Origin of the sequence: Mesorhizobium sp. C268A (assembly GCF_040324475.1) — a bacterium.
Classification (GTDB): Bacteria; Pseudomonadota; Alphaproteobacteria; order Rhizobiales; family Rhizobiaceae; genus Mesorhizobium.
The window spans coordinates 1,751,964-1,807,862 of sequence record NZ_JAMYVX010000001.1 but is presented as its reverse complement, the minus strand read 5'-3'; the positions used below and the strand labels follow the sequence as shown (position 1 = coordinate 1,807,862).

The 55,899-nt window shown below is 62.9% G+C and carries 53 protein-coding genes and 2 pseudogenes (2 of these 55 running past the window's edge); 34 read left to right on the top strand and 21 right to left on the bottom strand.

Translation table 11 applies throughout. The features are described 5' to 3' along the window. The 3 genes in view from NKL06_RS08930 to NKL06_RS08920 are tightly spaced (each overlapping or abutting the next) and all read left to right on the top strand, a layout consistent with a single transcriptional unit that may run on beyond the window. Positions 1–471 carry the 3' portion of a sugar phosphate isomerase/epimerase family protein gene (locus NKL06_RS08930; RefSeq protein ID WP_023692315.1) on the top strand. It extends 384 nt beyond the left edge of the window, so the window shows 471 of its 855 coding nt (coding positions 385–855); the start codon falls outside the window, past its left edge; its stop codon occupies positions 469–471. Further along, entirely contained in the window at positions 468–1,331 is an 864-nt protein-coding gene (locus NKL06_RS08925; protein ID WP_023692314.1) for a PfkB family carbohydrate kinase, read from the top strand. Before NKL06_RS08930 ends, NKL06_RS08925 begins: the two co-directional genes overlap by 4 nt. Further along, the gene (locus NKL06_RS08920) at positions 1,274–2,746 is read left to right on the top strand and encodes an NAD(P)/FAD-dependent oxidoreductase (RefSeq protein ID WP_245267106.1); all 1,473 of its coding nucleotides are present in this window, start codon (positions 1,274–1,276) and stop codon (positions 2,744–2,746) included. The genes NKL06_RS08925 and NKL06_RS08920 overlap by 58 nt, the downstream gene beginning before the upstream one ends. 186 nt (positions 2,747–2,932) lie before the next feature. Here NKL06_RS08920 and NKL06_RS08915 read toward each other — a convergent pair whose 3' ends face one another. After that, positions 2,933–4,027: a LacI family DNA-binding transcriptional regulator gene (locus tag NKL06_RS08915; RefSeq protein ID WP_023692312.1), complete on the bottom strand. Its 1,095-nt coding sequence runs from the start codon at positions 4,025–4,027 to the stop codon at positions 2,933–2,935. Between the two features lie 213 nt (positions 4,028–4,240). Between NKL06_RS08915 and NKL06_RS08910 the strand changes: the two genes are divergently transcribed. The 9 genes from NKL06_RS08910 to NKL06_RS08870 all read left to right on the top strand — a co-directional run bounded on the left by NKL06_RS08910 (position 4,241) and on the right by NKL06_RS08870 (position 12,050). Then, positions 4,241–5,083 (top strand): ABC transporter substrate-binding protein, encoded by an 843-nt coding sequence (locus NKL06_RS08910; protein WP_023692311.1) that lies wholly within the window; start codon positions 4,241–4,243, stop codon positions 5,081–5,083. Between the two features lie 94 nt (positions 5,084–5,177). After that, positions 5,178–6,719, top strand: coding sequence for an amino acid ABC transporter permease/ATP-binding protein (locus NKL06_RS08905; RefSeq protein ID WP_023667755.1), 1,542 nt, complete (start codon positions 5,178–5,180; stop codon positions 6,717–6,719). Positions 6,720–6,779: 60 nt separating this feature from the next. Then, on the top strand, positions 6,780–7,907 hold the full coding sequence (locus tag NKL06_RS08900; protein ID WP_023692310.1) for an NAD(P)/FAD-dependent oxidoreductase: 1,128 nt from the start codon (positions 6,780–6,782) through the stop codon (positions 7,905–7,907). Positions 7,908–8,099: 192 nt separating this feature from the next. Then, positions 8,100–8,315 (top strand): hypothetical protein, encoded by a 216-nt coding sequence (locus tag NKL06_RS08895; RefSeq protein WP_023692309.1) that lies wholly within the window; start codon positions 8,100–8,102, stop codon positions 8,313–8,315. 13 nt (positions 8,316–8,328) lie between these two features. Then, entirely contained in the window at positions 8,329–8,574 is a 246-nt protein-coding gene (locus NKL06_RS08890) for a hypothetical protein (RefSeq protein ID WP_023682770.1), read from the top strand. Between the two features lie 496 nt (positions 8,575–9,070). Further along, the gene (locus tag NKL06_RS08885; protein WP_023692307.1) at positions 9,071–9,214 is read left to right on the top strand and encodes a hypothetical protein; all 144 of its coding nucleotides are present in this window, start codon (positions 9,071–9,073) and stop codon (positions 9,212–9,214) included. Between the two features lie 10 nt (positions 9,215–9,224). Next, a complete protein-coding gene (locus tag NKL06_RS08880; protein WP_023692306.1) occupies positions 9,225–10,991 on the top strand; it encodes a thiamine pyrophosphate-dependent enzyme in 1,767 nt (588 codons plus the stop codon). Between the two features lie 23 nt (positions 10,992–11,014). Next, a complete protein-coding gene (locus NKL06_RS08875; RefSeq protein WP_023695159.1) occupies positions 11,015–11,179 on the top strand; it encodes a hypothetical protein in 165 nt (54 codons plus the stop codon). Positions 11,180–11,237: 58 nt separating this feature from the next. Next, on the top strand, positions 11,238–12,050 hold the full coding sequence (locus NKL06_RS08870; protein ID WP_280790897.1) for an SDR family oxidoreductase: 813 nt from the start codon (positions 11,238–11,240) through the stop codon (positions 12,048–12,050). 306 nt (positions 12,051–12,356) lie between these two features. Here NKL06_RS08870 and NKL06_RS08865 read toward each other — a convergent pair whose 3' ends face one another. After that, positions 12,357–12,869 carry an OmpA family protein gene (locus NKL06_RS08865; protein WP_023667764.1) on the bottom strand — a complete coding sequence of 171 codons (513 nt, stop codon included), beginning with the start codon at positions 12,867–12,869 and terminating at the stop codon, positions 12,357–12,359. Positions 12,870–12,879: 10 nt separating this feature from the next. Then, positions 12,880–13,539: a L,D-transpeptidase gene (locus NKL06_RS08860; protein ID WP_023682764.1), complete on the bottom strand. Its 660-nt coding sequence runs from the start codon at positions 13,537–13,539 to the stop codon at positions 12,880–12,882. Between the two features lie 1,009 nt (positions 13,540–14,548). Between NKL06_RS08860 and NKL06_RS08855 the strand changes: the two genes are divergently transcribed. Then, complete coding sequence (locus tag NKL06_RS08855) at positions 14,549–14,713, top strand: hypothetical protein (RefSeq protein WP_023667766.1); 165 nt, start codon at positions 14,549–14,551, stop codon at positions 14,711–14,713. 200 nt (positions 14,714–14,913) lie between these two features. Here the strand turns inward: NKL06_RS08855 and NKL06_RS08850 are convergent, their stop codons facing one another. Beyond that, on the bottom strand, positions 14,914–15,525 hold the full coding sequence (locus tag NKL06_RS08850; RefSeq protein ID WP_245276531.1) for an EF-hand domain-containing protein: 612 nt from the start codon (positions 15,523–15,525) through the stop codon (positions 14,914–14,916). A 404-nt stretch (positions 15,526–15,929) separates the two neighbouring features. Between NKL06_RS08850 and NKL06_RS08845 the strand changes: the two genes are divergently transcribed. After that, on the top strand, positions 15,930–16,397 hold the full coding sequence (locus NKL06_RS08845) for a hypothetical protein (protein WP_023667769.1): 468 nt from the start codon (positions 15,930–15,932) through the stop codon (positions 16,395–16,397). A 282-nt stretch (positions 16,398–16,679) separates the two neighbouring features. On the opposite strand, the gene NKL06_RS08840 is transcribed toward NKL06_RS08845, so the two are convergent. Continuing rightward, positions 16,680–16,937 carry a hypothetical protein gene (locus tag NKL06_RS08840; protein WP_245260390.1) on the bottom strand — a complete coding sequence of 86 codons (258 nt, stop codon included), beginning with the start codon at positions 16,935–16,937 and terminating at the stop codon, positions 16,680–16,682. 1,124 nt (positions 16,938–18,061) lie between these two features. Between NKL06_RS08840 and NKL06_RS08835 the strand changes: the two genes are divergently transcribed. Then, positions 18,062–18,286 (top strand): hypothetical protein, encoded by a 225-nt coding sequence (locus tag NKL06_RS08835; protein WP_155922421.1) that lies wholly within the window; start codon positions 18,062–18,064, stop codon positions 18,284–18,286. Positions 18,287–18,542: 256 nt separating this feature from the next. Here the strand turns inward: NKL06_RS08835 and NKL06_RS08830 are convergent, their stop codons facing one another. From NKL06_RS08830 to NKL06_RS08820, 3 genes are all read right to left on the bottom strand, one after another. Next, positions 18,543–19,091 (bottom strand): hypothetical protein, encoded by a 549-nt coding sequence (locus NKL06_RS08830; RefSeq protein ID WP_023667774.1) that lies wholly within the window; start codon positions 19,089–19,091, stop codon positions 18,543–18,545. A 10-nt stretch (positions 19,092–19,101) separates the two neighbouring features. Beyond that, entirely contained in the window at positions 19,102–20,277 is a 1,176-nt protein-coding gene (locus tag NKL06_RS08825) for a zinc-dependent alcohol dehydrogenase (protein WP_023667775.1), read from the bottom strand. Between the two features lie 527 nt (positions 20,278–20,804). Next, a complete protein-coding gene (locus NKL06_RS08820; protein WP_023667776.1) occupies positions 20,805–21,434 on the bottom strand; it encodes a TetR/AcrR family transcriptional regulator in 630 nt (209 codons plus the stop codon). Positions 21,435–21,563: 129 nt separating this feature from the next. Between NKL06_RS08820 and NKL06_RS08815 the strand changes: the two genes are divergently transcribed. Further along, positions 21,564–22,460 (top strand): NAD(P)/FAD-dependent oxidoreductase, encoded by an 897-nt coding sequence (locus NKL06_RS08815; RefSeq protein ID WP_023692303.1) that lies wholly within the window; start codon positions 21,564–21,566, stop codon positions 22,458–22,460. 330 nt (positions 22,461–22,790) lie between these two features. Here the strand turns inward: NKL06_RS08815 and NKL06_RS08810 are convergent, their stop codons facing one another. The 3 genes from NKL06_RS08810 to NKL06_RS08800 form a co-directional block, all read right to left on the bottom strand. After that, positions 22,791–23,504: an alpha/beta hydrolase gene (locus NKL06_RS08810; RefSeq protein WP_245267105.1), complete on the bottom strand. Its 714-nt coding sequence runs from the start codon at positions 23,502–23,504 to the stop codon at positions 22,791–22,793. Positions 23,505–23,614: 110 nt separating this feature from the next. After that, complete coding sequence (locus NKL06_RS08805) at positions 23,615–25,063, bottom strand: NAD-dependent succinate-semialdehyde dehydrogenase (RefSeq protein ID WP_245267116.1); 1,449 nt, start codon at positions 25,061–25,063, stop codon at positions 23,615–23,617. Between the two features lie 58 nt (positions 25,064–25,121). Beyond that, complete coding sequence (locus tag NKL06_RS08800; RefSeq protein WP_023692300.1) at positions 25,122–26,348, bottom strand: iron-containing alcohol dehydrogenase; 1,227 nt, start codon at positions 26,346–26,348, stop codon at positions 25,122–25,124. Positions 26,349–26,522: 174 nt separating this feature from the next. Here NKL06_RS08800 and NKL06_RS08795 point away from each other — a divergent pair, with 174 nt between their 5' ends. Both NKL06_RS08795 and NKL06_RS08790 read left to right on the top strand, forming a co-directional pair. Further along, positions 26,523–27,221: a GntR family transcriptional regulator gene (locus tag NKL06_RS08795; protein ID WP_023692299.1), complete on the top strand. Its 699-nt coding sequence runs from the start codon at positions 26,523–26,525 to the stop codon at positions 27,219–27,221. A 158-nt stretch (positions 27,222–27,379) separates the two neighbouring features. After that, positions 27,380–27,973, top strand: coding sequence for a DJ-1/PfpI family protein (locus tag NKL06_RS08790; protein ID WP_023682750.1), 594 nt, complete (start codon positions 27,380–27,382; stop codon positions 27,971–27,973). A gap of 270 nt (positions 27,974–28,243) precedes the next feature. Here the strand turns inward: NKL06_RS08790 and NKL06_RS08785 are convergent, their stop codons facing one another. From NKL06_RS08785 to NKL06_RS08770, 4 genes and pseudogenes are all read right to left on the bottom strand, one after another. Continuing rightward, a complete protein-coding gene (locus tag NKL06_RS08785) occupies positions 28,244–28,876 on the bottom strand; it encodes a class I SAM-dependent methyltransferase (RefSeq protein ID WP_023682749.1) in 633 nt (210 codons plus the stop codon). 137 nt (positions 28,877–29,013) lie between these two features. Beyond that, a pseudogene (locus NKL06_RS08780) lies at positions 29,014–29,612 on the bottom strand (NADPH-dependent F420 reductase). Positions 29,613–29,644: 32 nt separating this feature from the next. Further along, entirely contained in the window at positions 29,645–30,397 is a 753-nt protein-coding gene (locus tag NKL06_RS08775; RefSeq protein ID WP_023667786.1) for an SDR family NAD(P)-dependent oxidoreductase, read from the bottom strand. A gap of 50 nt (positions 30,398–30,447) precedes the next feature. Continuing rightward, the gene (locus tag NKL06_RS08770; protein WP_023699875.1) at positions 30,448–31,182 is read right to left on the bottom strand and encodes an SDR family NAD(P)-dependent oxidoreductase; all 735 of its coding nucleotides are present in this window, start codon (positions 31,180–31,182) and stop codon (positions 30,448–30,450) included. Positions 31,183–31,411: 229 nt separating this feature from the next. On the opposite strand from NKL06_RS08770, the gene NKL06_RS08765 reads away from it, so the two are divergent. Beyond that, positions 31,412–32,308 (top strand): LysR family transcriptional regulator, encoded by an 897-nt coding sequence (locus tag NKL06_RS08765; protein ID WP_023667788.1) that lies wholly within the window; start codon positions 31,412–31,414, stop codon positions 32,306–32,308. A gap of 131 nt (positions 32,309–32,439) precedes the next feature. On the opposite strand, the gene NKL06_RS08760 is transcribed toward NKL06_RS08765, so the two are convergent. Genes NKL06_RS08760 through NKL06_RS08740 form a run of 5 tightly spaced genes read right to left on the bottom strand, consistent with a single transcriptional unit; the run spans position 32,440 to position 39,084 of the window. Further along, positions 32,440–34,032: an indolepyruvate oxidoreductase subunit beta family protein gene (locus NKL06_RS08760; RefSeq protein WP_023692298.1), complete on the bottom strand. Its 1,593-nt coding sequence runs from the start codon at positions 34,030–34,032 to the stop codon at positions 32,440–32,442. Then, entirely contained in the window at positions 34,025–36,178 is a 2,154-nt protein-coding gene (locus NKL06_RS08755; protein WP_023692297.1) for a thiamine pyrophosphate-dependent enzyme, read from the bottom strand. The genes NKL06_RS08760 and NKL06_RS08755 overlap by 8 nt, the downstream gene beginning before the upstream one ends. Positions 36,179–36,222: 44 nt before the next feature. Next, positions 36,223–36,705, bottom strand: coding sequence for a MarR family winged helix-turn-helix transcriptional regulator (locus NKL06_RS08750; RefSeq protein WP_023667791.1), 483 nt, complete (start codon positions 36,703–36,705; stop codon positions 36,223–36,225). Next, positions 36,705–38,276: a phytoene desaturase family protein gene (locus NKL06_RS08745; protein WP_023692296.1), complete on the bottom strand. Its 1,572-nt coding sequence runs from the start codon at positions 38,274–38,276 to the stop codon at positions 36,705–36,707. Before NKL06_RS08745 ends, NKL06_RS08750 begins: the two co-directional genes overlap by 1 nt. 16 nt (positions 38,277–38,292) lie before the next feature. Next, on the bottom strand, positions 38,293–39,084 hold the full coding sequence (locus NKL06_RS08740; RefSeq protein WP_023692295.1) for a cyclase family protein: 792 nt from the start codon (positions 39,082–39,084) through the stop codon (positions 38,293–38,295). Between the two features lie 119 nt (positions 39,085–39,203). Here NKL06_RS08740 and NKL06_RS08735 point away from each other — a divergent pair, with 119 nt between their 5' ends. From NKL06_RS08735 to NKL06_RS08675, 13 genes and pseudogenes are all read left to right on the top strand, one after another. Next, a complete protein-coding gene (locus NKL06_RS08735; RefSeq protein WP_023692294.1) occupies positions 39,204–40,778 on the top strand; it encodes a phytoene desaturase family protein in 1,575 nt (524 codons plus the stop codon). A gap of 110 nt (positions 40,779–40,888) precedes the next feature. Then, complete coding sequence (locus NKL06_RS08730) at positions 40,889–42,415, top strand: ABC transporter substrate-binding protein (RefSeq protein ID WP_023667795.1); 1,527 nt, start codon at positions 40,889–40,891, stop codon at positions 42,413–42,415. Between the two features lie 187 nt (positions 42,416–42,602). Continuing rightward, positions 42,603–43,610 (top strand): ABC transporter permease, encoded by a 1,008-nt coding sequence (locus NKL06_RS08725; RefSeq protein ID WP_023692293.1) that lies wholly within the window; start codon positions 42,603–42,605, stop codon positions 43,608–43,610. Next, a pseudogene (locus tag NKL06_RS08720) lies at positions 43,603–44,449 on the top strand (ABC transporter permease). Before NKL06_RS08725 ends, NKL06_RS08720 begins: the two are co-directional and overlap by 8 nt. Beyond that, positions 44,446–45,324 (top strand): ABC transporter ATP-binding protein, encoded by an 879-nt coding sequence (locus NKL06_RS08715; RefSeq protein WP_023686914.1) that lies wholly within the window; start codon positions 44,446–44,448, stop codon positions 45,322–45,324. The pseudogene NKL06_RS08720 and the gene NKL06_RS08715 overlap by 4 nt, the downstream one beginning before the upstream one ends. Then, positions 45,317–46,147, top strand: coding sequence for an ATP-binding cassette domain-containing protein (locus NKL06_RS08710; protein WP_023692292.1), 831 nt, complete (start codon positions 45,317–45,319; stop codon positions 46,145–46,147). Before NKL06_RS08715 ends, NKL06_RS08710 begins: the two co-directional genes overlap by 8 nt. A gap of 77 nt (positions 46,148–46,224) precedes the next feature. Further along, positions 46,225–46,824, top strand: coding sequence for a VOC family protein (locus NKL06_RS08705; protein ID WP_023692291.1), 600 nt, complete (start codon positions 46,225–46,227; stop codon positions 46,822–46,824). Between the two features lie 142 nt (positions 46,825–46,966). Then, a complete protein-coding gene (locus NKL06_RS08700) occupies positions 46,967–49,261 on the top strand; it encodes a bifunctional salicylyl-CoA 5-hydroxylase/oxidoreductase (RefSeq protein ID WP_023692290.1) in 2,295 nt (764 codons plus the stop codon). Further along, on the top strand, positions 49,258–50,031 hold the full coding sequence (locus NKL06_RS08695) for an SDR family NAD(P)-dependent oxidoreductase (RefSeq protein ID WP_023692289.1): 774 nt from the start codon (positions 49,258–49,260) through the stop codon (positions 50,029–50,031). Before NKL06_RS08700 ends, NKL06_RS08695 begins: the two co-directional genes overlap by 4 nt. After that, the gene (locus tag NKL06_RS08690) at positions 50,025–50,495 is read left to right on the top strand and encodes a MarR family winged helix-turn-helix transcriptional regulator (RefSeq protein ID WP_023667803.1); all 471 of its coding nucleotides are present in this window, start codon (positions 50,025–50,027) and stop codon (positions 50,493–50,495) included. Before NKL06_RS08695 ends, NKL06_RS08690 begins: the two co-directional genes overlap by 7 nt. Next, on the top strand, positions 50,492–51,304 hold the full coding sequence (locus NKL06_RS08685; RefSeq protein ID WP_023692288.1) for an enoyl-CoA hydratase family protein: 813 nt from the start codon (positions 50,492–50,494) through the stop codon (positions 51,302–51,304). The genes NKL06_RS08690 and NKL06_RS08685 overlap by 4 nt, the downstream gene beginning before the upstream one ends. After that, positions 51,304–52,452, top strand: a complete 1,149-nt coding sequence (locus tag NKL06_RS08680; RefSeq protein WP_023692287.1) for an acyl-CoA dehydrogenase family protein — start codon at positions 51,304–51,306, stop codon at positions 52,450–52,452. Before NKL06_RS08685 ends, NKL06_RS08680 begins: the two co-directional genes overlap by 1 nt. A 57-nt stretch (positions 52,453–52,509) precedes the next feature. Next, positions 52,510–52,905 (top strand): RidA family protein, encoded by a 396-nt coding sequence (locus NKL06_RS08675; protein ID WP_023667806.1) that lies wholly within the window; start codon positions 52,510–52,512, stop codon positions 52,903–52,905. 23 nt (positions 52,906–52,928) lie between these two features. Here NKL06_RS08675 and NKL06_RS08670 read toward each other — a convergent pair whose 3' ends face one another. Beyond that, entirely contained in the window at positions 52,929–54,020 is a 1,092-nt protein-coding gene (locus NKL06_RS08670) for an LLM class flavin-dependent oxidoreductase (RefSeq protein ID WP_352581186.1), read from the bottom strand. Positions 54,021–54,140: 120 nt separating this feature from the next. Between NKL06_RS08670 and NKL06_RS08665 the strand changes: the two genes are divergently transcribed. After that, positions 54,141–54,902 carry an HpcH/HpaI aldolase family protein gene (locus tag NKL06_RS08665; protein ID WP_023692286.1) on the top strand — a complete coding sequence of 254 codons (762 nt, stop codon included), beginning with the start codon at positions 54,141–54,143 and terminating at the stop codon, positions 54,900–54,902. A 157-nt stretch (positions 54,903–55,059) separates the two neighbouring features. Continuing rightward, on the top strand, positions 55,060–55,899 hold the 5' portion of the coding sequence (locus tag NKL06_RS08660) for a pyridoxal phosphate-dependent aminotransferase (RefSeq protein WP_023692285.1). The gene runs 360 nt beyond the window's last position; 840 of the gene's 1,200 nt are visible here — the first part of the coding sequence; the start codon lies at positions 55,060–55,062; its stop codon lies beyond the right edge, outside the window.

Genomic DNA, 55,899 nt, shown 5'->3' with positions numbered 1-55,899 from the left:
GCATGGGACCGCGCGGTCGAAGCGGTCGGCGAGATCGCCCGGCGCGCAGCCGCAAACGGGGTGCGCTGCCTGCTCGAGCCGTTGCAGCGGTTCGAGAGCAACATCGTCAATGATGCGGCAAGCCTGCGCCAAATGCTGGATGAGGTGGGCGCCGGCAATATCGATATCGTGCTCGACACTGTCGCCATGGCCACGGCCGGCGACACCGTGGCCGGCTATATCGACCTGTTCGGCTCGCGGCTGGCGCATGTCCATCTGGTCGACGGCACGCCAGGTGGGCATCTGGTGTGGGGGGAGGGCACGCTGCCGCTTGGCCACTACGTCAGCGAGCTTGCGCGCCTGGGCTATGCCGGAAAGTTCACCTTCGAGCCGTTCGGCAACGGCTCCTACGCGCTCGATCCGGTAAAAGCCTGGACACGCTGCCTTGGCGCCATCGCGCCATACCTCAATTGCGCAACGGTGCCGGCATGAGGTCGAAGAAGCTTATCGCGGTCGGGGACAATTGCCTTGATGCCTATTTGACCAACAACTTGATGACGGTGGGCGGCAACGCCTTGAATGTCGCGGCGCAATGGCGGCGCAACGGCTGGTCCGCGCGCTATTTCGGCGCCGTCGGGAACGATCCCGAAGGCGACGTGGTGCTTGCTGAGCTGGCAGGTGCCGGCCTATCCCCCGACGACGTCGAACGGCGTCCCGGCGATACGGCCGTCACCTTGCTGCGCGATGAATCCGGCGACCGGAAGTTCCTGCACGAATCCTTCGGTGTGGGCGAAAACTTCATGCCGCTGCCCGCGCATTATGCGGTCATCGCCGCGGCCGACTGGGTGCATCTCGGCACCAACGCCAACAAGCACCTTGTCCAACGATTGGTGGCGGACCATGTGCCGTTCAGCATCGATCTATCGACCGCCCATATGGCGCTGCCGCTCGACGGTGTCCCGCTTTTGTTTGCGTCCGGACCGGACGATGTCGATGTTCCCATCGTGCCATCGCTGGGCGCGCTCAGGGCGGCCGGCGCAAGGCAGGTAGTTTTGACCTGTGGTCGACGCGGCTCCTACTTCGACGATGGCACGAATGTCGTGCATGCGCCGGCGACGCTTGTCGATGTCGTGGATACGTGTGGCGCCGGCGACAGTTTCATTGCCACTTTCCTCGCCGGCTTCCATTTCGGCGGCCTTGGCGCCTTGGAGGCATTGCACAGGGCGTCGATCGCGGCGGCGCAGACCTGCACCCATCTTGGCGGGTTTCCCCAGAGACCGCGTCCGATACCCGATTGGCTGCCAGCCAAATATGCCAGCTTCATTGTCGATGCGCAGGGAGCCCAAGCGTGAGTACACTTCGTTTGCGGCAGCCTGCGGTCGCGCTTGCATCTGACCGGTCGTTTTGGCTGCAGGACATTACCGCCGCCCCTGCGACCGAGCCATTGCGAGGCGACGAGCGCGCCGACGTGGTGATCGTCGGTGGCGGCTATACCGGTCTGTGGACCGCGCTGCGGATCCTTGAACTGGCGCCGCAAACGCGGGTGGTCATCCTTGAAGCCGATCTGTGCGGATCGGGGGCCTCGGGGCGCAACGGCGGTCAGGTCCATTCATGGTTCGCCGAAATCGACCAGATCAGTGCGGTCGTCGGTCTCGAGGAAGCGCGCCCGCTGTGCGCCGACACGGTGGCATCGATCGCGGAGCTGAAGGCGCTGCAGCAAAACGGCACCATAGACATGGACCTGAGGCTGGACGGATGGTTGTGGACCGCAAGCTCCATTGCGCAGGAAGGCGCCTGGGAGACCGCCGTGGCCTTGACGGCGGCTGTTGGAGAAAACCGTTTCAGCCCGCTGACGGCCGAGGACATTCAACGCCGCACCGGTTCATCGGCCTCCTATGTCGGCGTGGTCGAGACCACTGCCGGCACGGTCCATCCCGCCAAACTTGCCATCGGATTGCGCAAGTTGGCACTGGCACGCGGCGTCATCATCCATGAGCGCAGCCCGGTCCTCGCCATCGAACCCGGCATGACATGCACGGTGCGCACGGCGCATGGCGCGGTACGGGCTGACAAAATCGTGCTTGCCGCCAACGCCTGGCTTTCCGCGCTGCCGGAACTGCGGCGGCATCTTTATGTGGTCGGCAGCGACGTGATTGCCACTGCCGCCGTTCCCGAACTGCTCGACAGCATCGGCTGGCGCGACGGTGCCTCGATCTGCGATTCCCAGGCCCAGGTGCTCTACTACCAGCGCACCATCGGGGGCAGGGTGGTCTTCGGTCGTGGCAGCGGCAACGTCGCCTTCAGTGGAAATTTCGGCGCCAGCTTCAACCGCAGCCCGGAGCACGGCCGCGACAATATGCGAGAGCTGCATCGGGTCTACCCGTCGCTGCGCGGTGTGGCGATCGAATATGACTGGTCGGGGCCGATCGACTGCGTGCCTGAACACGTTCCTGTCTTCGACCACCTGCGCGATCATCCCAATATCTTCTACGGCATGGGATTCAACGGCACCGGCATCGCGCAGACGCCGATAGCCGGACGCATTCTGGCGAGCCTGGTGCTCGAGCGAAAGGATCGCTGGAGCGAAAGCGGTCTGGTCGGCATGGAGCGGCGCATGTCGCTGCCGCCCGAGCCTTTGCGTTATCTCGGCGCCAGACTTGTCCGCGCGGCGGTGGGCCGCAAGAACGAGGCCGAGATCCGCAACCGCAAGGCGGGCAGGATCACCAATCTTTTGGCGGCCCTGAAGCCAGGCAGGCGCAAGAATTAGCCGGGCATCTGGCTCATCGTCACGCTCTTCAAACCATGAGCCGGCACGTGCCGTCCCGATGACGGTGGACGTGGCATTGCGATCAGGGTGTTTGCTGGGCTTCATTGACCCGTATCAGTCTTAAAGCGGGGGTGCGTCGACCTTGGCTCCCTAGCGTATTCAATGTGGGCCGTATCGCCGCCACACCTATGCTTGGCGCACTTGGGGCTTTCCATTCAAGGGCGGGCCAACGGATCCGCGTGCAATGATGGCGGTCGGCAAAACGAGCCTTTCCGCCGGGCGGGAATCTCCCTTCAATCGCCGGATGAGCAATTCCGCGACGCTCTTGCCAAGCGCGTAGACGGGCTGGTCGATAACGGTGATGGGCGGCGTGGTGACGCTCGTCCAGTCCGCATCATGGAAAGTGATGAGCGAAATGTCGTCGGGAACCCGCAGGCCGCGCTCGCGGGTCACCTTGAAGATCTCCAGCGCAATGACGCTGTCGGAGGCGAGGATCGCCGTCGGCCGATCCGGCGCCGACAGCATCTCGCCGGCAACCCTGCGCGTTTCGGTGGGGCTTGTCGCGCCAAGGCGAACAAAGCGTTCTGGCCGATCAAGTCCGGCCTCTCGGCACACGGTGAGGAAACCGTCGATGCGCTCACGGACCGACGAGGTGTAGATCTGCCCGAGATCGCGGTACTCGTGCCCTTCGGCGTCGACCGCGGTCACATAGGCGATGTTGCGGTGGCCGGCATCGGCTAGAAAGCGGGTCGCCAGCATGGCGATGCCGCGATCGTCGGTCGTGACCGTATCGACATCCAGATCTGCCAGCGCCCTATCCAGCAGGGCAAGCGGTCGGCCCGAGCGGTGGATATCGCGCAGGTGCGCGATGTCGCGCGATTCCGACGGCGTGACGATCAGCCCGTCGACGCGCTTGCCGATGAGCAGTTTCACGGCCGCCTTTTCCGCCTCGATCTTCTCGCCGGAATTGGCCAGGATGACGTTGAACCCGGCTGCCTTTGCCGCGTCGCTGATGCCGCGTACCGCGAGGCTGAAGAACGGGTTCTCGATGTCGCCGACAACCACGCCGATGATGCCGGAGCGGCCGGTCGTCATGCTGCGGGCGAGCTCGTTCGCACGATAGTCCAAGGCCTTGGCCGCGGCCATGACTTCCGCGCGGATCATGTCGCTGACGACGCCGTATCCGCCGAGCACGCGCGCGGCTGTCGCTTTCGAAACGTTGGCCGCGCGGGCGACGTCGCTGACCGTTATCGACGGGGTCTTGGGGGCGGTCCTTTTCATCGGATGACGACTACAAGAGTTGTTGACGGGAGGTCAACGTGGCGATAACGATTAACAAAGAGACCGGTCTCACGCAATATGAGACCGGTCTCTTTAAAAGGAGTGGAGCCGAGAGGCGTGACGGACCGTGATTTCGGCAAGGGCATGTCGGCGCGCCAGATGGCGGCTCGACGGAAATACCAAGAAGAACAGACCTTCAGAGTGGAGAAAGACATGAGCAGGAAAGAAATTCTCAAGTCGTTGATGTGCCCGGTCAGAACCGGCGCAATGGCTCTTATGGCGATGTGCGTCGGCGCCGGGCTGGTTTCAGGAGCGGCCGCCGCGGATGACAATCCCTATGGCCTCATTGATGCGAAGGTCATCAGCGTCGGAACCATGGGCGATGCCAAACCCTACGCTTTCACCCAGGCCGATGGGTCGTTCACCGGCTTCGACATCGAATTGTTCCGCAACGTCGCGAGCCGCCTTGGCTTCAAGCCCGACCAGGTGATCTTCACCGGCCAGGAATTCTCGGCGCTGATGCCTTCGGTTGCAAACGAGCGTTTCGATGTCGCGGTCGCGGCAATCGGCACGACGGAAGCACGCAAGAAGACCGTCGACTTTTCCGACGGGTATATCGCAGGCTATCTGTCCGTGCTTACTGCCGACAAGGCGATCACGTCGGCGGACGGGCTCAAGGGCAAACGTCTCGGCGTCGTGCAAGGCACGCTCCAGGAAATCTACGCGGCGAAGAATTTTGTCGGAACCGATCTCGTCAAATTCCCCGACAACAACTCCGCCGTTTCGGCGCTTAACAACGGAACCGTGGATGCCCACTTCCTCGATTACGAGGCTGCCAAGGACTATGGCGTTCGCTATCCGAACCTGAAGATCGCGGTCAATATTCCTTCCTTTGACGCGCCGGCCGGCTTCGTCCTGCGCAAGGGCAACGACAAGCTCCGCAATGCGCTGAACACCGCCCTTCATGCGGCCATGCAGGACGGCACCTGGAAAACGCTTTATGAAAAGTGGTTCCCCGGCTCGCCGATGCCCGACCAGTATCTTCCCAAGAAGTAGACCGTACCCGGCCGCTGGCTCTCATGCCGGCGGCCGGATTACGCCGCCGTCCTTGATGCGGACGATGTGAATAGCGCAACCGAAAGGGGGGCGAATGAACTGGCTCGAAAACCTGCGGCGCAGTTTCCTCGACTGGCAGGCCATGGCGGACGTGCTGCCCAGCATGATCACCATCGGATTGAAGAACACGTTGATCCTCGCCGCCGCGTCGACGGTGCTGGGTGTCATCCTCGGCATGATCCTGGCGGTCATGGGCATCTCGCAATCGCGCTGGCTGCGCATTCCGGCGCGGGTCTACACGGATATATTCCGTGGGCTGCCGGCGATCGTCACCATCCTGCTGATAGGCCAGGGCTTTGCCCGCATCGGCCGTGAAATCTTCGGCCCTTCGCCCTTCCCGCTCGGCATTCTTGCGCTGAGCCTGATCGCCGGCGCCTATATCGGCGAAATCTTCCGCTCGGGCATCCAGAGCGTCGAGCGCGGGCAGATGGAGGCCTGCAGGGCGCTCAGCATGAGCTACGGCCAAGGCATGCGCCTGATCGTGATCCCGCAAGGCATCCGCCGCGTCTTGCCGGCCCTCGTCAACCAGTTCATCGGCAACGTCAAGGATTCAAGCCTTGTCTACTTCCTCGGTCTGCTCGCCTCGGAGCGCGAGATCTTCCGTGTCGGTCAGGACCAGGCAGTGGTCACCGGAAACCTCTCGCCATTGCTTCTGGCCGGCGTGTTCTATCTCGTCATCACCGTGCCGTTGACCCATGTGGTCAACTACATCGACAACTCGCTGCGGGTCGGAAAGCAAAAGGCCGGCCTCGTCATCAGCGGCCTGGCCGAAGTGAGCGAACTGGAGGGCGCCACCGGCAGTGCACCTTCGGAGGCCGGCTCTGATGCCCGCTCAGCGCTGCCCCGCTTCAAGGGCGGCAGTCTCGCCATCACCGATCTCGACATGGCCTATGGCGACCTCGATGTTCTCAAAGGCGTCAGCCTGGCAGTCAAGCCTGGCACGGTCACATGCGTGATTGGCCCATCAGGTTCGGGCAAGTCGACCCTGCTGCGCTGCCTCAACCGCCTGGTCGAGCCCAAGGGCGGTGAGGTGTTGCTCGATGGTGCGAGCATCCTGGCGATGAAGCCTGAAAAACTGCGCCGGCGTGTCGGCATGGTTTTCCAGCAGTTCAATCTGTTTCCCGACCACACCGCGCTCGAAAACGTCATGCTGTCGCTGACCAAGGTAAAGGGGCTCCCTGTACAGGAAGCTGAGCGCATCGCCGAGGCGCGCCTTGCCGACGTCGGGCTTGCGACCCGCAAACACCATCGTCCAGGGAGCCTTTCCGGTGGCCAGCAGCAGCGTGTGGCAATCGCTCGTGCATTGGCGATGGACCCGGAGGTCATCTTGTTCGATGAGGTAACGAGCGCACTCGATCCAGAACTGGTGAAGGGTGTGCTCAACCTCATGGCGGATCTCGGCCGGCGCGGCATGACAATGGTCGTGGTGACGCATGAAATGGGCTTCGCCCGCAAGGTCGCCGATCAGGTCGTCTTCATGGATGAAGGTCGCATCATCGAGGCCGGCACGCCTGCCGCGATTTTCGACACGCCGAAAAGCCCGCGTCTGAAGCACTTCCTTGCCGAAGTGCTTTGATCACGCATGAGCCCTTCAAGACGGCCGCCCAACCCAACCTCCACCAGTGAAAGATATCTCATGGCTACATCACATCAGGTTTCCAAGGTCGTTGTCGTCGGCGGCGGCATTTTTGGCGTCTCCTCGGCCGTTCATCTTGCAAGGCTCGGCATCGAGACCGTGCTGGTCAATGATGGACCGCTCGCCAAGGGAGCTTCCGGCCGCTCGCTCGCCTGGATCAATTCGGCGCGCAGGCGCTCGGCTGAATATCATCGCCTGCGCATGATCGGTATCGACCGCTACCGCAGTTTGTCGGCGCGATACCCGGATGCCGCCTGGCTGCGTTTCGACGGTGGCCTGACGTGGGATGCGGACGATGCCTCAAACGAGATCGCCGATGTGTTCGCCCAAGAAAAACGTATCGGCTATGATGCGCAGCATCTGTCCGCGGACGCCATAAGGTTGGTCGCGCCGGGTGTCTGCGCAAGCGCAGTCACGCCTCAAGGCGCGATCTTCAACCCGGGTGAGGGCTGGGTCGACCTGCCGTCGCTGATCGAAATATTGATCGCGGAATTCGTGGAGCGGGGCGGCCAGGTGGTCACCGAGGCCGGAAGCGCTGCCGTCACCGTCGCCAACGGCCGCGCCACCGGCGTCACCACCACCAGCGGGATCAGCTTCGCCGCCAACGCGGTGCTTCTGGCGACCGGTGCTGATGTGCCGCGAATGGTTGCCGTGGCCGGTCAGCGTATTGCCGATGGGACACCAATCGCGCTGCTGGTCAGGACCAAGCCAGTCGACTTGCCTCTACGCGCCGTGCTCAACACGCCGCGCGTCGCCATCCGGCCGACGCCTGATGGCGCCCTCGCGCTCGATTCTGCCTGGTCGGAAGAACAGGTGGTAGTCAATCCGGACGGGACTTATCGCGTAAAAGCATCGACCATCCAGGGGCTTCTCGACGAAGCGTCGAATGTTCTCGACGGTCATCCGAAATTGGAATTGGAGAGCTACGGTGTCGGGCCCAAGCCAATCCCCGGAGACGGCGAGCCGGTCTTCGGCCAGTTGCGGGAGATCGAGGGGTATTACGTCGCCTTCAGCCACAGCGGCGCAACACTTGGCTTGATTGCCGGCGAACTGCTTGCAACCGAGATCGCCACCGGAACAGAGCACCCACTCTTCGCAAGCTTTCGACCGTCTCGATTTTCACTTTAGCCCGCCAATTCGCCCGGAATGGGATGTAATGTGGCATGCCTGGAGTTTCGCTAGCCGAGACGGCGGCCGCCTGGCCGCTTACGCACACCGAACCTGACACAGCGAATATGTTCCGGAACATTTTCTCCACGTTGAAGTTGGACAGCGCCAGGGCCGTCTTTCGTCCAAGCTCAACCAGCGCTGAGAAATTCCATGACCAACCAACACCCCAAGACTAAACAGCCCACGGACAAGGATCTGCGAGACAACCCGGGAATCGGCACCTCGAAGGGCGCGGTCAAGGGCGGCGAAATGCTCGACGAGAACGATGCTCTCGATGGGGACAATACGTTCGAAGGCGATGTCGAGAACGACGTCACGCCTCAGGGCGGCATCAACCCTGACCAGACCGGACGCACGAACAAGTAGGAGGCACCTTGCCATGGCCGGCCGGAAGACCCACGAGCAGCAGCTGCGCATCATCGAAAAGCGCGAGAACACCAGCAATGCCGGCGACGATTTCAATGCCGAGGATGAGCTGAAGAGATCCAAGCAGGAGCGTGAGGCGCGGCAAGACGGCGCCAATCTACGCGACGAGGGCGTGGAATTGACCGACAAGGACGATCGCCAGATGATCCGCGGCGAAAACCAGGAGAGCGAGCACCACAAGCGCAGGCAGGACGACTAAGCCTGCCGTCTTTTTAAGGCTATCGAGGAGCCATGCCAGACTACCGGCACGCCAGGCACCGCATGGTCGAGGCGCACATCGCCCGCCGCGGTGTGCGCGACGAACGAGTCCTTTCGTCACTGAGGCGGAATCCCGCGCGGGAAATTCGTCGACGAGGGGTGGGAGGAGTTCGCCTATGGGGACGGTCCGGGCGGCGTTGCGCTCTGGCTATAGGGAGCTGCGAAGACGCGACCTGAACATCGGCCAGCTCTGCCGCGAGCGCTTTTGGCGATCAGGCAGCCTCGGCCACTACGTGCAATCCTCGGCCTCGCAACAGTTCGATGCCTTCGTCAGTTCGATCGCACCTCGCCTGTTCAGCCGCTGACTGCCGAACAGCGCCTCATCGGGTGGTACTGACACGTTTGCCTTCGGCACCTGAATAGGCGGCCTTGCCTTCGGGCACGGAACATCTCACCAACTTTCTGGTTAGGCAGGCCGGATGAAGGGAGCTTTGCGCATGGCCAATAATTTGGAAGACGGCAAGACCGCTCAAACTTCCGACGAGTTGCATGGCGGCAATCGCGGCGGCAACAAGGACCAGCGTAAGACTGACAAGACCGCGAACAAGAGCAGCCAGGCGGCGGGATCCGCATCGCGGTAAGGACTGAGACATGCCGACCACCGCGGACATCCTCATCGAGACGCTGATCGACTGGAACGTCGATATCATCTTTGGCCTGCCGGGCGACGGCATCAATGGCATCATGGAGGCGCTGCGCAGGCGGCAGGACCGCATCCGCTTCATTCAGGTGCGGCACGAGGAATCCGCGGCCTTCATGGCGTGCGCCTACTCAAAATGGACAGGCAAGCTCGGTGTCTGCCTCGCAACTTCCGGCCCTGGCGGCACACACCTCCTGACGGGCCTCTACGATGCCAAGCTCGACCAAGCGCCGGTGCTCGCCATTACCGGCATGCAGTTCCACGACCTCATCGAGACCTTCACCCAGCAGGATGTCGACTTGACGCGCGTCTTCAGCGATGTCGCCGTCTTCGACGCGCAGGTCTCCGACGCGGCGCATATGGAAAACCTGGCCGGTCTCGCCTGCAGGTCGGCGCTGGCACGTCGCGGCGTTGCGCATCTGTCGATCGCCAGCGATGTGCAGGAACACACGCTCGGCCAGGCCAAGCGCTCGAAGCGCAACAAACCGTCGCATACGCCGGATCGTTGGTTCGAAGGAAGCAGGCTTCCCGACGAAGAACAACTTGCGAAAGCCGCCGAGATCCTGAACGGGGCGACGAAGGTCGCGATCCTCGCCGGTCGGGGCGCGCTTGGTGCCAGGCACGAGTTGGAAGAGACGGCGGAGCTGCTTGGTGCCCCCGTCGCAAAGGCCTTGCTCGGTAAGGCTGCCTTGCCCGACGATCACCCGCTGACGACTGGCGGCATCGGAATTCTCGGCACGCTGCCGTCGCAGGAAATCATGGAGGAATGTGACGCGCTGCTCGTCGTCGGCTCGACCTTTCCCTACATCGAATACTACCCGAAGCCGGGACAGGCGCGCGGGGTGCAGATCGAGCGCGACCCGCAGCGCATCGGCCTGCGCTATCCCATTGAGGCCGGCCTTGCCGGCGATGCCGCCGTGACGCTGCGACTGCTGAACAAGCGCCTGAAGCGCAAGGATGATCGCAGCTTCCTCGAGAAGGCGCAGGCGGGCATGCGACGCTGGCGCGAGATGATGGCGCAGTCGGAGCAAAAGGCCGCCACTTCGCTCAAGCCCCAGGTGGTCACACGCGCATTTGGGAAACGATTGCCCGATGATGCGATCCTGGTTGCCGATTCCGGCCAGAACACCGAGATGGCGGCCCGCCATATCGAGCTGCGTGACGGGCAGGCCTTCGGCGTCTCGGGCGCGCTGGCCTCGATGGCATGCGGACTGCCCTATGCGATCGCCGCGGGCCTGGCCTTTCCCGGCCGGCCGGTCTTCGCGGTCGTCGGCGACGGCGGTCTCGCGATGCAACTCGGCGAGTTCTCGACGGCAGTTCGGTACCGGGTCCCACTCAAGGTGCTCGTGCTCAAGAACGGCATGCTCAATCAGATCGCCTGGGAGCAGATGATGTTCCTCGGCAACCCGCAATTCGCCTGCGAACTCCAGCCCATCGACTTCGCCATGGCCGCCGAAGCCATGGGCGGCATTGGTTACAGCGTCTCTCGCGCCGAGGAGGTGGAAGGTGTTCTCGACGCTGCCCTGGCTGCTGAGGGTCCGGTGGTCATCGAGGCCGTGGTCGACCCGTACGAACCGATGATGCCACCGAAGATGCCACCGGATTATGCGAAAAATTTCCGCAAGGCGCTACCGGACACTCCCGGACGCGCGGAAATCGAGGCGAATGTGGCGCAAGAGCCGCTGAGGTCGATGATTACCGCCGGCGAGAAAGACTGACGACACGCAAGAAGGAGCACGAGTTGAACAAGACCGACAGCGGCACCGCAAATCGCAGTTCGCCGGACCTCATGGGCGGCGACCAAGCGTGCAAGGCCGAGGAATGGGGCGGTGGCTCGAAAGCCGCCAAGGGACCGATCACGGAACCGGATCGACACAACCGCAACTCCAGCCAAAAAAGGAGCTGACATGCAGGATGCCCAGCAGAAATATCCTCGGCCGCCGCTTCCCGAACAGCAGCAGGACATGCCCGGCTACACCGACGAGATGGATCCACGGCCCGACCACGGAGAGGAGAGCTATCGCGGCAGCGGTAAGCTGATGGACCGCGTCGCGCTGATCACCGGCGCGGACTCGGGCATCGGCCGGGCGGTGGCTATCGCGTTTGCACGCGAAGGCGCCGACGTCATGATCTCCTATCTTGAAGAGGACGAAGATGCGCAGGAGACGGCGCGCTTGGTCGAGGAAGCGGGGCGCAAGGCGGTGCTCGCACGCGGCGACATCTCGGACGAAATCTTCGCGCGGTCGCTTGTGCAGCGAGCTATCGATGAATGCGGGCGCCTGGACATCCTCGTCAACAATGCAGCCCACCAGGCGTCGTTCGAGAAGCTGGAGGACATCAGCGCGGAGGAATGGGATCTCACCTTTCGCACCAATGTCTATGCGATGTTCTATCTGTCCCAGGAAGCAGTGAAGCACATGGAACCCGGCTCGACCATCATCAACACATCCTCAATCAACGCGACCAGTCCCTCGCCGGCACTGCTTGCCTACGCCACTACCAAAGGAGCGATCGCCAACTTCACCGCCGGACTTGCAGGACTGGTAGCTGAACGCGGCATTCGGGTAAACGCGGTCGCTCCCGGGCCGATTTGGACGCCGCTGATCCCGTCGACAATGCCCTCTGAGAAGGTCAAGGAGTTCGGGAAGAACACACCGCTCAAGCGTCCCGGGCAACCGGCAGAGCTTGCAGCGACCTATGTGCTGCTTGCCTCGGAAGGATCGAGCTACACCACCGGCGCACTCTACGAGGTCACCGGTGGACGGCCGATGCTTTGAGCGAGCGTACCTGCCAGCTCCACGGCGCCCACTCCCGGTAGCACACCGACATGTGGCGAGGCTCATGCGCGATCAGGATCGCGGACAACCGCCACGTCCGCAAACTGGTCGAGGCGGATGCCGAAGCCTCCCACCAGACCCTGAACCGGAGGTTGGTAGACGGGAAGCTGACTTCACTCCGGGTTCAACCGGAGCGTCAGCTTTCGGGGAGGGGCAAACGCTGGGTGAATGTCCCCGATAGGCGCATTGCAGCCATGCCGCCGTCGCGTTGTGAGACTGATTTGGCGACCAGCAAAACAGCAGCCTCTACGACTCGTCCCTCTCATCGCGCAAATTAGACACAACGCGGCGGTTCTGCGACCTGCAGGCGGAGTCGGGGCAGTCGCGGACCAGCCTGTCCTTGCCGTAGCCCTTGGCCCACATGCGGTTCCGGTCTATGCCGCCGGCGGCGAGGTAGTCCATCACCGCATCGGCGCGCTGCTGTGACAGCGCCGTTTCGCTTGCGCCGGGATCGTCGGCGAAACCCTGCAGCTTGAGCAGCCAGCGCGGATGCTTTGTCAACCAGGCGATCTGGGTGTCGAGGGTGGCCTTGGCGACAGAATCGAGCGCGGCCGAACCTTTCGTGAAGTAGGTGCGGCGGCCGACATTGAGGATAAAATCCTCCTCGCTGCCCGGCTGCACGTTCTGGAAGCCGGCAATCTCGGCGTTGGTGACGTCGGGCGTCGACGGGGCCAGCGTGTTGCTGGTCGAGCAGGATGTGGCCACAACCAGCAGGCCGGCGGCGAGCAGCCGGCGCGTGTTTTCAATCATGCGGTTCATGATGCGCCAATCATTCGACAGTGGTGGAAGCGGGCGCCTGGTCGGCGATGTGCGGCAGGACCTCCACCGCGGTGCCGATCGGGCACCGCTGGTAGAGGTCGATGATGTCTTCGGGGAACATGCGGATGCAGCCGCTGGAAGCGTCGGTGCCGATGCTCCATGGCTCCAGCGTGCCATGCAGGCGGTAGCCGATGTCGGCGCCGTCGCGGTACAGATAGAGCGCGCGCGGCCCGAGCGGATTGTTGGACGCGCCGCCTGCGATCATGGGCGGCAGGTCCGGTTTGCGCTCACGCATTTCGGGGGGCGGGACCCATTGCGGCCACAGCGCGCGGCGATCGATCGTCGCGCGGCCGTACCATTTGAAGCCTTCCTTGCCGACGCCGACGCCGTAGCGGATGGCAGTCTTGTTTTCCATGATGAGGTAGAGGAAGTGGTGGCGGGTATCGACCACGACGGTGCCGACCGGCTCGCTGCTGAAATACTTGACGATCTGGCGATGCCATCTCTTGTCGATCTTGGCGAAGTTGGTCTTGCGATAGACGAAATCGTTATCGCTGGCGGTACCGGCGAAAAAGGATTTTGCCCCCGCGGCTTGAACAATATTGCTGGTTCCACCGACCGCGACCAGCGCCAGACCGCCGAGCACGACACCCCTGCGTGATAAAACCATCGGCAATCCCCCATGCCTTAAGCCTGGCGAACCATAGTTGAGAATGATTCCGGCTCAAAGTGGAAAATGCTGCAGTGGGTGGGCCGCAAGCGGTCTGTCCGCTTGACGGCAAAATAGCGGCTGCCCGCCGGCTCACGCCGGCGGGCTTTTTTGTGCGGACGGGAACATCCTCGCTCCAAGGGTGTTTTGTCACACCCGGCTCGTTCTTCATCGGTCGTGCCGGTGACCAAGATGTCCCCTCATTCATCATGGTCGGCCCGCGCAGCCTTGACCGCACGCGCGGGCCATCCCATCACAAGGCCCGCTGGCTCACGCTGGCGGGTTTTTCCGCGTCCATGCGCCGACACTCATCTTCGCATGCCTGTCACAACGAGCCAGGCGGATTCCAGTATCCGCACGCGGCGAGGAGGACTTGCGACATGCCTCGCTGCGGGATTTTCGCGATGAGTCTACCTGGCTCCCGCTGAACGCCATGGCCTGACCACCGGGCGCGTTGGACGACCTTCAAGTCGAAAAAGCCCGCGGCAATCGCACCTTAGGCGAAGAGGCTTTGCTTTGTTGATGCAGTTGTCATCGCATCAATCGTGGGTAGCAACGCGGTTGTTGCGTGTTGTTGGAGAGATGGGGTTTCCCGAAAAGAATGAACATGCGCAGACAAAAGAAGCGAGCAGGATGGCCGTGAGTACATCTGCCAAATATCTATTACCTCATATGCGCTCGCTCCTCGGAAGGCGATCCCGCCACCCTCTCGACAGTGAAGATGGCGGAATCTCAACCGGCGACAAGGGACTTCGATCGACGGTCGGTTTCCAATTCGGCGTCCGGCTGCGTGTTCCGCCGTTCGGGCTTCTTCCAACCGCAATCAGACGCAAGTCCTATCCCATAAGACTGATGGCCAAATTCGGAACATCCGCTGAAGCATTGCGTTCGGCAGCGTGAAACCCCGGCCAAAGGATGACTAATCATGTCGAATTGCGAGACTGCAAAATCACATTCGTTAGGAAATCGCGTGGCTGATCTCACAGCCAAGATGCGTGAAGCGCAGATTGACGCGGGTGAAATGATGGCCTTCCACAAGGTTGCAACTATGTTGGAGGACAGCCAAGGACGTATCAATGGCGACGACTTGATCGCCGCATCCTTCGTTCTGCTGGAGGACCGGGCGCCCGAGTGACCCTGCGTTGGTCGGCTTCGATCGTTCCTTGATCAGCACTGCGCAGCCTTTTTTTGTCACGGCTGGCGTCTTGCGGGACTGCGGGAATAGCGCAAGGCTGGAGGGTGCTGTTAGGGCGGCTAACAGCCAAGAGACACCGCTTCGGGATCGGCCGCCACGCGCCCGCTTTGTCCGAGGGAGGGCATTCCCTTTGAAGACAGCTACGGCGTGTCCTCGCTATCAGTGCCATGCATGCTGGAGCCATGCATGAAGGACTGGATCTCGTCCGCATCGATCTTGCCATCACCATTCTCGTCAATGCTACTGAACATCCTGCCCACCGCGCGTTGAACCTCGTCCTCGGACACCGATCCGTCGCCATCGGTGTCCAACAGCCCGAACATCAGTCGCATGCCGGCACCGCGCATCATCTGATGATGCCAGCGTCCAGCCATTCTGTGTCCACGATCGCGGTCACCGTGGTTCTGCCAACGGTCGCCATCTTCATCGTGGCGGTCAGCATCCTCGTTGCGATCGCCTTGATAGCTGCGACTATCTTCCTCGCGGAAACCTTCTTCGGAACCGCGATCCTGCTGCATTCTCTCCCGGACTGCTTGCTCAACCATCTGGCGGATCATTTCGCGTGTTGGTGCATCCGCTTGTCCGGTCGCATCCGGCAACTGTCCGGCGGCCGGCGGTTCGGTCGCCGGAGCGGGTGCAGGTGTGGAGGGGGATGGTGTTCCGCTTGTCTGGGCGAGCGCGGGGGAGGTCAGGACTACGAAAACGGCGGCCGCGGCCGTCGTGCTGTGCGGAAATCTCATGGCATGCTCCATCAGTGCCTTCGCTTGGAAGGCCAAACTGGAGCTCGATCTGATTGTTCCCCGAACGGGATCAGGTCACGGCGAAGTTACAGGGGCATGCCCCCCGTCCGAGGTAGATCAGGGTCTTCGTCAGGGAATAATTTCGGCTCTTCTTCCCTAGGCACAAGAGGAAGCCGGCGCCCATTTTTGCGGGCAATGAACGTTGGACATTCGGCCTCGCCAATTTTCTGCCAGTCGATCATACCGACGCACCAACTCCCTCTGCGTCCTCTCCTTTCGTGGAACGGAAGCCGTTTCGACCGCACGGGTCAATCGCGAATCCCGCGTCCATATGCTGCGCGGCCATGATGCATATTTTTTATGTCACGGACCTCTGTCCGTCTGGACACGATGTTAGCCAGCGCTAAATCAGAGCAATGCGACGCCTCCTGCTGGGACTTACAGTTTTTCTCTTTTGGACCACGTTGCTTCAGGCCGAGGCGTGGCAGCCCTTCGGCGTCCGACAGCTTGGCTTTAGTTTCGATATTCCTCCGAATTTCGTCCTGACCCAGAATTCGGAGCAGGGCGCGGCTTTTCAGGGCCCAAGAGACGCGTTTCTGGTCGTTTGGGGCGCGCGACTGGGCAAAGCAAGTTTTCGCGCCGAGATCGAACATCGCATGATCGAGGACGAAAAGGCCGGTTGGCGACTGACCTATCGGCGCCTAGCCCCGAAATGGGCCAGCTACTCCGGGGTCAAGAATGGCGAGATTCGCTACGTCCGTGCAATTATGGTCTGCAACCAGCGTGCCGCGCTTTTCACAATGAATTATCGGAAATCCGAAAAGAAACCGTATGACCCTGTTGTTGTGCGCATGGTCCGGTCCCTGAGAGCGGAAGGATGTTAGCCAGCAAAGAGCGAGGTTGCCGTACTGTGCTTCCCTCGGCTAAGGGCCAGTGGTCAACCCGGCTCCCCAATAGCCTCGCCCAGTCACATGAAAGCAGGCACCGGCAGATATGCAGCCGAACGTTCTCACGCTGGCTCAGCCGCTCAAAGCCCATCACCGAAAAGCTGCTTAGTGCGGTCGCCAGCTAGAGCTACCACTGAGCCATTCCCGCTGCGGCTGGGTAGCGCCTCAGTTCCGTACGCGTTCATACCAAGAACGGGCGGGGCGAACGTCCTGATAGAGCTACGGCTGTAGAAGCGCGCCGCCAAACTGCGCCCACAAGCGCTCGCACTCTCTCGCCCTTAGGCTCGGGGTACCGGGCGCGCCATAGAAGACCATGGCGCCGCGAATGTCGTATCCAAGCACCGAGGCGTTGGCCACGAACTGGATGGCTCTTCCCAAGCTGGTGATGCCGATGTCGACCTCAGCTTTGTTGGTGAGGTCGACCACGCCTACTATTTCCGCATTGGCGCTCCTGCCCGCCAAAACGGCCGTCGACATCGCATCATGCACGGCAAGAAGCATTTCGGTGAGTTGCCCGGTGGAAGGGCTCTACAAACGCTTAAACGTCAGGTTTGTTCCCAACTGGCCCTGGCGGCTTTCCGACGACCAAGAATGCGACTGCGATTACGCGTATCAATAGAATCACTGCGAACAGGATTGCCATGATTTCCGCACTGTGTCGGATCACTCCGCGGCGAAGAAAACCCCGCAACATATCTCAGATAGCGGCGGGTGTTCGGCTGTAAGAACCAAACTGGGTCCCGCGGCCTCTCATGTGCGCGTAGGTGACATCGTCTGCTGGACCGAACGGTCAAGCCGAAGAGCCCAGTTCCTCTCGGCATCGAGCAGTTCATTCTGCTCAATCAAGCCATTCATAAACAGCCTGAGTATATGCGCAGCTATGCGCTCTCCGTTCTGCGAAGCAAGAGGTAGGGCGCGCTCTTTGCAGACTGTGTGACAAACCTGGGCGAGCATCTCAATCTCGCTTGGCCCCAAAAACCGACCCGGATACAACATACCGTTTTCCTGTTGGAGAGTTGGAATGGCTATCCATTACGCAGGGTCACCGGCAGCCACAATCAACTATGATAGTGAGATGTCGAGTCCCGGTGGAAAAAACAGTGAAGTCCCAAAAGTGGTCGCGCTTGTCTCCGATTGACAGATGCCTCGACGCTACACCGACCATCGCTACCGCACCCGCTTCATCGACGCGGCTTTGCAAAGGCCTATGACCAGTTCGCTACCAGCTGCCGGACCGCCCAGGCGAGCATGCCGCCGGCCCTCCCGAAGCGCGATGTGGATGAGGCAGCCTTTTCCGTATACATCCAGTTGTTACGTTGCGCATCTGCTTCGGTTCGAAAACTCGCCGCGAGCCTGGCGTGCTCGCGTGTCCGGGCCGAAACAGCCCACATGTTGATAACGACATCGATGAGGCTGCCGCCGACCTCGTTGGCATAGGATGCTTCCCGGCATGGGCATCGACCAATGCCCCGGGCCGACCAGCACGAACCTGCGGGGGCTTTCCCGGAACAAAGCGTCGACGATCCGGTTCGGCAGGAAGCGGCCAAAATTCATGCCATCGGAGATGCCGAGGCAGATGACAGATGAAAGGGAAGCTGAAGATGACGAAGTCTCGCGACCGCACCGTTCCCGGCGACGGCAAGATCGAAACCGGCCCGAACACATCTCCGCAACAGGATCCGGCAGAGGGGTCGCGCGAGACAATCGATCGCGAACTCGAGCGGACAGACGACGATAATAATTCCGACGAAGCGGAACGCTTGCGCCGAGACCTGCGGAAAGGGGTGGCGGAAGAGACCGAGCTTCCCGAACGCGGCTCGGCCTGAGGATCGCCGGAACCTTGCCAAGGCAAGAGACATGGAAGGCTCGACGCCGGTCGGATCGCTGCTCGCTTCGTGCCTTTAACGCACCGGCCACACAACCCATGCGCGGCGGTGACCCAGGAGACGGCGAGAACGGCCGCGCGACGGTCCACTCTGTTCCAGCAAACTCGGCTCGCCGAGAGCTACCACCTCTGGCGTTAGGGCCTGACGAGATGCCACCTGTCCAGGTCGCATGGCGCCAGGGGTTCGGCAATCTCTATCAGGCTGCGCCGGCCTCCTGGCTGCGCTGCGAGCGGGCACGGTCGCGGGCTGCGGCAGTGCCTCCGGGAAAGCCGCTTCGATCGCTGTAGTCGCGTGGCTTGGTCCCGCTCCGAGAGTGGCGCGCGGTCACGCTTTTCGCAGCGATGATGTCGAGCAATGTGATGCCGGCGACCATGGCAAGCGCAAGGCCTACATTATCGCGCTTTGGGTTGCCAGGCCGATACGCTGTCAGCAATGTCGCGATATCCAGGCCGTCGCCGGCCACCCGGCTCCACAGCCCAGCTTGCTTGTCCACTGAAAGCGAGAGTATGCCGCTGCTTATTTCCCGCGCCCCATAAGCGCGGATCAGATCTTCCTTGCCGCGCATGCCGAGCGCGCCGGCAATCCGCTCGGCGCCAACCAGCTCGGCGACGCCAAGCGCGATGCTGAACCAGCCGAGCTTGCGGGCAAGGCCATCGGATGCCCCGACCGCACTCTGCCCAGTCTTCAGCACTTTGGGATCGCCAGGCGATCGGGTGATGTTGGTAAGTTTGGCAATCACGTTCATGACGATTTCCCTACGGTTTCAATACAACCTTGATGCAGCTGTCCTGCTTGTCGCGAAACACCTTGTACATCTCGGGTCCCTGCTCGAGCCCCACGGTATGGGTGATGACGAAGGATGGGTCGATCTGGCCATCTTCGATGCGGCGCAACAGATCCTCGGTCCAACGGTTGACATGGGTCTGCCCCATTCGGAAGGTGAGCCCCTTGTTCATTGCCTGTCCCATCGGAATCTTGTCGACCAGCCCGCTGTAGACGCCGGGGATCGAGATCACGCCGGCCGGCCGGCAGACATAGATCATCTCACGCAGAACGTGCGGTCGATCATTTTCCATCAGCATCAACTGCTTTGCGCGATCGTAGACGGTATCGGGCTGGGCCAGCGAGACGTGGCTTTCCATGCCGACGCAATCGATGCACTTCTCCGGGCCCTTTCCGCCGGTGAGTTCCCGCAGTCGTTCGACGACACTTTCCTCGGCGAAATTGATGGCGATGGCGCCGCCGGCCGCGGCCATGGAAAGCCGTTCCGGCAGGCAATCGATCGCCACCACCTGTTTCGCGCCGAGCAGCAGGGCGCTGCGTATGGCCATCTGCCCGACTGGGCCGCAGCCCCACACCGCAACCGTATCGTTGGGCTCAATGTCGCACTGTGCCGCCGCCTGCCATCCGGTAGGAAAAATATCGCCGAGGAAGAGAACCTGCTCGTCGGTAAGGCTGTCAGGCACCTTTACGTGCGTGGCATCGGCGAACGGCACACGCATGTATTCCGCCTGTCCCCCGGGATAGCCGCCGGTCAAATGAGTGTAGCCGAACAGACCCGCGGTGGTGTGCCCGAACACCTTGTCACCGAGATTCTTCTTGCGGTTTGTGCGTTCGCAAACCGAAAAGTTCTGTCGCTTGCACTGGTCGCACTCACCGCAGATTATGGTGAACGGCACGACGATGCGGTCTCCCTCCTTCAGAGCGCCGTTGACGCCCTTGCCGACCTCGACGACCTCTCCCATCATCTCGTGGCCCATGATGTCGCCGGGCAGCATGGCTGGCACATAGTTGTGGTAGAGGTGAAGGTCGGAGCCGCATATCGCACAACTCGTCACCTTGATGATCGCGTCACGTTCATCCTCAATTCCCGGGTCCGAAACCTGATCGCAGCGTATGTCTTCCTTGCCGTGCCAGACCAACGCTCGCATAGCTTGCTCCTATTTTCGCAAGATCTGTGGGTAGGGACCTCGCGCCTGTCCTAAGCGGGCCGATGCCTGGTTGGATCGACTGTGCCGCTGCTTGTCGAACCACAGGGGCGGACCGATGTTCCGGGAGCTCGAGAGAATTTTTGGGCCATTCCAGACCTGCACCTTGGAAGGATCTGTCGCGGGCACCAGCGGCCTTCCCAGGCGCGTCGGGGCACGAACCGCTGGAGCCCGAGCCACGAATGGACGTACTCAAGTGTACCAAAGAAGGTTCCGTCCGCAGGTGTCCTTCGCGGCGGCTGATACCCCATCTGCTCGATTCTCGCGGGCCATAACCGGCATTCTCTTCCTCGCCCGCACAGGGTCGGCCGAAGCAGCGCTGTGACCGGAGCAGGTAGGAGATGCCGCTCACCGGCGGGCGCGCAGTCCGACCCCGACGCGATCGACATGAGGTGGATGGGCGCCATCGCGACGGCGGCTCTAGCGGAGTATTTCGCAGAAATACAATGATTAGCGGGCAGGGCAGAGTGCTAGCCGTGCGCAGCGATGAACATGGCGACGGCCGACCGGCAATAGGATTCGATTTCGTTGTCGTCCGCCGCTCTCGCCTGATCGAAGCGTGCGATAATCAAAAGATCGGATCCTTTGAAAAGCGCGGCAAACAAGCGGGCGGACCGGAGAGGATCGGGCACGTTCAGAACCGCCTTCGCGTGCAACTGACGCAACAGGACCTCGATTTGGGCGATGACATGGGCGGGGCCGGCTTCGAAATGGAGCTTGCTTAACGACCTTGGATTCGTCTGGTCGGCCATGACCATGGCTTCGACACTGCGGACGTCTGATCTCAACAGCGTGCGAAGCAGGGACGATCCCACCGCCATGAGCTGATCTTCGACCGAACCGCCGACGCCTTCAAGAAGGGCCTGTGGCGCAAACAACTGATGGCAGCCGGCCGCCATCGCCGCGCTGAACAGCGCCTCCTTGTTCTCGAAGTGCCGATAGATGCTGAGTTTGGATATCTTCGCCCGCTGGGCGACCTTGTCCAATGTGGTCGCTTGGAAACCCAATTCCACAAAGAGTTCGGACGCAGCGTCGAGTATCGTTTGGCCAAGCGCCTCGTTGGCGGGCCGGCCGCGCCGGCCCTGGCTATTTTCGGTCACGACAATTCCAGTCCTTGACAGTATCCTAATTCTTGGATTACGATACCATGTAGTTTCTGAAATGCGCAAGCCGATGGGTAGGTTTCAACCAGGTCCAACCAGCCCCTCATCCACAACACGGAGCCCATTATGGATGACGTCATCATCATCGGCGGCAGCTTTGCCGGTCTCGCCGGTGCCCTGCAACTCGGCCGTGCCCGCCGTAAGGTCACCGTTCTCGATACCGGCCTGCCGCGCAACCGCTTCGCCGGCCACTCGCATGGCCTGCTCGGCCACGATCACAAGCCACCGCTGGACATCCTGGCCGAGGCGCGGCGGCAGCTGGCGCGCTATCCCACGATCAAGCTGGTCAATGCCCGGGCCGACAGCCTGTCCGGCGCCATCGACGATTTCTCCGTCCTCACTGGCGATGGCGGAAGCCTCGGCGCGCGCCGCCTGATCCTGAGCTATGGCGTCGCCGACCAGATGCCTGATGTTCCGGGCTTTGCCGAAGGTTGGGGCACGTCCATCGTGCCCTGCCCCTATTGCGACGGCTTTGAAGTCGCCGGCCAGCATTGGGGCCTCGTCTGGTCCGGCCCACAGTCGATGAATCAGGTCAGGCTGTTCCACGATTGGACCGACAGGTTGACGGTCTTCGCTGATGGTCACGACATTCCGCCCGATACCAGGGCCGGTCTGGCGCGCCGCAACATACCTGTCGTCGACGGCCGGATCAGCGAGATCGCCCATCACGGGGGGCATAACGCCACCGTCAAGCTCGATACCGGCCCCAAGGTCGCGGTCGACATCCTGTTCGCGCATCCGCGCAACAAGCCGTCCGCAAGCCTGCATGAATCACTGGGCCTCGCCACGGTCGATACGCCCCTCGGCGTAATCCTCAAGGTCGACGAGCGCCGCGAAACCAGCATGCCCGGCATCTACGCCGCGGGCGACCTCGCCAACCCCCTCACGCCGCCATCGGTCACCCTGGCAATATCGCACGGCGCGATGGCGGGCATCTTCGCCCAGCAGTCGATGCTGGTGTGAGAGCGCAGATTCCCTTCTCCGGGTGCCGCGGCTATCATATTCTGAAGGTTGCGGGCCGGTGTTACGGAACGCCGGCTCCCGCTCCCTGAGGGGCGTCTTTGGCCGGTCAGCCTTGAGAACTCAACTGGGCTGCCTGCATGACGGCGATCGCCGACATCGGTTATCAAGCTCAATCACGCTGGAAAGCATGAACCACGTCGACGTCGACATCGCCGGCGGGCTTACGGTATGGCGACCGGTGGCGGAAGATTTGCCACCGCTGTCGGCACCTCGATGCTGCGACGCGACTTTGAAGAACGCTCGCGCCCAGCAGCGCTTCTGGCGGAAGTCTCAGGCGGCTACGACGCGGGCCAACAGTGACGCGGCCTCGGTGCCAGCCAAGCCAAGGTCGCGGACGCTGCTCATATGATTGGCCCCGCCAAGGGTCGTGCGCGAAACAGTCAGTCCCTGTGTGTCAAGGTGGTCCGTGAAGAGTGCGGCCTGGCTGTGGAACGGCGGCGTTTCATCGGCGCCGACCAAGATATCTACGTCCACGGATGGATCGAAACTGTGATTGATGGGCGAGAATCGGTGGGCCTCCTCGTCGGTGATCGCGATCTCGGCGGCAAGGAACGACATCTGCAATGGCTTCAGGTCGTAAAGGCCGCCAAGCAGCAGCGCAGCTTTGATGCCGGAAGGCCGCTCGTCACCGTCGAAAAGCATTGTTGCCAGATGCGCACCGGCGGAATGACCGCTAACGGTCAGCAGGCCGGGATTGCCGCCATGGTGTGCGACATTGTCAAATACCCATCGCTTGGCGCGGCGCACCTGGTCGACGATCCTGGCCATCCTGACGGTCGGCATCAGCGCGTAGTCGACAATGACCGCGATCGCACCTGCGTTCGTAACGGTCTCGGCGACGTAGGAATAGTCGCGCTTGGAGAACATGCGCCAATAGCCCCCGTGGATGAACATGTGCACCGGCAGGCGGTCCCGTTTGCCCTCGGGAAAGAACAGATCCATGGTTTCGGTGGCGTCAGCCCCGTAGGCGACATCGGCGACCATGGGAACGTTCGCCCTGGTCTCCTCGCTTCTGCGAACGATCTCGGCGACGATGTCATCGAACTCGACCACATGATCGCGAATGCGAAACGGATCTTTGGCGTGATGTCCGCTCACAGGGTCACGGCGATGTACTTGGCCTCCATGAACTCGGCAACGCCGTGCTTCTGACCGCCTTCGCGGCCTAGCCCGCTCTGCTTGACACCTCCGAAAGGCGCCGCTGGATCCGACATCAGGCCGCGGTTGAGCGCGATCATGCCGGACTCGATCTTCGATGCCACGCGCATCCCCCGGCCCAGGTCGCGCGTATAGATGTAGGCAGCGAGACCGTATTCGGTGTCATTGGCTTTGGAGATGACATCCGCCTCGCTTTCGAAGCGACTGATCGGCGCCACGGGACCGAAGATCTCCTCGTGAGCCATGGCAACGTCGGCCGGCACGTCCTTGAGCACCGTTGGCGGATAGAAAAAGCCTCTGCCTTCAGATACGCCGCCGCCACACAGGATTTTGGCGCCGCGGGCAACGGCGTCCTGCACAAGCCGGTCGATCTTGTGCACAGCCTTCCTGGTGATCATCGGCCCGCATTCTGTGTCTGAGTCTGTGCCCGGGCCCAGGTTGAGTGCAGCCATGCGTTTGCTCAAGCCTTCCGCGAAAGCATCATGGATGCCGGCCTGGACGTAAAGCCGGTTGGCGGCCGTGCAGGCTTCGCCGGCGTTGCGCATCTTGGCAACCATCGCACCGTCGAGGGCGGCTTCCAGGTCGGCGTCGTCGAAGACGATGAAGGGTGCGTTGCCGCCAAGCTCCATGGAACAGGAAATGACGTGCTTTGCGGCTTCGGCCAGCAGCACGCGCCCGACGCCGGTCGAGCCGGTGAAGGACAGCTTTCGCACGCGCGGATCGGCCAGCATGGCCGCCGTCACCGGTCCGGGGGTCGAGGTCGTCAGGACGTTGACGACGCCGGGCGGCACGCCGGCTTCCTCGTAGAGCGCCGCAAGCGCATAGGCCGTCAGCGGTGTCTCGCTGGCGGGCTTCAGGATCACCGTACAGCCGGCCGCCAGCGCCGGAGCGATTTTACGTGTCGCCATGGCGGCTGGGAAATTCCATGGCGTGATGAGCACGCAAATGCCGATGGGCTGGTAGTCGACAATGATCCGGTTCGCGCCCGAGGGTGCAAGGCCGAACTCGCCGCTGATGCGGACCGCCTCCTCGGCGTTCCAGCGGAAAAACTCAGCGGCGTAGGCGACTTCACCGCGCGCATCGCGCAGCGCCTTGCCGTTCTCCAGCGAGATCAGCGCGGCCAACGTCTCCGCCCGTTCGGTCATCAGTTCGAAGCAGCGCCGCAGGATTTCCGATCGCCTGCGTGGCGGGGTCTCGCGCCAGCCGGCCGCCGCCTTTGCGGCCGCGTCGACGGCCGAGGCGGCGTCTGCGAGCGTGGCGTCGGGAACCGCAGCGATCACGGCTTCGGTCGAGGGATCGACCACTTCGATCACGCGGCCCTCCGATGAGGGCCGCCAGCGTCCGCCAATGTAGAGACCGTGCGAGACCGTGGCGTAGTCGAACATATCTTGATCCTCGTCGGATATGCCTGCGGCAATGTTCATTGGATGAACTCCTGGTCGATCACATCATGGTGGCGGACATGTCGCCGTCATAGGCAGCCCTGACCAGCTGTCGCATCGCGGCGCGGTCGAACGGACGCGGATTGTTCTTGATCAACCGGTCGATGCCCAGCGCCTGCTCGGCCGTCCAGTCGATCTTGTCTTCGGGAAGACCCAGTTCGGCCAATGTCGGTGTGATGCCGATGGCGCCAAACAGCCGGCTCACCTCACGGATGGTGGCGTGCGCCAAGGCATCGGCGCCGCCGCCCTGAAGGGAAAAGCCAAGAGCAGTGCCGACTTCCGCAATCTCCGCGGCTGCTGCGGCCAGATTGTAGGTCATCACATAGGGCAGCATCGTGGCCACTCCCAGGCCATGCGGGGTGTGGGTAAGCGCGCCAACGGGATACTGCACCGCATGGGCGGCGGCCGTTCCCGCCGTACCGAAGGCGCAACCGGCGGCCAGCGCTCCCATCATGACGTCGGCGCGCGCATCCTCGTCCGATCCGTCGCGATATGCCTTTTCGAGACTGCGGCCGAGCAGCCTGATGGCCAGAAGCGCGAAATGGTCGGTCAGAGCGCTCTTGCCGATGAACACGTGCTGTTGCGGCAAATGAGGGTCGACGCCGCGTTTGGCCGCTGTATAGGCCTCGATTGCGTGCGTCAGCGCGTCGGCGCCGGCGATCGCCGTCAAGGACGGTGGACAGGTCACCGTCAGATCCGGATCGCAAAGCGCCACTGCCGCGATGAGATGCGGACTGGCGATACCCACTTTCAGCGTCCGATCCGGGTCGGAGATCACGGCGACGGGGGTCACCTCGGAGCCTGTTCCAGCCGTCGTCGGCACTGCGATTACCGGAAGGGTAGGGCCGGGTACCTTGAACTCGCCATAGTAGTCCTCGAGCTTGCCGCCATGGCTGAGCAGAAGTGCAGCGCATTTGGCCATGTCGAGGCAGCTGCCGCCCCCGATTCCGATCACCATGTCGGGCTTGAAACCCTTCGCCTCCGCAATGCAGGTGGCGACGCTGTCGCGCGGCACATCCGGCAGCGTTCGGTCGAAGACCAACGTCTCGATCGCCGCGTTGTGCAAGCCAACGAGAATCTCGGCGAACTGCGACGTCGCCGCGAAGCGCTCATCGGTACAGACGAACGCGCGGCGCCCATATTTGGCGGCGATGGCAGGCAGGACATGGCGCTGGCCTTTGCCGAACAGAATCTCGCTCGGCAGGCGCGCCGCTGCAAACAAGCTCATGCACAAGATCCTGCGAGGACGGGTTGGAAGCCGACAGGCTTGGCTTCGTGCCAGAGGCCGACCTCGGCGCTGCAGGTCATGATCATGCGATGCCCTCTAATAAAATCGTATAGGATATAGGATTGAGTTTCGCGGAGCATCGTGTTAGTGGGTGGTTCTGTCAAGAGGCAAACGATGCAGAACACGGACCTGACGGTTGACAATGAAGCCCGTGCCAGGGGTCGTATCCAGCGCGCCAACAGTCTGGCCGGCGACGTTTACGAAGCAATCTTCGCGCAGCTCATGTCCTTGAGGATTGCTCCGGGATCGCGCATCACCGTCGACAATCTCGTCAAGGAATTCAACGTCTCGCATACCCCCATTCGTGAAGCGCTTGGCAGGCTGGAGGGGGAAGGGCTGGTTCTGAAAACCCACCTGATCGGCTATCGCGCCGCCCCACAAATCACCCGCCGGCGCTTCGACGAGCTTTACGAGCTGCGTCTATTGCTTGAACCTGCCGCCGCGGCCAAAGCCACCGCAACAATGGACGGCGAGCGCCTTGCCGCGCTGCAGGAGGCGGCCGGCGTCATGGCCCGACGGGTGGGGAAAGACGAACGCCTGCGCTATTCGAACTTCGCCCGTCAGGATGCGATCTTCCACGACAAGATCGTCGAGTTCGCCCAAAACGAACTCATTCGCGAGACACTGAATCACCAGCATACCCACTTCCATATCTTCCGGCTGATGTATCACTCCAGGGTGACCGAAGAGGCGCTCGACGAGCACGAGGCTATTCTCGCTGCCTTTGCCGGGGGCGATCCGGACGCCGCCGAAAAAGCCATGCGTGCGCACATCGAAAATTCGCGGGACAGGCTCCTGCCTGCGTTCGAGTAGCCTGGCGATGTGCTTGTCCGAGGCACCCTCAAGCGCGGCGCGCCGCTGTTCGCCCAGCCTGCCGCCTACGAATTCTACTCCCCGTTCTGAGCCGATTTCGATACCGGGAAGGAGGCGCGCAGTGCACCTCGCCCCTGAAACAAACCGAGAGGAAAGACATGCCAGCCAAAAAAATCCTGATGCTGACCGGTGATTTCACCGAGGAGTATGAAATCTTCGTCTATCAGCAGGCGATGGAAGCGGTGGGACACACCGTTCATGTCGTGTGCCCCGACAAAAGCGCCGGAGACATGATCAAGACGTCGCTGCACGATTTCGAGGGCGATCAGACCTACACCGAAAAGCCCGGCCACAATGCGCTGATCAACAAGACCTTTGCCGACGCCGAGAAGCAGCTGAGCCAGTACGACGCTGTCTATTGCGCCGGCGGTCGTGGCCCCGAATACATCCGCACCGACAAGCGGATACAGGCAATGGTGCGCCATTTCCACGAGGCGAAAAAGCCGATCTTCACGATCTGCCATGGCGTCCAGATTCTGATCGCGGTCGACGGCGTCGTGCGCGGCAAGAAGGTGGCGGCGCTCGCCGCCTGCGAGCCGGAGGTGACGCTTGCCGGCGGCACCTATATCGATCTGTCTCCCACCGACGCCTATGTCGATGGGACCATGGTTTCAGCCAAAGGCTGGACCGCGCTTGCGGCGTTCATCCGTGAATGCCTGAAGGTGCTGGGAACGGAAATCCGCCATTCTTGAATCGTTTGTCCCGGCGCATCCCTGAGGGGATGCGCCGGCTCTCTCAACGGCGCGGGCACTCAGTCATGTCATCAGGTTCAGATCAGGAACCTGCGGCAGGTGTGCTCCAGAACCTTGTGCCATCATCACCTCGGACGCCTTCAAGCGCTGCCGCATCGCGTGCGTGCACCAGCGCGCCATCCTCGTTGACCTTTCCCAGCTTGACGGGTGCCAACCCGAGTTGATTGGCCCATTGGAGAGGTCGACATGAAAGTCGGCGCCCGGGAGCTGTCAGGGTTTCACGAACCGGAACGCGAAGCGATCGGTCTCGCCCTTGATCGCGGGATCGAACACCTTGGTCGAGTGCGGGTCATCCTTATTCACCAGCACGGTGCTTTCCGCGTCCAGTACGAAGCCGGCCGCCTCCACCTCCTCGCCGACGAATGCAGGGTCGATCCGATGCAGCGACCGGGTGTCGCTCGTGCCCGACCCAGCGGCGGCGGCGTGGTCGACGATGACGTAGGACCCACCGGGTTTCAGCCGCTTGTAGACAGCTCGATTGAAGTCGGCCGCCGTCGCACCCTTCTTCTGGACCAGGGCGGTGTGAAGATCGTGGTAAAACAGGTGCAGCCATAGGACATCCGCTGGCGGCGTGACCTCCGGCATCGCGACGAGATCCGCCGAGGCGGCTTCGACGTTCTCTCGGCCCGGCTCCTTCGCGAGCGTCCGCATGAGGCCGACCGGATCGTTCTTGAAGTGGGCGACTTCGGCCGGCACGAAGCTGTAGACCCGCCCCTCTGATCCGACGATGTCGGAGAAGAGGCGCGTCCAGTCTCCGTCGCCAGGGTAGACGTCGATCACGGTGGAGCCCGCCTCGATTCGTGCGAACCGGATTAACTCGGATACCTTGGATTGGTCGTACATCGAAATCTCCTTAGGAGTGGATATTCTTCTCGGTGCTCATAGTGATTTCTCCATTTTGCTCGGATCGGATCGCGCTTGATCCGATCCGAGTTCCGATCGAGTGCGTGGTTTCTTTGCCGGTGGGGACGTCGCGCTCGTCAGTCGAATTTGACCAAGTCCTTGAAGATCAGATGACCCCAGCTGTCTCCGCGCGCCTGGACCAGCAGGCCACCTTCCGACACCCCGCCAAGCTTGATCGGCGCGAAACCGAGATTTTCCGCAAGCTCCCCAGTCTGTGTTGCGGCAGCATCATCGTCGCTTGCCAAGAACACGACCCTCCGGCCACCATGTACGGCCGGATCCTGATCAAGCACCGGGGCGACCAGATGGTTGAAGCCCTTGACCAGTTTTGCGCCAGAGAAGGCCTGCGCGATGAACTTGGAAGAAGGTTGTCCTCCCAGTTCCTCAGGGGGCACGCCATAGGCATTGGTCACATCGATGATCGTCTTCCCCTGCCAGGTGGGGAGCGCCTTAGCAACATTCGGGTGCGCCTCGAAGCGGACAGCCAAAAAGATGATGTCCGCCTTGATGGCTTCCGCCAGTTTTTTGGGGATGATGGTGGGTCCGATCGCGGCCGCATCGGCGGCAAAGCTTTCCGGGTCGCGTGTGGTTGCAACGGAAACTTCGATGCCGTTTCGGGCAAACGCCTTGGCAGGGCCCGTCCGATATTGCCGAATCCTACGATTGCATAGTTCATAGTACTTCTCCGATCTGGTGCTAATGCCGGGGTCAGACTTGCGCCATGCCTCCGTCGACGGCGAGATCCACGCCGGTGACGAAAGAACTTTCATCGGAGGCGAGGAACGTTACGGCAGCCGCGATTTCCTCTGGTTTGCCCCTGCGACCCATTGGGATCTGTGACGCAAACTGGGCGGCCGCTTGCTCGGCTTGCTCAGGGGTAAGGCCAGTCGTTGTCTCCAAGGCCGGCGTCTCGATTGGTCCCGGACTCATTGCATTGACGCGGATTTTGCGGTCTTTGAATTCCAGTGTCCAAGCGCGCGCGAAGTTGCGTACAGCCGCCTTGCTCGCGGCGTAGGTACTAAACCCTGGAAGCCCCAACACGTTCGACACTGAAGAATTCAGGATGATCGAACCGCCGTCTTTGAACAGGGGAAGGGCCTTCTGCACCGTAAAGAACAGACCCTTCACGTTCACATCGAAGGTCTGATCAAAATGTGCCTCGGTAGCGACGGCGAGCGGTGCGATCGTCCCCGCGCCGGCGTTGGCGAAGAGAATGTCGATATGACCATGTTTCACCTTCACGACGGCATAGAGGCGATCCAGATCTTCCAGGAGCGACACGTCACCCACGACCGTCGTAACGTTTTTCATGATGAAGGCTGCGGCCTCCTTCAACTCCTTCTCTCTTCGCCCGGTAATCACGACGTGCGCTCCTTCTTCTACGAAGCGCTTGGCTGTGGCCAATCCGATCCCGCTGCTTCCGCCCGTGATGACTGCGATCTTGCCTTCGAGTTTTTTCATAATTCTTTGTCTTTCGTTGCGCACGGGCCAGGTACGGACCGCGCTGGGGGTCAGAGTTGAGCCAGGCCGCCGTCGACGGCGACCTCGCTGGCGGTCATGAAGCTGCTGTCCGGCGACGCGAGAAAGGCGGCCACGGCCCCGATCTCCGCCGGATCGGCCATGCGCTGGAGCGGGGTCATCGCGCCGTAGGCCTTCTGGCCTTCCTCGCCTAACGCCTCCTTCGCGAGTTCGGTCGCCGTCGCTCCGGGCGACAGCACGTTTACGCGGATGCCGGTGCCCTTCAGGTCTTCCGCCCAGGTCCGCGCCAGGTTGCGCACTGCCGCCTTGCTCGCGCTATAGGCAGTGAACCCCGGAGCGCCCGTGGTGCCGGCGCTCGACCCGGTCAGGATGATCGAACCGCCCTGGCTCATCAGCGGCAGCGCCTTCTGGACCGTGAAGATCGTACCCTTCACATTGGTGTCGAAGGTTTCGTCAATGTGCCTGGCGGTGATCTGGCCGAGCGGAAGCGGGCTTCCCGCCCCGGCATTGGCGAAGACGATGTCGAGGCTTCCGCGCTCGGCCTTCACCGCAGCGTAGAGTCGGTCGAGGTCGGCCTCATCCGAGACCGAGCCCATAACCGCGCGGGCATTAGGCCCAAGGTCAGCCACGGCGGCGTCGAGCGCTTCCTGCCGGCGGCCGAAGATGAAGACGAAGGCGCCCTCCTCGATAAAGCGCTTGGCTGCGGCGCGGCCGATGCCCGTAGCGCCGCCGGTTATCACAGCGGTCTTTCCATTCAGTCTGTTCATGTCATGCATCCTTCGTTTCGCCGTCTCGTGTCTTTGGCTGTACGGGAAAGTCCCGCGAGAGCCTCAAGATGGGTTCGCCGAAGTCGGGCGGTGAGTGCGCAATCGCGCACATCGCTGGTGCGAAAACGATCCAGTAGATGATTGAACGCCACGATGACCGCACGAACTTACGGCTGATCGTGTTAGTATGGGCTTTTGCAAGCCGCACTTCGCTGCGCAGGAATGCACCATGATCGACTGGGATGACGTTCGCTACTTTCTTGCTGCCGCGCGCGTAGGCTCGGTGCGTGCCGCCGCCGCACACCTCGGTGTGAACCACTCGACCGTGCTGCGACGCATCGCTCAGCTCGAGGAACGCCTCGGGGCGCAGATGTTCGAAAAGCTGCCTTCCGGCTACCGCCTGACGGCTGCGGGCGAAGAGGTCCTCGATCTCGCGACCCAGATGGAAGCGTCGTCGCACCAGCTGGAGACGCGAGTCTTCGGTCGTGACCAGAGCGCGCGCGGGCTTTTGCGGGTGACGCTTCCACCGTTCCTCGCCACACACCTGCTCATGCCGGATCTCGCCGACTTCGCGCGTTTGCATCGCGACATCGAGATGGAAATCTTGTCGTCCGGTGAGCTGGCAAATCTGACCAACCGAGAGGCCGACGTCGCGATCCGCATTGTCGCCGACCGCAAGACCCTGCCGCTCAATCTTCACGGCCTGAAGGGACCGGAGCTGTTCAGCGGCGTCTACATGTCTCGCGATCGATTAGCCGCGTGGCGTGCGGGCACGCCTGATCCCATCCGGTGGATAGGCATAGACAATCATGGAATTCCGGACTGGGCGCGCGAGGGAGAAGTTCACGTCACGGGAGTACCGTTCAGGACACCTGACGCCGAGACGCAGATCATCGCGGCGCACCAGGGGATTGGGATAACGAAACTGCCGTGCTTCGTCGGAGATGCCGACCCCCTGCTGGTGAGGGTGCCGGGGATCGACGTGCCCATGCATGGGACACTGTGGCTTCTCACGCAAGGCGAGACACGCAAGACGAAGCGGGTGCGGCTCTTCACGGAGTTCGTATCCCGCAGGCTCGCCGCGTACGCTCCGCTTCTCTCGGGGCTGTCCATATCGCGCGACTGACGCCCGGCAGGTCCGCCGGCAACGCTTCCCGCATCCGGGTGGAAGCCGAGCTGCGATCGCCTGAAGCGGCGTGTTCAATCCGCGAATCCAGTGGGAGTAGGAAACGGCGGCAGTAGCGTAGAGGTACCAGCCTAAGCTCGACCTCTTCCCACACCATGATCAGACAACGATGCCACCGTCTTCAGCGCGCCATCGAGCATGTCGCCTTTCTCGTCTTTCAGCGCAGCTTCGCGCAACCGTCTGATCCAGTCGGCAGCGTCATCGCGGCCCTTGACCAGATCGAGCGCCGACAGCACGCGATCGAATTTGGACTGGGCGCGGACGTGGGTGTCGCTGTAGCCCTTGATCAGCCGGCGGCAGTTCAGGATTTCGACGGCGAGCGCGTAATCCTGGGGCACATATCCAATTGCCAATGCATACCACCGCTCCAGATGCGCCGTCTCGACCTTGTGGCGCAACAGGCGCCGTCGCCAGCGGCGCAGGCCGCCGATGAACCAGAGGACCGCAAAGCCGGCAAAGCTGTCGGTGCGAATGCGCCGGCCATGGTTGATGCGACGATCAAGGAAAGCAGCGAGTTTCGGCCGGCTCTCAATGTAGTTGCCCAGCCCCGCCGGCAAGGTGCCGCAGAACTCCTCGATGCGCGGATGGAAATACTCGGTCACCTGCAGGATGGAGCCGTTCTTGACGCCGACCTCGCGGCGCACGCGCTGGGCGCGGGTCGAGCGAGTCTTGAGATCGGCGACGCGGATCATGTCGTCATAGCACAGGGCGTTGGCCAGATGCTTGGCGGCAGCGATGGACAATGCATGGGCATGGCCGGGATCATCAAGCGCAACGGCCTTGTCCAACCGGTCGAGATAGTCGCGGCCATAGGCGATGTCCTGGTAGTCGACGACCTTTCTCAGGCCCCGAAGCGCCATGTCGCGCACCGCCGCGGGCATCAGGTCGATGCGGGCGGCCAGCGCCTGCCAACCCTGCAGCAGGTTCTGCGGACCGCTCACGCGCCCTGCACCCGGAGCGGGGTCGACCGTGGCCGGTTCTGCCGGCTGTGGCGCGGGGGCCGTCGTACCGCGCGCGCGGTCGTAGGCGACGGCGAAGGCAGCGAGGCTGGCTTTCGCGCCTCGGCCGCCGGCGCCGATCGCTTGCTCATAGCTTTCACGCGTGAACGGCAATGCGTCGGAGCCGGCCAGCGCGCCAAGCAGACTGGCCGAGATCATTGAGCCATTGTCCGCGGCGATCTTTTCCATGTCGAAGGCGATGAAGCGTTTCGATGCAGCTTCCGCCGTCGCGCGTACCTTGGAAGACGAGGCCCGGCCGTCACCCGGCTCGATCTTTTCCGACACCGCGGCGATACGGTGCGAGGAGGTGATCAGCGTGGTGCGATCGGGCGTGACGAAGCCCCTGATGATGGCGCGGCCGGCTTCCATCAGCTCGGCGGCGATCAATATGTCGACATCGCCTTGCGAAGGCGAAAGGGCAAAGACCGGCAGCCGGCCGGTGTCGCGGGCCATCTCGACGTAATAGATCGTAGCGCCGGTGCGCTGGGCGACGCCGGCGACCGAGGTCGATTGCGCGACATAGGAATTGCGCTCGGCGACATCGGTGATCCAGTCGGCGAGCACGCCTCCGCCCTGGCCGCCGACCGCGAGCAAAGCGAGTTTGATCACCGGCTCGGTATCGGTGGCACCGGATTTCGGGCGCAAGGGCGAAGCCTGGTCAAGCATCGGCGAACGTCAACCTACGGCTCTCGCGGCGGCGCTGCATCAGGCCGATCACGGCGCGGCGAGCGCTTTCCAGGAAGCGGTCCCAGCGGCCCGGATTGTGCACGACATCGGCGCGGTAGAAGGATGGGCACAGCACGGCGGCGTCCGCCACCTCGCCGCAATTGCCGCAGCCGACGCAGCTCTGGTCGATCGATGCCACCGGATCGTCACGCAAGGGATCGTCGAGCGATTTCACCGACAGGGACGGGCAGCCGGACAGCCGCATGCAGGCGTGGTCGCCGGTGCAGATATCCTCATCGACGCCGAACTTCGGCTTGACGACGCGAGTCCCACCCTTGATCGCCTTGTCGACCAGCGGCTTTTCGCGGCGCTGGCGATTGAGCATGCATTCAGACGAGGCAACGATGACCTTGGGACCCTTTTCGTCCGTCGTCAGCGCCTCACGTAACGTGTCCTGCATCTTGGTGATGTCATAGGTGCGGTCGACATGGCGCAGCCATTTGACGCCCATGCCCTTCACCGCCTCGGTGATCGGATGCTTGGTCGACTTGGTCTTGTTGCCCGCACGCGACGACAGGATGTCCTGCCCACCGGTGGCGGCGGAGTAAAAATTGTCGACGATGACGATGACGCCGTCGTTCTTGTTGAAGACCGCGTTGCCGATCGAGGAGGTCAGGCCATTGTGCCAGAAGCCGCCATCGCCGACGAAAGAGATCGACCGCCGTTTGGCGTCGGGCGAATTGAACGCCGATGCCGATGCCGGCCCCAGCCCGTAGCCCATGGTGGTGGCGCCGAGCTCGAAAGGCGGCATGATCGAGAACAAATGGCAGCCGATGTCGGATGCGATGTGGTGGTTCCCGAGTTCCTGCTCGACCAGCTTTGTCGCGGCAAAAATCGGCCGCTCCGGGCAACCGATGCAGAAGCCTGGCGGACGTCCCGGCACGACGTTGATCAGGTCCGCGGCGTCAACGCCGTCGCCGACCTTGTTGGGCGCGCGCACCTCACCCGGCAAGAGATGCGGGGCCTCGGCGCGCAGGAAGGCGCCGATGCCGTCCAGCATGACCTGGCCGGTATATTCGCCGGCCATCGGCAGATACTCCTTGCCGACCAGCCTGGTGCCGCGCCCGGCCTTGTGCAGCATGGCGGCAAAGGCCTGCTCGATGTAGTTGGGCTGGCCCTCCTCGACCACGAGCACCGCCTGCTTGCCTTCGCAGAAGGTGAGGAACTCGTCATCGATCAGGGGATAGACGGCGTTGAGAACGTAGAGCGGCACATCCGTCTCGCCATAGGTGTCGGCAAGGCCGAGCCGCTGCAAGGCGCGGATGACCGAATTGTACATGCCGCCCTGCATGACGATGCCGACCGAGCCATGGTCCGAACCGAAGAATTCGTTGATCTTGTTCTTGGCGATGAACTCCACCGCCGCCGGCCAGCGCTTCTGCACCTTCTCCTTCTCGTGCAGGAAGGAGGCGGGCGGCAACACGATGCGGCCGGTGTCGCGGCGCGGCGCGTCGAGCGCATCGGCCACCGTCATCGGCGGGCGCTTGTTGTCCTTGGCGATGAAATGGCCATGCACATGGCAGCAGCGGATGCGCACCTGCAGCATCACCGGCGTGTTGGATGCCTCGGACAGCTCGAAACCATCCTCCACCGCCTTGACGATCGACGGCAAATTGGGGCGCGGGTCGAGTAGCCAGACCTGGCTCTTCATGGCGAAGGCATGGCTGCGCTCCTGCATGATCGAGGAGCCTTCGCCATAGTCTTCGCCGACGATGATCAGCGCGCCGCCGGTGACGCCGCCGGAGGCGAGGTTGGCCAGTGCGTCGGACGCGACATTGGTGCCGACGGTCGACTTGAAGGTCGCCGCACCGCGAATGGGGTAATGCACCGAGGCCGCCAGCATGGCGGTGGCGGTGGCTTCCGAGGCGCTCGCCTCGAAATGCACCCCGAGTTCGCCCAGAATCTCCTGTGCGTCGGCCAGCACGTCCATCAGATGGCTGATCGGCGCGCCCTGGTATCCGCCGACATAGCCGACGCCGCATTGCAGCAGCGCCTTGGTGATGGCGAGAATGCCTTCGCCCGCAAATTCCTCGCCGGCGCCGAGCCTGAGTTTTTCGACTTCCTTGGCAAAAGAGCGTTCGGCCATTTTTCCAACCTTCCGTTGCCGGCGGTGCGGCCGGCGCCTAACGTCTAGATGTCGTGCTTGCGAATGTTCTTCAGCATCTTCTGCAATGTGGCGATCAGCGCCGCGTATTCGGCGTCGTCGACATCGTCGAACATCGCCTCGAACGCGTCATGCATTGCCGGCCAGGCGCGCGCGAACTCGGCGCGGCCGTCATCGGTCAGGAAGACATGGCGGATGCGGCTGTCTGTGACGCCTTGCTCGCGCCGCACGAAGCCTTGCCCTTCCAGCGTGTCGAGCGTGCGGCTCAAGGTCGACTGCTCGATGACGGTGTAGACCGAGAGGTCGTTGACGGTGACACCGTCGGTGACCGACAGCACGGCGAGCGTGCGGACCTGCGGAATGGTCAGGCCCTGCTTGCGGAAATCGTCGCGCAAGGTGGCGTTGTAGCGCCCCATGATGCGGTTCATCAGATAGGGCGCGAATTGCTGCAGGCCGATCTGGCCAAGCGTCGAAATGCGCTGGCGTTTTTCTGCGACCTTCTGCTCCATCACAGCCTGCCCGCCAGAAGAAAGCCGGAGCCGCCGCCGAGCCCTGCACCCGGATGGGTGGAGGCGCCGATGTGATAGAGGTTTTTGATGCCGGTCTGATGGTTGCGGCTGGTCTTGAACGGCCGCCACAGGAACGACTGGTCGATGGTGGACGACCCGCCATACGGGTCGCCGCCGACCAGATTGATGTTCATCGCTTCGAGATCGGCCGGTGAATAGGCGCGGCGCGCAATCACGCTGCCCTTGAAGCCATCGATGTGGCTGGCGAGAATGGTTTCGACGCGGTCGGCGTAGGCTTCACGCAGCGCCTCGGTCCATTGTCCGTCAGCCGGTGCATGCAGCGTGCCTGCGGCGTCGCCCTTGATGTGCCTGGGCGCCTCGGGCAGTTGCAGCCACAGGATCGCCTTGCCCTCCGGGCAGCGCGACGGATCGAGCGCATGCGGCTGGCCGACGCAGATGGTCGGCACTTCGGGCAGCATGCCGCGCGCCGCCTCGTTGCAGGCTTTCGAGACGCCATCGAGCCCCGGCGTCAGGTGCAACAATGCCACCTGGTCCAGGCCAGCACCGCGCCATGCCGGCGGCTTGTTCAGCGCATAGTGAATCTGGAAATTGCCTTTGCCGTAGCGATATTTCTGTGTCGCCTCGACCTCGGCCTTGGGAGCCTCGCTGCCGAGCAACCGGTGGTAAAGCTGCGTCGGCGTGACCGAACAGATGACGCTCTTGTTTGCTGTAATCGTTTCGCCCGAGGCGAGCCGTACGCCGGTCGCGCGGCCACCGCTCTGGACGATCGAGGCGACATCGGCGACGGTACGGATGTCGCCACCACGTTCCCTTATCAGAGCTTCGAAGGCGGTGAGCAGGGTCTTCGCTCCACCCTTGACGATCGGCGCCCCGGCCGCTTCCAGCGCGAAGGCAATGACCTTGGCGATCTGCCCTGAGAAGGCGTCTTCCGGTCCGAGCCCGGCGTGCAGCACCCAGGGCGCCCACAGCGCGCGGATTGTCTCGGACCGATAGGTGCTTTCCAGCCAGCTGCGCGCCGGCACCAGTGCTTCGCCGAGAAAGGCGGCAAGGCCGCGTGGGCTGCGCCGCCAGGCATCGCCGGCCAGCAGTTTCGCCGTCGGATAGGACCACAGGCTGCCGCCGAGCAGGCCGAACAACAGGCCGGCATTGCGCTCGATGCCGCTGACATCGTCCGCATACCGGTCGCCATCGTCGGCGGCAATCGCATTGATTGCCGCGACATTGGCGGCGCGGTTGGTGGTGAGCACTGCATGACTGCCGTCCGGCCGCAGCACGCCGGTTGGCGTGCCGGTGTGGCAGAACTCCAACCCATGCCGCGCGAGGTCGCCGCCCAATGCCGCAAAGGCCGGCGAGGTGATGAACAGCACGAAGGTGGTTGCCATCACGTCATGGATGAAGCCGGGTGCGGTGATCTCCTCGGTACGCATGCAACCGCCGATGCGGTTGTTGCGTTCGAGGATGAGCACCTTCGCGCCCTTGCCGCCGAGCATCGCCGCGCAGACCAGCGCGTTGATGCCGCTGCCAACGATGATGTGATCCGGCTGGCTCACCGTGGCGTGCTCTCACCTAGCCGTTGGATACAAGCGCCAGCGCGCGGATCGGGCTGCCGGTGCCATGTTCGATCTTGAGCGGTGCGGCGATCAGGATGGCGCCCTTCGGAGGCAACTGGTCGAGGTTGCAGAGGCTGGCGAGGCCATAGCGGTTCGCCTTGTGCATCAGCGTGTGGGCCGGAAATGGCGGCTCCATGCCGCCGGCCTTGCCGGCATCGGTGCCGATCGTCTCTGAGCCCCAGCCCTTGATATCCTTGCTGATCAGGAACTGGATGGCTTCGGCTGTCGGACCTGGCGTATGTGGGCCGGTTTCGTTGGCGTTGAGGAATTCGGCTTCCGAGCCATTGCGCTTATACCAGTCGGTGCGCATGACCACCCACTCCCCGGCGTTGATGGCGCCATGCTTGGCTTCCCACGCCTTGATGTGGTCGACGGTGAGCAGGAAGTCGTGGTCGGCGGCGGCTTCCTTCGAGCAGTCGATGACATTGACCGGACCGACGAAATTCTGCGCCGGAATGGTGTCGGTGGCGCCGTCCGGATAGTCCTTGCCGCTGATCCAATGCTGCGGCGCATCGAAATGCGTGCCCGAATGCTCGCCGAGCTTCAGCCAGTTCCATGCCCACCACGGACCGTTCTTGTCGTAGCGGGAGATGTTGTGGATCTCGACCTTCGGCGTGTCGACGGCAAGCTCCGGCGGCAGCTTGATCAGCGGCGTGTCGGGTCCGAGCGGCGCAGAGAGGTCGACCACCTTGATGGCGCCTGAAAGCAGTTGGCCGGCGACTTCGCCGAGGAGTTTTTGCGTGTCCATGGTCTGAAGTTCCCTCTTGTCGGTGATGATCAAGGCTCGTCTCGGCCCTTAATATCCTACTAGACGAAAACATATGCATCTGCAATTATCTTTAAGCATAAAGGAAATGGGAACGGGGCGTGAGCGAGTTCGACGCCATCTTTGTCGGGGCGGGCCACAACAGTCTGGCATGCGCTGCGCATCTGGCACTCAAGGGCTGGAAAACCGGGATTTTCGAGCGCAGTGCAGCAATCGGCGGCGCCGTCCAGACACACGAATATACCCTTCCCGGCTTCCGCCACGATTTCGGTGCGATGAATCTGAGCCTGTTCGCCGGCTCCGCCTTCCACCGGAAATATGCAAATGAATTGAAAACCCACGGGCTGGAGTTCGCGCCGGTCGCCGATTGTTTCGCCAGCGCCTTCCCAGACGGACGCTGGTTCGGCGTCAGCAACGACCTGGAAAAGACCGCCACGCGCATGGCCGCGTTCTCCGCTGCCGATGCCGAGACGTGGCGCAAGCTCGTTGCCGCATTCCCTGATGAGGCCGAGCATCTGTTCCGGCTGCTGGGCTCGCCGATGAGTGTGCGTGCGCTTGCCGGCACCGCCTGGAACCTGTGGCGCAAGAAGGGTATCTCAGGCGCGCTCGACACCGGTCGGCTTTTGCTGTCATCGCCTCGCGCCTGGTTGGAGGAAAATTTCGAGTCTGCGCATGTGCGGGCAACGCTCGCCACCTGGGGCATGCATCTCGACTTTGCACCCGACATCGCCGGCGGCGCCGTGTTCCCCTATCTGGAATCGATGGCCAACCAGAGCTTTGGCATGGTGCTGGGCAAGGGCGGCGCCGACACGATCATCCGGGCGCTGGCAGGTATGGTCACCTCGGCGGGCGGCAAGATCGTTACCGGGGCAGACGTTGCCGAAATCACCGTTTCCGGCGGCAAGGCGACCAGCGTCCGGCTCGCCTCCGGTGAGACGCATACGGCAAGCAAGGCGGTCATTGCCGGCGTCGCGCCCAGGGCGCTGACCGGCAAGTTGCTGCCCAACGGTTCCGGCGACACCGGCTTCGACACGGCTATGCAGAAGTTCCGGCACGCGCCGGGCACGATGATGATCCATCTGGCGCTCGACGACCTGCCGGACTGGCGCGCCGGGGCCGAGCTGCGGCAGTTCGCCTATGTGCATCTGTCGCCCTCGCTCGACGCGATGTCGCGCACCTATCAGCAGGCGATGGCGGGCATGCTGCCGGACGAACCGGTGCTGGTCGTCGGCCAGCCGACAGCGGTCGATCCGTCACGCGCGCCGCAGGGCAAGCATGTGCTGTGGGTGCAGGTGCGCATGCTGCCCGCCGAAATCCTGGGCGATGCGGCCGGCAAGATCGCGCCCGCGCATTGGGATCAGGTCAAGGACGTCTATGCCGAACGCGTGCTCGACACTATCGAGATCTACGCACCCGGACTGCACGCGAAAATCCTCGGCCGTGCAGTGTTCTCGCCAATCGACCTCGAGCGTGAGAACCCCAATCTCGTCGGTGGCGACCAGGTCTGCGGCAGCCATCATCTGGCGCAGAACTTCTTGTTTCGCCCGGCGCGCGGCTATGCCGGCTGGAACACGCCGGTCGCCAATCTGCACCTCACGGGCGCCGCGACATGGCCGGGCGCCGGCAGCGGCGCGGCCTCGGGCTACATGCTCGCGCAACAGCTTGGCGGGAGGTAGCTCGGAAGATTTCAGGAGGGCGACGAGAGGCAAGGCGCTGCTGCCCACGAAGCCTGAAGCTATGAACTGGTAGTGCCGCGCAAAGACAACAAACAACAAGGGGAACGACCATGACAATCAACAGACGCGAATTGCTGGGATACAGTGCCGCGGCACTTGGTGCGGCCGCAATCGGCCTGCCGCAGATCGCCAAGGCAGCGGGCGAACTGACCATCGCCTATAACGTCAACCTGCCGTCCTGGGATCCGACCACCGGACCCTCGGCCGTCAACCCGACGATCCAGGGCCTCTACCAGTCGGTGTTCGACCAGTTCATTCCGCAAAAGCCGGACCTGTCCTTTGCGCCTGGCCTGCTCACCGAATGGGGCTGGAACGAGGATCGCACCAAGGTGACGATGACGGTGCGCGAAGGCGTGACCTGGCATGACGGCTCGCCCTTCACGCCCGAGGACGTGGTCTGGTCGCTGCAGCGGGCGGGCGACGAAAAGACCGGCAATCCGATCCAGTTCGTCTGGAAGAACGTCAACAATTTCAAGATCGACGGCAACAAGATCACCGGCGACGTCGTGCAGTTCGATCCGGTCTACTTCAAATGGATGTCGTTCCTGACCGGCTACATCCTGCCGAAGGCCTATTACGAGAAGGTCGGCGCCGAAGGGTTCGAGAAGGCGCCGATCGGCACCGGCCCGTACATGGTGGAAAAATTCGAGCGAAATGCTTTCCTCCGACTGAAGGCCAACCCGCACTATTGGGGCGACAAGCCGGCCTTCGAGAATGTGACGATCAAGTTCGTCACCGACGCGGCGAGCCGCGTTGCCGAAATCGAATCCGGTTCCTCGCAGGTGACGCTGGAGGTCCCCTACGAAGAGTATGACCGGCTGATCGCCAAGGACGGGCTTGCCGGCTCGTGCAAGCCCGTTTCCGACATCGGCATGATCTTCTTCAATGACATCGAAGCGATGCTGGACAAGAACGTCCGCCAGGCCGCCGTCATGGCTGTGGACAAGGAGCTTCTGGTCAAACGGCTGCTGCGCGGCTATGGCCAGCCGATCGCTACGCTGGAGACCCCGGAGTACACGGCCTTCGACGCCTCGATCAAGGTCGAGCACAATCCTGAAAAGGCCAAGGAGCTGCTCGCGGCCTCCGGCTATTCGCCGGAAAAGCCGGTCAAGTTCACAATCCAGACGACCAAGGGCTTCAAGCCCAAGGATTATGAGATGATCCAGGCGATCGTCGGCATGTGGCGCAAGGTCGGCATCGAGGCGACGATCGAGGTCTACGAGATCGCCAAGCACTATGAACTGCGCGCCGCCGACAAGCTGGCGCCGGCCGCCTTCTACAATTGGGGCAATGCCATCGGCGATCCGACAACGTCGACTGGTTTTGCCATGTATGGGCCGAGCCCGCACTCGGTGTGGGACAGCCAGGACCTGATCGACATGATCAATCCGCTCTGGGGCGAGAAGGACGAGGCCAAGCGCATCGCCGGCTGGAAGGCTGTCGACAAGTATATCGCCGAGCAGGCCTATGTGCTGCCGCTGATTCAGTATGCGCAACCTATCGTGCATGCTAAGGGCGTCAACGTGGTGCAGCATGTGTCCGGCGCGCTGCTGCCGGCGCTGATGACCCCGGCCTGATATCGGCTTGTGGGCGCCACTCTTCGCTGAGCGGCCCCCTCATCCGGCCCCTTCGGGCGCCTTCTCCCCCTGGGGAGAAGAGACCAGCTCAGCCGTCCGTGACCTCTTCTCCCCTCGGGGAGAAGGTGGCCGCGAAGCGGACGGATGAGGGGGCTCTTCGTTAGAAACGCACTGGGCCTACACCAGAATGCTCCTGCAACGATTCCTGATCCGTCTGCTGACGATGCTGATTACGCTGTTCGGCGTGGCCGTCGTCGTCTTCGTCGTGATCCGCGTTGCGCCCGGTGACCCGATCGCCATGATGCTGCCGCCCGGTGCGACGAATGCCGACATCGACCGGCTGCGTGCACTTTACGGGCTCGACAAAACCATCGTGCAGCAATTCTTCATCTGGCTGTCCGGTGTTGTCAGGGGCGATTTCGGTACCTCGATTTCGCTCCGGCAAGATGTGCTCAGCCTCGTCTTCAACCGCTTGCCGGCAACGCTGGAACTCGCCATCGTTGCGCTGATCATGGCGATGGGGCTAGGCGGCACGACGGCGGTCCTCGGCGCGCGCGAGCGCGGCACGGCGGTCGAAGCCGGCATCGATATCGCCAGCGGCGCCGCCCTTTCCATTCCCGATTTCCTGTGGGGCCTCGTGCTGATCCTTTTGTTCGGCGTGCTGGTGCCGATCTTCGACATTTCCGGCCGCGTGTCGCCGCAGCTCGACCTGCCCTTCGTCACCCAGTTCTATTTCTTCGAGAGCTTGCTTCGGCTGCGCTTCGACCTGACCTGGGATCTGCTGAAACACATGCTGATGCCGGCAGTAGCCTTGGCATTGCCGCTGGCGGCAATCATCGCGCAGTTGCTGAAACAGTCGCTGAAGGAAGTGCTGGACCTCGACTATGTCGTGCTGGCGCGGGTGAAGGGGTTTTCGGAAACGCAGGTTATCCTGCGCGAGGCGCTGAAGAACGCTGCCTTGCCGACACTGACTCTCGTCGGCGTCCAGTTCACCTTCCTTGTCGGCGGCACGGTCATCGTCGAGCGGCTGTTTTCCTACGAAGGGCTCGGCAACATGGCGATCGATGCCGTCATCAACCGCGACCTGCCGCTGATCCAGGGCATTGTTTTGGTGTTCGCGCTGCTGTTCGTGCTGATCAATCTAGGCGTCGACATGATGTATGCGCTGCTCAATCCGAGGCTGCGCCATGGATGAGGCACGCATCGCCCGGCGCGGACTGGGCCCGAGGCTGTGGCTGGCCGGCGGCTGGCTGCTGCTGGCGCTGCTGGCCGCGATCTTCGCGCCGCTGGTCGCACCGCAGGACCCGCTGGCGCAAGACCTGATGCTGGAACGGCTGCCGCCATTCTGGATGAGTGGTGCGGAATCCGGCTATTGGCTGGGCACCGACAGCCTCGGCCGCGATCTCCTCTCCCGGCTGATCTTCGGCGGCCGTATCGCCTTCATCGTCGCTTTCGCGGCGGCGATCGCCGCCTGCCTTGTCGGCTCGACGCTCGGACTGGTCGCCGGCTATTTCGGCGGCTGGGCCGACCGCATCATTTCACGCATCGTCGACGTCTGGATGGCATTCCCGCCGGTGCTGTTCGCCATCCTGCTGGTCGCGGTGCTCGGCACCGGCCTCAGTTCCGTCATCCTCGCCATCGTCATAATCGACTGGACACGCTTTTGCCGGGTGATCCGCGCCGAAGCGATGGGCCAGTCGCGCATGGACTATGTCGAGAACGCCCGCATCGCCGGCTATGGCCGCATCGGCATCATGCTGCGCGAGGTGCTGCCCAATGTGGTGCCGTCGATCGTGGCACTGCTGTCGCTGGAGATGGGTCGCCGTCATCGTGGAGGCCATCCTGTCCTTCGTCAATCTGTCGATCTCGACCGACGATCCGACCTGGGGCGGCATCATCGCCGAGGGCCGGCTGTCGATCCATCAGGCCTGGTGGGTGCTGGTGTTTCCGCTTGTCACGCTGATCCTCACCGTGCTGTCGTTCAGCCAGTTCGGTGAGGCGCTGAAGACACGCTTCGATCCGGTGCTGCGATGAGCGCTTGCCTGGATATTGCCAATCTGAGCGCCGTGCTGCCGAACGGCCAGCGCGTGCTGCGCTCGGTGTCGCTCTCCGTGCAGCCGGGTGAGGTGCGTGCTCTTGTTGGCGAGAGCGGCGCCGGCAAGACGATGATCGGCAAGGCGGTGCTCGGTGTGCTGCCGTCAAGCGTGCGCATCGTCGAAGGCGCCATGCAGCTCGAAGGCGAAGACCTCGGCAGGCTGCAGCCCAAGGCAAGGCGCACGCTGATCGGCGCTCGCACGGCGCTGATCCCGCAAGATCCGTTGACTGCGCTCAACCCGTCGCGCCGCATCGGTCCGCAGATGACTGACCGGCTGGTGCGCATTCTCGGCTGGAACGGTGACAAGGCGGACAAGCGTATCCGGCAATTGTTGGATGAGGTGCAGATCCGCGATCCCGACCGGGTGCTGAAATGCTATCCGCACGAGCTGTCCGGCGGCATGCGCCAGCGCGTGCTGATCGCCGCCGCCTTCGCCGCCGAGCCACGGCTGATCGTGGCCGACGAGCCGACAACCGCGCTCGACGTTACCGTGCAAAAGCAGATCCTGCGACTGATCGCCGAGTTGCAGCGCGAGCATGGCACCGCGATCCTGTTCGTCACCCACGATCTCGGCGTCGTTGCAAAGATCAGCCAGCAAGTGTCTGTGCTCTACGCCGGCAAGGTGGTGGAAGAGGCTGACACAGCCGCTCTCTTCGCCGCGCCTGAGCATCCCTATACGCGGGCATTGATGGCCGCTACGCCGCGCTACACGGATCCCTTTGCCTCGCTGAAGCCGGTGGATGAGACGGTGCTGGCAGGACTCGCTGCGGAGATCGCCGCCTCCGACCAGGCGTGGAGAGGGCCGCATGGTTGAGCCGCTGTTTTCCGTGCGCGGGCTGAAGGTGGCGCTGCCCGACATGACCCGCAAGCCGCTGATCGGGCGCGCGCCGCTGGCCGAGATTTTGAGAGGCCTGGATTTCAATTTGCCGAGGGGCTTGGTGACCGGCATCGTCGGTGAATCCGGGTCCGGAAAATCGACGCTCGGCCGCACGCTTGTCAGACTTCTGGAGCCGAGCGTCGGCAGCATCCATTTCGAGGGCCGCGATATCGCCCATCTGCCGGATGCGGAGCTGCGACCTCTGCGCCGCGACCTGCAGATGATCTTCCAGGACCCGATGTCGTCGCTCAACCCGCGTCGCACCATCGCCGGCATCATTGCCGCGCCGCTCAAGCAGAATGGGCTTGGCGACAGGCTCAAGGAACGCGTCGCCGAGGCATTGCATCGCGTCGGCCTGCCGCAAAGCTTCGCTAGTCGCTATCGTCATGAACTGTCGGGCGGGCAGCGCCAGCGCGTCGGAATTGCGCGCGCGTTGGCGCTTTCGCCGAAATTCGTGCTGGCCGACGAGATCGTCTCCGGCCTCGACGTATCGACGCAGGCGCAGATCCTCACCCTTTTGGAGAGACTGGCCGCGGAGATGGGGCTGACGGTCGCCTTCATCAGCCACGACCTGTCGGTCATCCGGCGGCTGTGCCAACAAGTGATCGTCATGCGCGAGGGCAGGATCGTCGAGGCGAGCGCCACCGATGCGCTGTTCGACAATCCCAGGGAGACCTACACGCGCGACCTACTTGCCGCCATCCCACTGCCTGAGATCGACGCGGACTGGTTGCGGCCAGCAACGAAAGCGCCGGCATAGGACTGTTCACCCACCACGCCGAACAGCGGGCTTCGGACGTGCATGAGGGCAAAATCAGCCCGCGAACGGAGGGCAATATGAATTACGCAGCCCGCGGCACGATGCTTGCCGCGATCCTGTTCTGCTCGATGGGAACGGCTTCGGCCGATGCGATCCCCGGCATGCGCGGCCACGACCACACCGGGATCACGGTGCCCGACATGAAGCAGGCGGTCGACTTCTTCACCGAAGTGGTCGGCTGCAAGAAGGCGATGTCGTTCGGTCCGTTCGCCGATGACAAGGGCACCTTCATGCAGGATCTTCTGGGCGTCGATCCGAAGGCTGTCATCGAGCAGGTCACCATGGTGCGTTGCGGCTATGGCTCGAATATAGAGCTGTTCAAATACACCGCGCCCGACCAGAAGGATTTGACGCCGAAGAACAGCGATATCGGCGGCTTCCACATTGCATTGTACGTCGATGATGCCGCCGCGGCCAAAGCCTATCTCGACGGCAAGGGCGTGAAGACGCGGATGGGGCCGCTGCCGGTCAAGGAAGGTCCGGCGGCCGGCCAGACCATTCTCTATTTCCAGGCGCCATGGGGGCTGCAGCTGGAGGCGATCAGCTATCCCGACGGGATGGCCTATGAGAAAGGTGCCGAGACTGTGCTGTGGAGCCCGAAGAACCCGGACAAGTGATTTCCAGAGCGCGCTTGCGGGGCCAACCCGCAGGCGCGCCACCCGTGTCCAGCAATCGCTTCCAACATGAAACTTTAAGCTTGAAATATTTTATCTCCGGCGCGATACTTGAGATGCAGCAAGCGAAGAGGAGATCGCACGGATGAAGGTTGCGGTTCTCGGTGGCGGACCAGCCGGCCTCTACTTTGCCATTTCAATGAAGCTGAGGGACGCCGCTCACGAGGTCACGGTGTTCGAGCGTAACCGAGCCGACGATACGTTCGGCTGGGGCGTCGTGCTGTCGGCCGAAACACTCGACAACCTTGCCAAAAACGACCCGGTCAGCGCTGTCTGGATCAAGAAGCATTTCGCCTATTGGGACGACATAGCCGTCATCCATGACGGCGTGCGCACGGTCTCGTCGGGCCACGGTTTCTGTGGCATCGGCCGCAAGCGGCTTCTGATCCTGCTGCAGCGACGCGCGCGCGAACTTGGCGTGAGGCTGATGTTCGAGAGCGATATCGCCGACCCTCAGCCCTATATGGAGACGCATGATCTGGTCGTCGCCGCCGATGGGCTGAACTCAAGGGCGCGCAACACCTTCGTCGAAGTCTTCAAGCCCGACATCGACACCCGCAAATGCAAATTCGTCTGGCTCGGCACCAACCAGAAATTCGACGACGCCTTCACCTTCATCTTCGAGAAGACCGAGCATGGCTGGGTGTGGGCGCACGCCTATCAATTCGACAGCGAGACAGCGACCTTCATTGTCGAGTGCAGCGAACAGACCTGGGCTGCCTTCGGCTTCGGCGCCATGTCGCAGCAGGAATCCATCGCCGTCTGCGAGCGCATCTTTGAGAAACATCTCGGCGGCCACGCGCTGATGACCAATGCCAATCACATCAGAGGTTCGGCTTGGATCAATTTCCCGCGCGTGCTGTGCGAACGCTGGTCCTACAAGAACCTGGCTCTGATGGGCGACGCGGCGGCCTCGGCACATTTCTCGATCGGCTCCGGCACCAAGCTCGCATTGGAAAGCGCGGTGGCGCTGGCCGAATATGTCAAAACCGAACCGGACCTCGACGCCGCCTTCCGCAAGTATGAGGATGCGCGCCGCACCGAGGTGCTGAAGCTGCAGTCGGCGGCGCGCAATTCGCTGGAGTGGTTCGAGGAGGTCGAGCGCTATCTCGGCCTCGATCCGGTACAGTTCAATTATTCGCTGCTGACCCGCTCGCAGCGCATCAGCCACGAGAATTTGCGGTTGCGCGATGCCAAATGGCTTGAAAGCGCCGAGGAATGGTTCCAGCGCCAGGCGGGGGCAGGCGGCAACAGGCAACGCCGGGCACCGATGTTCGCGCCGTTCAAACTGCGCGACATGCAGCTCAACAACCGCATCGTCGTTTCGCCGATGGCGCAGTACAAGGCAGTCGATGGCTGCCCGACCGACTGGCATTTCGCCCACTATGCCGAGCGTGCCAAGGGCGGCGCCGGGCTTGTCTATATCGAGATGACCTGCGTCAGCCCGGAAGGACGCATCACGCCCGGTTGTCCCGGCTTCTATGCGTCCGAACATGAGGTGGCGTGGAAGCGGCTGGTCGATTTCGTCCACACCGAGACCGAGGCTAAAATCTGCGCCCAGATCGGGCATTCCGGGGCCAAGGGCTCGACCCGTGTCGGCTGGGAGGGCACCGACGTGCCGCTCTCCTCGGGCAATTGGCCGGTCATGGCGGCCTCGGCGATTGCATGGTCGCCGCAAAACCAGGTGCCGAAAGCCATGGACCGCGCCGATATGGATTTGGTGCGCGACCAGTTCGTGGCCTCCACCGAAATGGCCGATCGTTGCGGCTTCGACATGCTGGAGATCCACGCCGCGCACGGCTATCTCCTGTCGTCCTTCATCACGCCGGTCACCAACCAGCGCACGGATGAGTATGGCGGTTCGCTGGAAAATCGCATGCGCTATCCCCTGGAAATCTTCCATGCGGTGCGCGCCGCCTGGCCGGCGCGAAAGCCGATTTCGGTGCGCATTTCGGCCAATGATTGGGTCGGCATCGAGGGTGTGACGCCGGCCGATGCGGTGGAGATCGCGCGGATGCTGCACGAAGCCGGCGTCGACATCTGCGACGTCTCGGCAGGCCAGACCTCGATTGCCGCTAAACCTGTCTATGGCCGAATGTTCCAGACACCATTCTCGGACCGCATCCGCAACGAGGTCGGTATGGCGACGATGGCGGTCGGCAACATCTACGAGCCGGATCATGTCAATTCGATCCTGATGGCCGGCCGCGCCGACCTAGTGGCCCTGGCACGGCCGCATCTCGCCGATCCCTACTGGACGCTGCATGCCGCCGTGACGCTCGGTGATCGTGGTGTCAAATGGCCGGATCCCTATCTGCCCGGACGCGACCAGATCTACCGGCTGGCCGAGCGCGATGCGGCGGCGGGGCTGAAAGTATGACGACGGCCTCGGCGATCCCCGGCAAGCATGCTTTGGTCACCGGCGGCGGTTCCGGCGTCGGCCGGGCCATCGCGCTCGTGCTGGCCGAAGCCGGTATCGAGGTGACCATATGCGGGCGGCGCGAGGCCGAGCTTGCCAAGGTGGCTGGAGAGAACGACCGCATCCACGCCATGTCAGCCGATGTTACAAATGAGGCGGCGATGATTTCGCTCTACGCGCAAGCGGAAGCCGTGCGCGGCCCGTTCGACATCGTCGTCGCCAATGCCGGCATGGCCGGCAGCACGCCGGCGCACAAGACCTCGCTTGCCGACTGGCAGCGCACGCTCGACGTCAATTTGACCGGCGCCTTCCTGACGGTGAAGCCGGCGCTGGCCGGCATGGCCGCGCGCAAGGCGGGCCGGATCGTCTTCGTTGCCTCGACCGCAGGGCTGAAAGGCTACGCCTATGTCGCGCCCTACGCGGCGGCCAAGCATGGGGTGGTCGGGCTGATGCGGGCACTGGCGGCCGAGACGGCGAAATCCGGCGTGACCGTCAACGCCGTTTGCCCGGGCTTCGTAGAGACCGACATGCTGGAGGACTCCATTCAGCGCGTCGTCGAAAAGACCGGCCGCTCAGTCGAGCAGGCGCGGGCGAGCCTTGCCTCGACCAACCCGCAAGGCCGTTTCATCCAGCCGCAGGAAGTTGCCGCGGCGGTGCTCTGGCTGTGTGGCGATGCGGCTGCGTCGATTACCGGACAAGCGATTTCGATCTCAGGAGGCGAAACATGGTAGCCGGCCCATTGCCCGCGCCGTCGGGACCCGGCAAGGACCGGCTGCGTCTCTGGATCAGGCTGCTGCGCGCCTCGCGCACGATCGAGGCCGAGCTGCGCGAGCGCCTGAAGAAGGAATTCGATACGACACTGCCGCGTTTCGACGTCATGGCCGCCCTCTACCGCGCGCCGGAAGGCATGCTGATGAGCGATCTGTCGCGCTTCCTGCTGGTATCCAACGGCAATGTCACCGGCATTGTCGACCGGCTGGTTTCGGAAGGGGTGGTCGCGCGCGCGCGCCGCAATGGCGATCGCCGCACATCCATGGTGCGACTGACCGACGAGGGTTCCAAATCTTTTGCCGCAATGGCCGCGGCGCATGAGGGTTGGATCGGAGAATTGCTGGCCAAGGTCAGCGAGGAGGATGCGCGCCGGCTGACCGGCATGCTGACCTCGTTCCGCAGCAACTGGGAGGGACGCGAATGAGTTCGATGGCCGGCCTCAAGCCGAAGCACTTCCTTTGGGAAGTCGAAGGCAGGATCGCCAGGGTGCGGCTCGACCGGCCGGAGCGCAAGAATCCGCTGACCTTCGCCAGCTATGCGGAACTGCGCGACACGTTCCGCGATCTCGTCTATGCCGACGACGTCGACGCCGTGGTGTTCCTGCCCAATGGCGGCAATTTCTGCTCGGGCGGCGATGTCCACGACATTATCGGCCCATTGGTCAAGATGGACATGAAGGAATTGCTCGCCTTCACCCGCATGACCGGCGATTTCGTCAAGGCGATGCTCAACTGCGGCAAGCCGATCATCGCGGCGGTCGACGGTGTCGCGGTCGGCGCCGGCGCCATCATCGCCATGAGCGCCGACATCCGCATCGCCACGCCGGAGGCCAAGACCGCTTTCCTGTTCACCCGCGTCGGCCTTGCCGGCTGCGACATGGGCGCCTGCGCGATCCTGCCGCGCATCATCGGCCAGGGCCGTGCCGCCGAATTGCTCTACACCGGCCGCACGATGACGGCAGCGGAAGGCGAGCGCTGGGGCTTCTACAACAGGCTGGCCGATGCCGCAGTGCTCGAGGCCGACGCGCTCGAGATGGCGGCGCGCATCGTCTCGGGTCCGACCTTCGCGCACGGCATCACCAAGACGCAGCTCAACCAGGAATGGTCGATGGGCCTCGACCAGGCGATCGAAGCGGAAGCGCAGGCGCAGGCGATCTGCATGCAGACGCGGGACTTCGAGCGCGCCTACAAGGCCTTCCTAGCCAAGGAGAAACCGGTGTTCGAGGGCAATTGATGGCTGACAAGAGTTTCCTCAACTGGCCGTTTTTCGAAGACCGGCATCGCGAACTCGCCGAACGCCTTGATGCCTGGTGCGCCAGGAACCTGCCCGTCGATCACCATGACGTCGATGCCGCCTGCCGCGAACTGGTGGCCAAGCTTGGCCGCGACGGCTGGCTGAAGCCGACGGCGCTCGATACCGACAATCCGGGACCGCTCGATGTCCGCACCTTGTGCATCACGCGCGAGACGCTGGCGCGCCATGACGGGCTGGCCGACTTTGCCTTCGCCATGCAGGGGCTCGGCACCGGCGCGCTCAGCCTGTTCGGCACGCCCGACCAGCAGCAATGGCTGGCAAAGACCAGGGCCGGCAAGACGATTTCCGCCTTCGCGCTTTCGGAGCCACGCTCCGGGTCGGATGTCGCCAACACCGAAATGATGGCGAGCCGCGATGGCGACTTCTATATCCTCAGCGGCGAGAAGACCTGGATTTCCAATGGCGGCATTGCCGATCTCTACGTCGTCTTTGCCCGCACCGCCGAGGCACCGGGTGCCAAGGGACTTTCCGCCTTTCTCGTACCCGCTGATACCAAGGGGCTTGGCATCGCCGAGCGCCTTGAAGTGATCGCGCCGCATCCGCTGGCGCGGCTTTCCTTCGATCAGGTCCGGGTGTCGGCCTCGGCGCTGATCGGCAAACCGGGAGACGGCTTCCGCATCGCCATGTCGGTGCTTGACGTGTTCCGCTCGACGGTCGGCGCGGCGGCACTCGGCTTTGCCCGCCGGGCGCTGGACGAAAGCATCAGCAGGGTGGCCGAGCGCAAACTCTTCGGCGCTCCGATGGCAGAGCTGCAGATGGTGCAAGGCCATATCGCCGACATGGCGCTGGACGTCGATGCCGCGGCGCTGCTGGTCTACCGCGCTGCCTGGACCAAGGACATGGGCGCGGCGCGTGTCACCCGCGAGGCGGCGATGGCTAAGCTGTTCGCCACCGACAAGGCGCAAGAGGTGATCGACAAGGCTGTGCAACTGCATGGCGGCGACGGCGTCCGCAAGGGCCACATCGTCGAGAGCCTCTATCGCGAGATCCGCGCGCTGCGCATCTACGAGGGCGCATCCGATGTGCAGAAGGTGGTGATCGCACGGCAGGTGATGGGCGCGGCCTGACAGCGACGTATTTGATTTTGAGATTTGGTTTTTAAGAATACCGGGGAGGCTTGAAAAATGCACGAGATCCTGCAGCCGGAGGGCTGGGCGAAACCGGTCGGCTACGCCAACGGCATTGCCGCGCGCGGCAGGCTCGTCTTCGTCGGCGGACAGGTCGGCTGGAACGGGCAGTGCCAGTTCGAGACCGACGATTTCGCCGGCCAGGTGCGGCAGACGCTGCAGAACATCGTCGCCGTGCTGGCGGAGGCCGGCGCGGAGCCACGGCACATCACCGCGATGACCTGGTATTTCACCGACAAGGCCGAATATCTCGGCAATCTCAAGGGTATAGGCGAGGCCTATCGCGAGGTGATCGGCCGGCATTTTCCGGCCATGGCCGCCATGCAGGTGGTGGCGCTGGTGGAAGATCGCGCCAAGATCGAAATTCAGGCAACCGCCGTCATTCCGGATTAACGAATTCGTTATTCCCGGATTGATCAGCCGCGCAGCCCCGCCTGCCTGAGCAGCGGCAGCACATGGTCGCAGAAATAGGGCAGTTCCCTGGTGTAGTTGACGAAGGATAGCGCGATGCCCTGGTAGCCATGCCCGGCTATTGCCGCCATCTCGGCGGCAATCGTTTCCGGCGTTCCAACCAGCGGGTAGGTGCCGGCGCCGCCGGCGAAACGCTGCCGGTAGCGGTCATAGGCATGCGGGTCATGCGACTGCGAGAACTCCTTCTTGCCTGCCATATGAGCATCGACCGCATCGTGGTCGACCAGATCGACGGCATAGCGCGTGTAGTAGGCCTGCGCCTCTTCCATGGTTGGACGGCAGACGACATGCGCCACCGTGTAGACGCCGACGTTGCGGCCAACCTTGTCGGCCCGCTCGCTGATGTCGGCGACATGCTTGCCGGCATCGCTCATTTCCGAAAAGGTCGTGAACAGATAATCGCATCGGGCGGCGGCGAAATCCCGGCCCGGGCCACCGAAAGCAGCGTTCATGGTCACCGGGCGTGGAACCTGCAGGCTCGCCGGCCGGCTCACCGCCTCCTTGAGGCGATAGTAGGTGCCTTCATAGTCCAGAGGCTGGTCCGAGGCGTAGAGCTTTTCCAGGATTTCGATCCATTCGGCGGCCTGGTCGTAGCCCTTCTCGACCAAAGGCGTGCCGAACATGCCGAATTCCTTCGGGTTCCAGCCGCAGACGATGTTCAAGCCGGCGCGGCCCTGGCTGATATGGTCGACAGTTGCCAGCGCCTTGGCGGCATAGAGCGGATGCACCAGCGGCACATGCACGGTCATGAACAGGCCGATCTGCTCGGTGGCCACCGCCAGAGCTGCTGCCCAGGTGAAGGTCTCGAACGACCATTCGCGCACCTTGTTGCGGCCGCCAAAGCCACGCCAGCGCGCGATCGGAAGCATAAATTCCAGCCCGGCGCGGTCGGCGATCTGCGCCGCCGTCAGATTGTCCTGCCAGCTTGCCGTCCAGCGTTCCGGCACATCGGTGATGGCCAGACCGCCATCGGCATTGGTCGAAAAGACGCCGAGCTTCAGTTTGTTCGAGCCGTGCAGGGGATGCGTTTTGATCATCATGGGAACTCGTGGCGGGAGACCGACACGCTAGGCCCGCGCAAAAATATTTCAAGCCTGAAATAGCTTCGCCTCGCCGCCGATTGCGGATATGAATTTGGAGGGGAAAAGGGGATGGATATGAGCGCGTTCCGTCAGAAGTGCATCGGCAAGACCAATCTCGTCGGCTCCTTCGCCGCTATTCCCCATCCCGTCGCCGTCGAAGTGATGGCGCTCGCCGGCCTCGACTTCCTCTGCATCGACTGGGAACATGCTCAGATCGCGCGGGACACGATCGAAACCATGGTGCGGGCGGCCGACGTGCATCGCGTGCCGGCCATGGTGCGTGTTCCCGGTCATGCGCCGGAAGCTATCCAGGCGGCGCTCGACAGCGGCGCACAAGGCGTGCTCGTGCCGCGCGTCTCGACCGCTGCTCAGGCCGAGGCGGCGGTGAAAGCCTCGCGCTATCCGCCGCTGGGCGAGCGGGGCGTCGGGCCTGGCCGGGCGGCCGGCTATGGCTATCGCATCCCCGAATATCTAGCCGCGGCCAACGACAGGATCGTCGTCGCGGTCCAGGTCGAGACATCGGAGGGGCTGGCCAACATCGAGGCGATCGCGGCCATAGACGGCATCGATGTGGTCTTCGTCGGCCCCGGCGATCTCTCCGTGTCGATCGATGCGATCGGGCCGAAAGGCGTGGACAAGCTCAATGAGGCAATCACAAGGATCATCCGCGCGACCGTCGCGCACGGCAGGACATCGGGCTTATATTGCGCCAGCCCACAGACGATCAGCCAGTGGGCCGCTATCGGCGCGAGCTTCTTCGTGCTGGCCAGCGACACCATGTTTCTTGGCGCCGGCGCTGCGGCCAACTGCACCGCTGCGCGCGCCGAACTGGGGTGAGACGGGGCGGGATCAGGCAAAAACTTTTTAAGCTTAAAACTTTTTCCTTGAAAAGCGCCGCACATTGGATAGCATCCAAACTCGATGGCGACTGTCGTGCCGGTGGGGCTTGCCGGGCAGTCCGTCGCGGTGCTCCGGGTGGGAGGGGTTTCAGTCCTTGTCGTTCATACTGCCCCAGTCATCGTCCAGCGCGCGTTATGCTTTCGACGGCGTACGTGCCCAGATCCGTGACCTGCACACCGAAAACATTGCCAACCTTGCCGTGCGCGCCCGAGAACTGGGCGACGTGATCGCGCTCTGGTACGGCGAAGGCGACATGGTGACGCCCGCTTTCATCCGCGACGCGGCGAAGGCCGCCTTCGATGAAGGCCAGACGTTCTACGTCCCTAACATGCGTGGGCACCCCCTACTGAACGAGGCGCTGTCGGAATACCAAACGCGCATTCACGGCCGGACGATCCCGATTGCGCGCACCACGGTCACGCCCGGCGGCATGCAGGCGCTGTACCTGGCGCTGGAACTGCTGGTCGATACCGGCAGCAACGTCGTCTATGTCGCGCCGCAATGGCCCAACATCCACAACGCCATCCATCTGATCGGCGGCGAGCCAAGGCCGTTTTCGCTCGACTTCAAGGGCGACTGGCATCTCGATCTCGACCGGCTGTTCGCCACTTGCGATGCGCGCACACGCGCGATCTTCCTGTCGACGCCGTCCAACCCGACCGGCTGGACCGCGTCGCGCGAGGAGATGCAGGCGCTGCTCGACTTCAGCCGGCGCACCGGCATCTGGATCATCTCCGACGAGGTCTATGGCCGGCTCTATTTCGACGGCAATGTTGCTCCTTCCATCCTGCAGATCGCCGAGGATGGCGACCGGGTGCTGTCGGTCAACAGTTTTTCGAAGGCGTGGGCGATGACCGGCTGGCGCATCGGCTGGCTGACGCATCCGTCGGGGGTGGCCGACCAGCTTGGCGCCATGACGCAGTACATCAACAGC

Excerpts from the sequence above, each read along its gene's own strand:
- NKL06_RS08925 (WP_023692314.1), top strand. The coding sequence starts at position 468 with ATGAGGTCGAAGAAGCTTATCGCGGTCGGGGACAATTGCCTTGATGCC.
- NKL06_RS08915 (WP_023692312.1), bottom strand. The coding sequence starts at position 4,027 with ATGAAAAGGACCGCCCCCAAGACCCCGTCGATAACGGTCAGCGACGTC.
- NKL06_RS08910 (WP_023692311.1), top strand. The coding sequence starts at position 4,241 with ATGAGCAGGAAAGAAATTCTCAAGTCGTTGATGTGCCCGGTCAGAACC.
- NKL06_RS08905 (WP_023667755.1), top strand. The coding sequence starts at position 5,178 with ATGAACTGGCTCGAAAACCTGCGGCGCAGTTTCCTCGACTGGCAGGCC.
- NKL06_RS08900 (WP_023692310.1), top strand. The coding sequence starts at position 6,780 with ATGGCTACATCACATCAGGTTTCCAAGGTCGTTGTCGTCGGCGGCGGC.
- NKL06_RS08895 (WP_023692309.1), top strand. The coding sequence starts at position 8,100 with ATGACCAACCAACACCCCAAGACTAAACAGCCCACGGACAAGGATCTG.
- NKL06_RS08890 (WP_023682770.1), top strand. The coding sequence starts at position 8,329 with ATGGCCGGCCGGAAGACCCACGAGCAGCAGCTGCGCATCATCGAAAAG.
- NKL06_RS08885 (WP_023692307.1), top strand. The coding sequence starts at position 9,071 with ATGGCCAATAATTTGGAAGACGGCAAGACCGCTCAAACTTCCGACGAG.
- NKL06_RS08880 (WP_023692306.1), top strand. The coding sequence starts at position 9,225 with ATGCCGACCACCGCGGACATCCTCATCGAGACGCTGATCGACTGGAAC.
- NKL06_RS08870 (WP_280790897.1), top strand. The coding sequence starts at position 11,238 with ATGCCCGGCTACACCGACGAGATGGATCCACGGCCCGACCACGGAGAG.
- NKL06_RS08865 (WP_023667764.1), bottom strand. The coding sequence starts at position 12,869 with ATGAACCGCATGATTGAAAACACGCGCCGGCTGCTCGCCGCCGGCCTG.
- NKL06_RS08860 (WP_023682764.1), bottom strand. The coding sequence starts at position 13,539 with ATGGTTTTATCACGCAGGGGTGTCGTGCTCGGCGGTCTGGCGCTGGTC.
- NKL06_RS08850 (WP_245276531.1), bottom strand. The coding sequence starts at position 15,525 with ATGGAGCATGCCATGAGATTTCCGCACAGCACGACGGCCGCGGCCGCC.
- NKL06_RS08845 (WP_023667769.1), top strand. The coding sequence starts at position 15,930 with ATGCGACGCCTCCTGCTGGGACTTACAGTTTTTCTCTTTTGGACCACG.
- NKL06_RS08840 (WP_245260390.1), bottom strand. The coding sequence starts at position 16,937 with ATGTCGACGGCCGTTTTGGCGGGCAGGAGCGCCAATGCGGAAATAGTA.
- NKL06_RS08835 (WP_155922421.1), top strand. The coding sequence starts at position 18,062 with ATGACGAAGTCTCGCGACCGCACCGTTCCCGGCGACGGCAAGATCGAA.
- NKL06_RS08830 (WP_023667774.1), bottom strand. The coding sequence starts at position 19,091 with ATGAACGTGATTGCCAAACTTACCAACATCACCCGATCGCCTGGCGAT.
- NKL06_RS08825 (WP_023667775.1), bottom strand. The coding sequence starts at position 20,277 with ATGCGAGCGTTGGTCTGGCACGGCAAGGAAGACATACGCTGCGATCAG.
- NKL06_RS08815 (WP_023692303.1), top strand. The coding sequence starts at position 21,564 with ATGGATGACGTCATCATCATCGGCGGCAGCTTTGCCGGTCTCGCCGGT.
- NKL06_RS08810 (WP_245267105.1), bottom strand. The coding sequence starts at position 23,504 with ATGGTCGCCGATGTCGCCTACGGGGCTGACGCCACCGAAACCATGGAT.
- NKL06_RS08805 (WP_245267116.1), bottom strand. The coding sequence starts at position 25,063 with ATGTTCGACTACGCCACGGTCTCGCACGGTCTCTACATTGGCGGACGC.
- NKL06_RS08800 (WP_023692300.1), bottom strand. The coding sequence starts at position 26,348 with ATGAGCTTGTTTGCAGCGGCGCGCCTGCCGAGCGAGATTCTGTTCGGC.
- NKL06_RS08795 (WP_023692299.1), top strand. The coding sequence starts at position 26,523 with ATGCAGAACACGGACCTGACGGTTGACAATGAAGCCCGTGCCAGGGGT.
- NKL06_RS08790 (WP_023682750.1), top strand. The coding sequence starts at position 27,380 with ATGCCAGCCAAAAAAATCCTGATGCTGACCGGTGATTTCACCGAGGAG.
- NKL06_RS08785 (WP_023682749.1), bottom strand. The coding sequence starts at position 28,876 with ATGTACGACCAATCCAAGGTATCCGAGTTAATCCGGTTCGCACGAATC.
- NKL06_RS08775 (WP_023667786.1), bottom strand. The coding sequence starts at position 30,397 with ATGAAAAAACTCGAAGGCAAGATCGCAGTCATCACGGGCGGAAGCAGC.
- NKL06_RS08770 (WP_023699875.1), bottom strand. The coding sequence starts at position 31,182 with ATGAACAGACTGAATGGAAAGACCGCTGTGATAACCGGCGGCGCTACG.
- NKL06_RS08765 (WP_023667788.1), top strand. The coding sequence starts at position 31,412 with ATGATCGACTGGGATGACGTTCGCTACTTTCTTGCTGCCGCGCGCGTA.
- NKL06_RS08760 (WP_023692298.1), bottom strand. The coding sequence starts at position 34,032 with ATGCTTGACCAGGCTTCGCCCTTGCGCCCGAAATCCGGTGCCACCGAT.
- NKL06_RS08755 (WP_023692297.1), bottom strand. The coding sequence starts at position 36,178 with ATGGCCGAACGCTCTTTTGCCAAGGAAGTCGAAAAACTCAGGCTCGGC.
- NKL06_RS08750 (WP_023667791.1), bottom strand. The coding sequence starts at position 36,705 with ATGGAGCAGAAGGTCGCAGAAAAACGCCAGCGCATTTCGACGCTTGGC.
- NKL06_RS08740 (WP_023692295.1), bottom strand. The coding sequence starts at position 39,084 with ATGGACACGCAAAAACTCCTCGGCGAAGTCGCCGGCCAACTGCTTTCA.
- NKL06_RS08730 (WP_023667795.1), top strand. The coding sequence starts at position 40,889 with ATGACAATCAACAGACGCGAATTGCTGGGATACAGTGCCGCGGCACTT.
- NKL06_RS08725 (WP_023692293.1), top strand. The coding sequence starts at position 42,603 with ATGCTCCTGCAACGATTCCTGATCCGTCTGCTGACGATGCTGATTACG.
- NKL06_RS08715 (WP_023686914.1), top strand. The coding sequence starts at position 44,446 with ATGAGCGCTTGCCTGGATATTGCCAATCTGAGCGCCGTGCTGCCGAAC.
- NKL06_RS08710 (WP_023692292.1), top strand. The coding sequence starts at position 45,317 with ATGGTTGAGCCGCTGTTTTCCGTGCGCGGGCTGAAGGTGGCGCTGCCC.
- NKL06_RS08705 (WP_023692291.1), top strand. The coding sequence starts at position 46,225 with ATGAATTACGCAGCCCGCGGCACGATGCTTGCCGCGATCCTGTTCTGC.
- NKL06_RS08700 (WP_023692290.1), top strand. The coding sequence starts at position 46,967 with ATGAAGGTTGCGGTTCTCGGTGGCGGACCAGCCGGCCTCTACTTTGCC.
- NKL06_RS08695 (WP_023692289.1), top strand. The coding sequence starts at position 49,258 with ATGACGACGGCCTCGGCGATCCCCGGCAAGCATGCTTTGGTCACCGGC.
- NKL06_RS08690 (WP_023667803.1), top strand. The coding sequence starts at position 50,025 with ATGGTAGCCGGCCCATTGCCCGCGCCGTCGGGACCCGGCAAGGACCGG.
- NKL06_RS08685 (WP_023692288.1), top strand. The coding sequence starts at position 50,492 with ATGAGTTCGATGGCCGGCCTCAAGCCGAAGCACTTCCTTTGGGAAGTC.
- NKL06_RS08680 (WP_023692287.1), top strand. The coding sequence starts at position 51,304 with ATGGCTGACAAGAGTTTCCTCAACTGGCCGTTTTTCGAAGACCGGCAT.
- NKL06_RS08675 (WP_023667806.1), top strand. The coding sequence starts at position 52,510 with ATGCACGAGATCCTGCAGCCGGAGGGCTGGGCGAAACCGGTCGGCTAC.
- NKL06_RS08670 (WP_352581186.1), bottom strand. The coding sequence starts at position 54,020 with ATGATCAAAACGCATCCCCTGCACGGCTCGAACAAACTGAAGCTCGGC.
- NKL06_RS08665 (WP_023692286.1), top strand. The coding sequence starts at position 54,141 with ATGAGCGCGTTCCGTCAGAAGTGCATCGGCAAGACCAATCTCGTCGGC.